The 48558-nt window shown below is 55.2% G+C and carries 40 protein-coding genes and 2 pseudogenes; 26 read left to right on the forward strand and 16 right to left on the reverse strand.

The annotated features are described in order from the left end of the window. Positions 1-133: 133 nt before the first annotated feature. Entirely contained in the window at positions 134-1243 is a 1110-nt protein-coding gene (locus H6G53_RS13750) for a biotin--[acetyl-CoA-carboxylase] ligase (protein ID WP_347343131.1), read from the reverse strand. A gap of 268 nt (positions 1244-1511) precedes the next feature. On the opposite strand from H6G53_RS13750, the pseudogene H6G53_RS13755 reads away from it, so the two are divergent. From H6G53_RS13755 to pgeF, 5 genes and pseudogenes are all read left to right on the forward strand, one after another. Next, positions 1512-1886: pseudogene (locus H6G53_RS13755) on the forward strand (Uma2 family endonuclease); the annotation flags it as partial. Between the two features lie 47 nt (positions 1887-1933). Then, positions 1934-2509 carry an IS607 family transposase gene (locus H6G53_RS19305; RefSeq protein WP_190533819.1) on the forward strand — a complete coding sequence of 192 codons (576 nt, stop codon included), beginning with the start codon at positions 1934-1936 and terminating at the stop codon, positions 2507-2509. Continuing rightward, on the forward strand, positions 2412-3590 hold the full coding sequence (locus H6G53_RS13765) for a helix-turn-helix domain-containing protein (RefSeq protein ID WP_190533891.1): 1179 nt from the start codon (positions 2412-2414) through the stop codon (positions 3588-3590). The genes H6G53_RS19305 and H6G53_RS13765 overlap by 98 nt, the downstream gene beginning before the upstream one ends. After that, positions 3578-3970: a Uma2 family endonuclease gene (locus tag H6G53_RS13770; RefSeq protein ID WP_190533822.1), complete on the forward strand. Its 393-nt coding sequence runs from the start codon at positions 3578-3580 to the stop codon at positions 3968-3970. The genes H6G53_RS13765 and H6G53_RS13770 overlap by 13 nt, the downstream gene beginning before the upstream one ends. Positions 3971-4122: 152 nt before the next feature. After that, positions 4123-4911, forward strand: coding sequence for a peptidoglycan editing factor PgeF (gene pgeF / locus H6G53_RS13775; RefSeq protein WP_190533825.1), 789 nt, complete (start codon positions 4123-4125; stop codon positions 4909-4911). A gap of 14 nt (positions 4912-4925) precedes the next feature. Here pgeF and H6G53_RS13780 read toward each other — a convergent pair whose 3' ends face one another. Then, on the reverse strand, positions 4926-7577 hold the full coding sequence (locus tag H6G53_RS13780) for a glycosyltransferase 61 family protein (RefSeq protein ID WP_190533829.1): 2652 nt from the start codon (positions 7575-7577) through the stop codon (positions 4926-4928). Positions 7578-7744: 167 nt separating this feature from the next. Continuing rightward, positions 7745-8659: a DMT family transporter gene (locus tag H6G53_RS13785; RefSeq protein WP_199309252.1), complete on the reverse strand. Its 915-nt coding sequence runs from the start codon at positions 8657-8659 to the stop codon at positions 7745-7747. 178 nt (positions 8660-8837) lie between these two features. Between H6G53_RS13785 and H6G53_RS13790 the strand changes: the two genes are divergently transcribed. Beyond that, positions 8838-9122 carry a cupin domain-containing protein gene (locus tag H6G53_RS13790; protein ID WP_190533832.1) on the forward strand — a complete coding sequence of 95 codons (285 nt, stop codon included), beginning with the start codon at positions 8838-8840 and terminating at the stop codon, positions 9120-9122. Positions 9123-9392: 270 nt separating this feature from the next. Here H6G53_RS13790 and H6G53_RS13795 read toward each other — a convergent pair whose 3' ends face one another. After that, on the reverse strand, positions 9393-10262 hold the full coding sequence (locus H6G53_RS13795; protein ID WP_190529198.1) for a DUF4114 domain-containing protein: 870 nt from the start codon (positions 10260-10262) through the stop codon (positions 9393-9395). A gap of 371 nt (positions 10263-10633) precedes the next feature. Here H6G53_RS13795 and H6G53_RS13800 point away from each other — a divergent pair, with 371 nt between their 5' ends. The 3 genes from H6G53_RS13800 to H6G53_RS13810 all read left to right on the forward strand — a co-directional run bounded on the left by H6G53_RS13800 (position 10634) and on the right by H6G53_RS13810 (position 16439). After that, a complete protein-coding gene (locus tag H6G53_RS13800; protein ID WP_099533527.1) occupies positions 10634-11083 on the forward strand; it encodes a YlqD family protein in 450 nt (149 codons plus the stop codon). A gap of 408 nt (positions 11084-11491) precedes the next feature. Continuing rightward, entirely contained in the window at positions 11492-12907 is a 1416-nt protein-coding gene (locus H6G53_RS13805) for an ATP-binding protein (protein WP_190354499.1), read from the forward strand. Positions 12908-13514: 607 nt separating this feature from the next. Continuing rightward, positions 13515-16439 carry an ATP-binding protein gene (locus H6G53_RS13810; RefSeq protein ID WP_242030852.1) on the forward strand — a complete coding sequence of 975 codons (2925 nt, stop codon included), beginning with the start codon at positions 13515-13517 and terminating at the stop codon, positions 16437-16439. Between the two features lie 150 nt (positions 16440-16589). On the opposite strand, the gene H6G53_RS13815 is transcribed toward H6G53_RS13810, so the two are convergent. Then, positions 16590-17189 (reverse strand): DUF3177 family protein, encoded by a 600-nt coding sequence (locus tag H6G53_RS13815; protein WP_190354500.1) that lies wholly within the window; start codon positions 17187-17189, stop codon positions 16590-16592. 237 nt (positions 17190-17426) lie between these two features. Between H6G53_RS13815 and H6G53_RS13820 the strand changes: the two genes are divergently transcribed. From H6G53_RS13820 to H6G53_RS13830, 3 genes are all read left to right on the forward strand, one after another. Continuing rightward, positions 17427-18029, forward strand: coding sequence for a cytochrome b (locus tag H6G53_RS13820; RefSeq protein WP_190533835.1), 603 nt, complete (start codon positions 17427-17429; stop codon positions 18027-18029). A 252-nt stretch (positions 18030-18281) separates the two neighbouring features. Continuing rightward, positions 18282-19484 (forward strand): GNAT family N-acetyltransferase, encoded by a 1203-nt coding sequence (locus H6G53_RS13825; RefSeq protein WP_190533838.1) that lies wholly within the window; start codon positions 18282-18284, stop codon positions 19482-19484. Positions 19485-19815: 331 nt separating this feature from the next. Continuing rightward, positions 19816-20067 (forward strand): hypothetical protein, encoded by a 252-nt coding sequence (locus tag H6G53_RS13830; RefSeq protein ID WP_190533841.1) that lies wholly within the window; start codon positions 19816-19818, stop codon positions 20065-20067. A 52-nt stretch (positions 20068-20119) separates the two neighbouring features. Here H6G53_RS13830 and prmA read toward each other — a convergent pair whose 3' ends face one another. Beyond that, positions 20120-21013 (reverse strand): 50S ribosomal protein L11 methyltransferase, encoded by an 894-nt coding sequence (gene prmA, locus H6G53_RS13835; RefSeq protein ID WP_099533503.1) that lies wholly within the window; start codon positions 21011-21013, stop codon positions 20120-20122. 181 nt (positions 21014-21194) lie between these two features. On the opposite strand from prmA, the gene H6G53_RS13840 reads away from it, so the two are divergent. Both H6G53_RS13840 and H6G53_RS13845 read left to right on the forward strand, forming a co-directional pair. Next, the gene (locus H6G53_RS13840; RefSeq protein ID WP_190533844.1) at positions 21195-21344 is read left to right on the forward strand and encodes a hypothetical protein; all 150 of its coding nucleotides are present in this window, start codon (positions 21195-21197) and stop codon (positions 21342-21344) included. 149 nt (positions 21345-21493) lie between these two features. Further along, entirely contained in the window at positions 21494-22678 is a 1185-nt protein-coding gene (locus tag H6G53_RS13845; RefSeq protein ID WP_099533504.1) for an NAD(P)H-quinone oxidoreductase subunit H, read from the forward strand. An 88-nt stretch (positions 22679-22766) separates the two neighbouring features. Here H6G53_RS13845 and H6G53_RS13850 read toward each other — a convergent pair whose 3' ends face one another. Beyond that, the gene (locus H6G53_RS13850) at positions 22767-23375 is read right to left on the reverse strand and encodes a hypothetical protein (protein ID WP_190533847.1); all 609 of its coding nucleotides are present in this window, start codon (positions 23373-23375) and stop codon (positions 22767-22769) included. Between the two features lie 134 nt (positions 23376-23509). Then, positions 23510-25498 (reverse strand): long-chain fatty acid--CoA ligase, encoded by a 1989-nt coding sequence (locus H6G53_RS13855; protein WP_190533850.1) that lies wholly within the window; start codon positions 25496-25498, stop codon positions 23510-23512. A gap of 263 nt (positions 25499-25761) precedes the next feature. Here H6G53_RS13855 and H6G53_RS13860 point away from each other — a divergent pair, with 263 nt between their 5' ends. From H6G53_RS13860 to hpsE, 4 genes are all read left to right on the forward strand, one after another. Further along, positions 25762-26793, forward strand: a complete 1032-nt coding sequence (locus H6G53_RS13860) for a class I SAM-dependent methyltransferase (protein ID WP_199309253.1) — start codon at positions 25762-25764, stop codon at positions 26791-26793. Positions 26794-26988: 195 nt separating this feature from the next. Beyond that, positions 26989-27915 carry a phytanoyl-CoA dioxygenase family protein gene (locus H6G53_RS13865; RefSeq protein WP_190533853.1) on the forward strand — a complete coding sequence of 309 codons (927 nt, stop codon included), beginning with the start codon at positions 26989-26991 and terminating at the stop codon, positions 27913-27915. A 330-nt stretch (positions 27916-28245) separates the two neighbouring features. Next, complete coding sequence (locus H6G53_RS13870) at positions 28246-28935, forward strand: methyltransferase domain-containing protein (RefSeq protein ID WP_190533856.1); 690 nt, start codon at positions 28246-28248, stop codon at positions 28933-28935. A 30-nt stretch (positions 28936-28965) separates the two neighbouring features. Further along, positions 28966-30948 (forward strand): hormogonium polysaccharide biosynthesis glycosyltransferase HpsE, encoded by a 1983-nt coding sequence (gene hpsE, locus H6G53_RS13875; protein ID WP_190533859.1) that lies wholly within the window; start codon positions 28966-28968, stop codon positions 30946-30948. A 24-nt stretch (positions 30949-30972) separates the two neighbouring features. Here the strand turns inward: hpsE and H6G53_RS13880 are convergent, their stop codons facing one another. Further along, entirely contained in the window at positions 30973-32091 is a 1119-nt protein-coding gene (locus H6G53_RS13880) for a D-alanyl-D-alanine carboxypeptidase family protein (protein WP_242030853.1), read from the reverse strand. A 588-nt stretch (positions 32092-32679) separates the two neighbouring features. Between H6G53_RS13880 and H6G53_RS13885 the strand changes: the two genes are divergently transcribed. Then, positions 32680-33306 (forward strand): ribonuclease D, encoded by a 627-nt coding sequence (locus H6G53_RS13885; RefSeq protein WP_190354510.1) that lies wholly within the window; start codon positions 32680-32682, stop codon positions 33304-33306. Positions 33307-33348: 42 nt separating this feature from the next. On the opposite strand, the gene lpxB is transcribed toward H6G53_RS13885, so the two are convergent. The 7 genes from lpxB to H6G53_RS13920 form a co-directional block, all read right to left on the reverse strand. Continuing rightward, complete coding sequence (gene lpxB / locus H6G53_RS13890) at positions 33349-34527, reverse strand: lipid-A-disaccharide synthase (RefSeq protein ID WP_190533862.1); 1179 nt, start codon at positions 34525-34527, stop codon at positions 33349-33351. Further along, positions 34520-35344 carry an acyl-ACP--UDP-N-acetylglucosamine O-acyltransferase gene (lpxA, locus tag H6G53_RS13895; protein ID WP_190533906.1) on the reverse strand — a complete coding sequence of 275 codons (825 nt, stop codon included), beginning with the start codon at positions 35342-35344 and terminating at the stop codon, positions 34520-34522. Before lpxA ends, lpxB begins: the two co-directional genes overlap by 8 nt. 79 nt (positions 35345-35423) lie before the next feature. Continuing rightward, on the reverse strand, positions 35424-35948 hold the full coding sequence (gene fabZ, locus H6G53_RS13900; protein WP_099533514.1) for a 3-hydroxyacyl-ACP dehydratase FabZ: 525 nt from the start codon (positions 35946-35948) through the stop codon (positions 35424-35426). 220 nt (positions 35949-36168) lie between these two features. Beyond that, a complete protein-coding gene (lpxC, locus tag H6G53_RS13905; RefSeq protein ID WP_190533909.1) occupies positions 36169-37116 on the reverse strand; it encodes a UDP-3-O-acyl-N-acetylglucosamine deacetylase in 948 nt (315 codons plus the stop codon). A 95-nt stretch (positions 37117-37211) separates the two neighbouring features. Then, on the reverse strand, positions 37212-39428 hold the full coding sequence (locus tag H6G53_RS13910) for a BamA/TamA family outer membrane protein (RefSeq protein ID WP_199309254.1): 2217 nt from the start codon (positions 39426-39428) through the stop codon (positions 37212-37214). Between the two features lie 277 nt (positions 39429-39705). Then, positions 39706-40428, reverse strand: a complete 723-nt coding sequence (gene purC / locus H6G53_RS13915; protein WP_099533515.1) for a phosphoribosylaminoimidazolesuccinocarboxamide synthase — start codon at positions 40426-40428, stop codon at positions 39706-39708. 181 nt (positions 40429-40609) lie between these two features. Next, complete coding sequence (locus tag H6G53_RS13920; RefSeq protein ID WP_099533516.1) at positions 40610-41062, reverse strand: DUF4870 domain-containing protein; 453 nt, start codon at positions 41060-41062, stop codon at positions 40610-40612. 515 nt (positions 41063-41577) lie between these two features. On the opposite strand from H6G53_RS13920, the gene hemB reads away from it, so the two are divergent. From hemB to H6G53_RS19315, 7 genes and pseudogenes are all read left to right on the forward strand, one after another. Further along, positions 41578-42561, forward strand: a complete 984-nt coding sequence (gene hemB / locus H6G53_RS13925; RefSeq protein WP_190354512.1) for a porphobilinogen synthase — start codon at positions 41578-41580, stop codon at positions 42559-42561. Between the two features lie 276 nt (positions 42562-42837). Next, positions 42838-45081 (forward strand): choice-of-anchor Q domain-containing protein, encoded by a 2244-nt coding sequence (locus tag H6G53_RS13930; RefSeq protein WP_190533865.1) that lies wholly within the window; start codon positions 42838-42840, stop codon positions 45079-45081. Between the two features lie 86 nt (positions 45082-45167). Beyond that, positions 45168-45926 carry a Uma2 family endonuclease gene (locus H6G53_RS13935; RefSeq protein WP_190533868.1) on the forward strand — a complete coding sequence of 253 codons (759 nt, stop codon included), beginning with the start codon at positions 45168-45170 and terminating at the stop codon, positions 45924-45926. 25 nt (positions 45927-45951) lie between these two features. After that, positions 45952-47187, forward strand: a complete 1236-nt coding sequence (locus H6G53_RS13940) for a lipopolysaccharide assembly protein LapB (protein ID WP_190533871.1) — start codon at positions 45952-45954, stop codon at positions 47185-47187. A gap of 53 nt (positions 47188-47240) precedes the next feature. After that, positions 47241-47624, forward strand: a complete 384-nt coding sequence (locus tag H6G53_RS13945; protein ID WP_190354515.1) for a RidA family protein — start codon at positions 47241-47243, stop codon at positions 47622-47624. Positions 47625-47823: 199 nt separating this feature from the next. Further along, positions 47824-48399 carry an IS607 family transposase gene (locus H6G53_RS19310; RefSeq protein WP_190533874.1) on the forward strand — a complete coding sequence of 192 codons (576 nt, stop codon included), beginning with the start codon at positions 47824-47826 and terminating at the stop codon, positions 48397-48399. 13 nt (positions 48400-48412) lie between these two features. Continuing rightward, positions 48413-48558, forward strand: a pseudogene (locus H6G53_RS19315) (RNA-guided endonuclease TnpB family protein); the annotation flags it as partial.

Raw genomic sequence — 48558 nt, forward strand, 5'->3', positions numbered from 1 at the left:
AGCCTGAGGACGTTATTGCTCTCTTCAGGAATGGCAATGACGGGTCAGGGGGTTCCGGCTCAGTCCTCAGTCATGATAGCAAGGGAAAAAGCAAAAGCGCTTAACACAACCTCGCGGAAATCGAAAAGACTATTCAAGGATTCTTTAAAAAATCCGTAACCTTGCCACCGTCTGGGCCGGGGGGTTCAGGCGCTTGGGGCGATCGGGCATAGCCTAACCGCACCGCGCCGGGGGGGAGATGCAGTTCCGCAGCCAGTTGATCGGAAAACTTGACCCGGAGTTCTCCGCGCGGGGTAATGCCCACGGCGATTCCGGTGCGATCGCCCACTTGCACCGATCGCCCGCAGGTTTCCAGCAGTTCCAAATAATCTGCCAAAAAACTTTCGATGCCGCCCGTTTGGAGTTGTCGATCGCCCCGGTCTAAACCCGCGATCGCCAGGGCCGCCAACTCTGCCAGCGATCGAATCGGTGGCCCACCCTCCGCAGGGAAATCAGTCGGCGGCAACAGGGGCGGGGTGTTCAGTTGACTCGCCTGATTCGCCAATGCACTGGCCCCATGTAGCGAATTAGAGCCATCAGAAATCTTGGACGAGTTCGATGAGCGATCGACCCAATGACTTGAAGGATCTAAAGGATCTAGGCGATCTACTAATTGACGATCTACTGATTGATCTGATTGATCATGCGATCGTTCTGGAGACCCTAATTCTGGAAACTCCAATTCTGAAAACAACTCCGTGGCATTGATCCCTGTCTCGGGAACCGGATTAGCCCAATTCAACCCCAACCCCGTAACCGCGCGGGCAATCTTGCCACCCACTAATCGGGTTTCCGTCAGCAGCCCGCCCCACTTGCGCCCCCGAACCACCAAATCATTGGGCCACTTCAGCGCCACCGGCACACCCCGATCGCGCAGGGTTTGCCCCAGGCCCCAAGCGGCCGCCAAGGTCAGTTGGGCCCCATCCTCCGGCAGCAACTGGGGTGCAAAATAGCGCGAGAGATACAACCCGCCCAAGGGCGACGACCATTGACGGCCCCACTGCCCCCGCCCTGCCGACTGTTGCAGCGCAATCACGATCGTCCTTGGCTGGGCTCCCGCTTGGGCCAGCTCCCAGGCCACCTGATTGGTGGAGCCGGTCTCCGCTAGCACCTGCAACCTGGGCAACCGAACACCGAGCCGCGCCGTTTCGCGCAACACGGCGGCACTGAACTCTGCGGGGTCGATCGGGGTGGGTTTCAACACCAATGGTTTTCTAATTGCTTGCTGATTTTTGAGGTCATGCTTATGGCGATCGCCCCTTACCCTACCGCGATCGGGTCACCCAGCGGATCGCCCCCATTTCATTTCTCCAGCCCAGCCAGACAAGGGGTTTAAACCCCTTGCCCCCAGCCAGCCAGCACCAGCCATTTTTGGGATCTCTAGAATAGGGATTGAATTGACCCGCGATCGTCCGATCGCCCCGCCGATGTCGAGCTTGTCCACTGCCCAGGAGTCCACCCCTGACAGCGCGATCGCACCAGCGGCCCCCTCAGCCCAACTAACTGAGATTGTTTATCCCTCCGCCGACGGCAAGCGCATCGCCGAAACCTATCTCCATTTCAACGCGCTCATCACCGTTTTGAAGGCACTGGAATGGTACTTGCGGGGTCAGCAAGCCACCGTGTTAGCAAATCAGTTCCTCTACTACAGCCAAGGCTATCCCCGGCTGCGAGTGGCTCCCGATGTGATGTTGATTTTTAATGTGGCTCCCGGTGGCCGAGACAACTACAAAATCTGGGAAGAGGGGGAAATTCCCAGCGTTATTTTTGAAGTCACCTCCCCCGGCACTCGCCAGGAAGACCAACACCATAAACATTGGCTCTATCAACAAATGGGGGTTGATCAACAGTAATTGATTTACTAACATTCGCTAACGTATGCCAATATTTAACCATGGCATACATCCCTCTCAGAAAAGCGGTCGAATTTCTGGGATTGCATCCAAATACGCTAAGAAAGTACGCAGATGAAGGGAAGATCGAAACCATCCGAAACGAGGCGGGCCAGCGGCTTTATAACGTCGAGTCATATGGACGCAAGGCAACTCGATCTACCGTTGTTTGCTATTGCCGCGTCAGTTCTGCCAAGCAGCGGGACGATCTCGCAAGACAAGTCCAGTTCATGCGTGATCGCTACCCCGAAGCCGAAATCATCCAAGACATCGGATCAGGTCTCAACTTCAAGCGAAAAGGGTTGCAATCCCTACTGGTCAGACTCATGCGCGGCGATCAGCTCCAAATTGTGGTTGCCTGTCGAGACCGATTGTGTCGATTCGGATTCGAGTTGTTCGAGTTCATGGTTCAACAAAACGGTGGCGAACTCGTGGTTCTCGACCAATCTGTTCACTGCCCAGAATCAGAACTCACAGCCGATCTTCTCGCCATCCTTCACCTCTTCTCTCGTCGAATGCCCGGACTCAGAAGCTACCGGAAGGCGATCCAGGAAGATCCGAATCTTCCTAACCCCTGATCAAAAAGCGCTTCTGAAGCAATGGTTTGGCGTTTCCAGGTACGTCTACAACACCACAATCAAACATCTTCAGGAGCCGGGAACCAAAGCCAATTGGATGGCAGTTGCGCCCATCATCTTGGGTGCGCTACCGGAATGGGCCAAGTCCGTTCCCTATCAGATCAAAAAGATTGCGGTCAAAGATGCTTGCACGGCCGTTCGGGAAGCCAAGAAAAGCTTCAAAAAAGACGGACAAATTCGCAAGTGCCGTTTCCGCAGGCGCAAAGATCGGCAACAGACGATCTATATCCCCAAATCAGCCATCAGTGAAAACGGTGTCTATTACACCATCTTGGGAAAAGCAACCCTAAAAGAATCAATTCCTGATGGCTTCAGTGATGGTCGGTTGACACTTGCCTATGGTGAGTATTACCTGATCACCTCAACAGAAGTGCAACCCATTCAGTCCGAAAACCAAGGACGGGTGGTTGCCTTAGATCCCGGTGTCCGCACATTTATGACCTTCTTTGCTGAATCCTTCTACGGATGGATTGGCAATGACTCGAACTTGCTGATTCAAAAGCTGTGCTTCAAGCTGGATCGCCTGATTTCCAAAATTACCAAGGCTCAATCAGCCCAGAAGCGCCGCTTCAAGAAAGCCGCCGATCGCCTGCGTTCCAAGGTGCAACATCTGGTGAAAGAACTTCACCACAAAACCGCGCGGTTCCTGACTGAAAACTTTGATGTGATTTTGTTGCCCAGCTTTGAATCCTCTCAAATGGTGAGCAAATCACGTCGCAAGATCAAGTCGAAAACCGTGCGGCAAATGTTGACCCTATCGCATTACCAGTTCAAGAAACATTTAGAGTGGAAAGCTTGGGAGTTGGGCAAGATTGCCTTGACCAACATCAATGAAGCCTACACCTCTAAAACCGTTTCGTGGACAGGTGAAATCGTGAAGATTGGCGGCTCTCGGGTCATCAAGTCGAAAATCGATGGGCGATCAATGAATCGGGATCTCAATGGTGCTCGTGGGATCTTCCTACGGGCATTGGTTGATACGCCTTGGTTGAGAGACCATCTCGACTTATGTATTTGTTAGCATCCGTTAGCAAAAAAGTATCGGTACAGGAATACTGGCTGTTTGACCCCAAAAACGAGTGGATTGAGGGCCAATTACGCGGCTATCAATTAGGGCCGAGTCGCACACCGGACGGTGACCCCTGCGAGGCATACTTACCCATCACAGACAACCAAAGTGCTGTGTTGGGGTTGCGCTTAGAAGTTTGTGGGCCGCTCTTGCGATTCTTTAATGAGGCCACAGGGCAATGGCTACCGATGCCAGACGAGATCGGTGATGTGTTAGCTGAGCGCGATCGAGCTGCAGCAGAACGTGATCAAGAGCGTCAAGCCAAAGAAGCCGCGCTGGCAGAGTTAGCAGAATTACGGGAGCGCCTGCGACAACTGGAGACCGACGCATAAAGACGCATAAAAATGCATCGATTTTGTACGCATAGCGCCAATTTCAATCGCCTGAACCATCTCCCGACCCTTGAAACTTTCCAGCATTCAAGTTAGGAGAAATTGCATATTCCACCTATCATGCCAACTCAGAACCCTTGGGAGGCTCGATCGTGACTGGCTGGCATTGGCGCAACTGGCAAGGACTGCCCTATCTCACCTGCTCCCTGTTGGAGCCAATTCCCCACGGTTTTTTTACCCGGCACTTTGCCCCCCGCCCGCCGGCCGAGTTGGCCCCGGTGCTGGATGAAGCGGCCCAAACTTTCCGAGTCAAGCAGGTGCATGGCGATCGGGTGGTGGCTCCGGCGGAAATCGCAGAAATCACAGCAGGGGCCGTGCTCCAAGAGGCGACGGCCACCGCCAGCGAACAATCCACCTATCCCCAAGCCGATGGCCTGTTGAGCGATCGCCCGGGGCAGGTGATGTGGGTTTGCAGCGCCGATTGCACCCCGGCCTTGATTGCGGATTTAAAAACCGGTCAGGTGGCGGCGGTGCATTCCGGTTGGCGGGGAACGGCGGTGGCCATTGTGCCCAAGGCGATCGAGCGGATGCGCCAACAGGGCAGTCAACTGGCGGATTTGCGGGTGGCGCTGGGCCCGGCCATTTCCGGTTCGGTTTATCAAGTGACGGAAGCGGTGGCTGAAGAGGTGGTGGCCTCGCTGGCTGTGCCCCTGAAGGAGGCCCAAGGTTGGGAACAGCCGCCCGTGTTGCCGGATCCGGAACCGGGAAAGGCGCGGTTGGATGTGCGCCAAACGATCGTCCAGCAGGTGTTGAATTTGGGTCTCGATCGGGAGCAGGTTACCATCGCGCCCCACTGCACCTACTGCGAGCGCGATCGGTTCTTTTCCTATCGCCGCGACGGTACGAAGACGGTGCAATGGTCAGGAATTGTTAGCACTTGATGGATGCAAGAGGCCTAATCAATTCCGGCCAACTTCAGCAGGGCCTTCAGGCGATCGAGGTCGATCGTAATGTTCTGTTGCACGGCCGTGGCCTGTTCCGCACCGAGCGCTAGATCCGCCGTGAGGTGATAGTGCTCCAAGCCGCCCAAGTTGCTCAGGAGCCAGTAGGTGTTTTGGCGGTGACTGGGCTGGAAAATTTCAATCACCTTCGTGCCCGGCTCTGCAAACACCAGGTTCGTTAGCCCGGCCCCATGCACCGCCACAATCACCTTGGCCGCTGCAAAGGCCGCCGCCTGATCAACCAGCGGCAGGCGGGCCGGGTCGATCGCCCGAAAGCCGAACTGTTCCAAGGTTGCAATCACCTCCCGATCGTTCAGCACTTGGCGGTAGGCGGCGCTGCGGCGGGTGATGTAGAGGCGATCGGGAAAGCGGGAAATGCGGGCCGGCTCCAAAAAGGTATCGCGCAAAAACTGATGGGCCCAGCGCGATCCCCGATAGATCCGCAACTCGGGAATCGCTGGCACTAACAGCCGATCGGCCGTCAAGTGGGGAATTCGCCCTTGAACCGGATCCACGGAACCAAACCATTCTGTATGGCAGCAGGCCACCACTTTTTCCAGGGGAATTTGCAACCGCTCAAAACTTTGGTGCTGAAAGGGCAATTCATATAGATTGACCACAAAGCGATCGATCGAGTCCCACGCAAAGCCCGATCGCCGCAACACCTCCAACCGAGGCAACAGATCAAACATCCAGTGAAAATAGGTGACCTTGCCCCAGCGCGTGGCCAAAAAAGCCACCGTTCCGGCGAAATGTTGGGGCGGCGGCAGGTGGGGCGAACTGGCAACAATGGCGCTGTAACCCGTTGAACAGTCGCGAATCACTTGATTTTGGGCATTGAACACCACGCTGCACAGGTTATCGCCCCAGGCTCGCCCCTGGGGAATCGCAACGGTGTAGGCGGCCGGCGCATCCAAAGTATGGTCGATCGCCTGTAATTCCGGTAGGGGATCGCCCAAGCCTTGGGAATCGCGGAGGGGATGGGTTTCCGGTTCAAAGGCGGGAAAGCAGTCCGTTCCCGGCAGCTCGGCCGCCACGCCCTGCCAATGGGTGGCCAGGAGGCTGGTGGCTTCCGCCAGACCATCAGGCAGTTGGCAAAACAGGCTCGGGGAAGTGGGCGATGGATCGGCCGGCGGCAATCCGGCGGCCGCCAGTACGGCTTGAATGCCGTCGTAGGCGGGCCAAAATTCCGGCTGATAGCGTAGGGCGGCCATGAAATGGTCGATCGCCCGTTGCCATTGCCCCTGTGATTGGGCCCGACGCGCCAGGGCCGCTTGGCGCTCCGCTTGGAACCAAACGCTATCGGGGGCGAGCAGACTGGCTTGATCCCAAAACCAGCAGGCCAGCCGCCACCAACCCAATTGTTGCAACAGGGTTCCCCCTTGTCGAAAGGGAATATCCAAACGTCGGCCGGCGAGCAGAATGGCTCGACCGTAGGCGGCCAGCGCGGCGATCGGGTGGTTGGCCGCTTCCAGGGTTTGGCCATAGTTGTCATACACCCGGGGATCGGTGGGGTTATCTTGCATGGCTCGCCGCCACAGGGCCAAACGATCGGGCAATGCTGACCGGGGCTGGGATTCGGCATAGGCATAGTAGACCCCGCCCTGATTGGCTCCGGCGTTGATGGCCCGTTGCCAAGCCAGGCTGGCCAGGTGGTCTTGTCCCGATCGCGCGCAGAGATCCGCCAAGGCGCACCAATCACTGGGTGGGGCCTGCGGATCCAGAGTCAAGGCCTGATCGAGGGCGGCTATGGCCGCTGGCCAATCCCCCGCCTGACTGGCCAGTTGCGACCAGCGGCGATAATCGGCGGCCGTTTCAGGAAAGGCCAAGTCCGGCGCACTCTGCAACATTTGCCAAGCCCGTTGCCATTCTGGGCGATCGGCACATTCACTGACCTGGGGAAACCAACTCCAGGGATCCTTGGCTCCCACTTGCCAGGCCCGCCGCAAACAGCGGTTACCCGTGGGGCGATCGCCCCGTTCCCGGTGGGCTTGGGCCAACCGATGCCAAGTCACGGCCCGATCGCCCCCCAGGGCCAGGGCCGTTTCTCCGGCCTTGATCGCCCCGTCAAAGTCGCGATCGCTCAGGAGCACAAAGCAGAGTGCCTCGTGCCAATCGGGTCGATCGCTCGGTTCCCAGGCGATCGCCGTCCACCAAGCGCCCTTGGCCCGCGTCCAATCCTGACGACTGGCCCAAAAGCGGGCCGCCCGCTCCTCTAAATAGGTGGACTGATACTGATTTTGTTTGGCCTCGTCGTAGGCGCGCATGGCTTCCGACCACTCGCCCATCGCCCAATACAAGTCCCCCAAAGCGGCCCAGGCTCGCCCGGCCACCCGGGGCCGCACGGCCACCAACCGTTGCACCGGTCGCCAGGCCGCCCGCCGATAGCCCGCTTGACCGTAAGTGTCCAACAGTTGCCGCACCAATTTGAAGGAGCCAGGCCGCTGGATCACCGCCGTTTCCAGCGCGGCCAAAACCGCTTCCGGTTCGCCCGCTGCGGCCCAAGCCTGGGCCCAACGCCACCAGCGCCCCACAGGGATTCGCTCTTGGGCCCAGCGCGATCGGGCAAAGGTGCAAAATGCGGCCACAGACCAAAACTTCAGCACGATGAATCCTCAAATCCTTGCGGACAGTGCCTCTACCCCCAGGCGATCGCCCCCGTTGGCTTCCCTTTGGGCAACCCCTGAACTATCCCTTTCATCACTCACTCCATGGCCTTGGTGATCGGTACAGTTCGGCAGAGTTCAGCGCAGTTCGGCCCAATGGCTTGGGGTCACCCCTGAGCCGATCGCCCCCCCAACACCACCAGCACCACCCCCAGCAACACAATCACGCCCCCCAGCAACACGCCAATTCCCGGTTGTTCCCCAAACACCACCCAGCCCAAACTACTGGCCCCCACCGGCTCAAACAAAATAGCCAGGGTGACCCATAGGGGCGGCATTTGGGTCACCAGCCAATTAAAACTGGTGTGGCCAATCAGTTGCGGAACCAACGCCGACAGGGCGATCGCCAGCACCGTCGTGGGGGTGATGGTTTGCCAACCGCCGCCCCACAGGGCCACCAATGGACTCAGCAACAGGGCCGCGCTGCCATAGGCCAAAGCCGCGTAGGAACCAATGGTCAGTCCCCGTTGTTGGGCAACTCGCCCAAGGAGCAGATAGCCCGCTGCGGCCCAGGCTCCTGCCAAGGCTAACCCATTCCCCAACAGAGGATCGCTGCCGATTGTCCCGGCATCTTGGCTGAGGGCAATCACGGCGCTGCCCGCCAAGGCGATCGCCAGGCCAGCCCAAGCAATCCAACCCGCAAATTTCTGCGTGATAACACTGATAGCTATGGCCACCCAAACCGGCGTGGTGGTCACCAACACGGTGGAGGCGGCGATCGAGGTATAACCCAAAGAACTGAGCCAACAGACGAAGTGCAGCGCTAAGCAAGCCCCCGCCCCCACGGCCCAAGGCCAGGCTGATCGGGGCGATCGCCCGGTTTGGGGCCAAGCCGGAGCCACCGCCAGCGCCGCCAACGTCACCCGTCCCGCCGCCAACCACAGGCCAAATCCCCAGTCCGATCGCCCCGCCGACTGCATCGCCCAGCGAGCAAAAATCGCCCCCGTTGAAATGGCCGCCATTCCCGCCAACAGCACTCCCCACCGGAGCGATCGGGCCCGGTGTCCAGCATCGGAATTCACAGCGGCGTGAGTTGGGGGTTTCAAGTGCCGACCTTTTGAATGCTGATTGTTTGAGTTTGCTCTTTGGGATGCGGATCTTTAGGGATGCCGATCTTTACAAATCCCGACCCTTGGCCAAGTTCAATCCATCCCGTCCTACAATCGCCATCAATTCTCTAGTGTTTTTCCATGTTTTGCCATGAGCACAACCACTACTATTCAGCTTGAATCGCACCCCACTCCCGATCGACTCGCGGCCTTGGACGTGTACAACTGGCCCATTTGGACAAAACCAGTTTCAGAATTTCCATGGACCTATGATGAAGCGGAAACTTGCTACATCCTTGAAGGTGAAGTGACCGTCACCCCCGAGGGTGGTGAACCCGTCACCATTCGCAAAGGCGATTTGGTCACCTTCTCTGCCGGTTTGGCTTGCACATGGAACATCACCCAAGCCATTCGCAAGCACTACAAATTTGGCTAGGAAATTTGGCTGGAAAATTTGGCTGGGAAATTTGGCTGGGAAATTTGGCTTAAGATTGGCCCAGACCAGAATCTGATTCAACGCCTCTGATCAGAAGCACCTGATCAATAACATTAGAAAAACCCCGGATTCCCATCATTGAGAATCCCGGGGTCTTTTGATCAACTTCGACTCAGTTCAATTTCTGCAAAATCCTGACTGTTCAGACTTCAGAACCCGGAGAGTTCAGCAACCCTAGCCCAACTCCTGCTATCCGCAGATGTCGAAGCCCTAGGATGCGGTATCAGACTTGCGCGAGCGACGCTTCGCCGACCCAGCCAGACCCAGACCCACCAGGCCCAGACCCATCATGATCGTCGGTTCCGGCGTGGCTACCCCTGCAATTTCACGGTTGTTCTTGCGGCCGAAGTCGATCACGAACACCGTGTCGTTGAAGTCTTGGTCACCACCGCCCCACAGATCTTCAAAAGCCAGCACCAGCAAATCTTCGTAGAAGTAGGACATGGCATGTTGCTTGCCATCGGGATTGTCCTTCGCATTGGCCCGGAACTGACCCGGAACCGTCTTGCCAGTGCGCACATCCTTGCCGGAAATGCCGCCGTTAATCCAGTTGGAAACCAGGCTGAAATCAAAGATCGTGCCAGCCTTGAACTTGCCCAGGTTCACCCAATCGCCCACATTCAGGGGGCTGTCTTGAACCGATCGCCCTGCGACAGCAGCGTTCGGATTTTGGCAAAAGCCGCTGAAGTTCACCAGGGTTTTGCTTTGGCTGGGGCTGCAAGAGGTGTCCCCAAAAATCTTCGTCTGCGCCGTAACCGTTGTTCCGGTGGTGGCAAAGTCCAGACGGTTGCGATAGCCGCCAGCCGTTTCACCGAGGAAGTAAACCTTCACATCGTGGTCATGCTTCAGTTGCAGCAGCGATTCATCCAAGGTGCGAAATTTAATTTCGTTGGGGTCTAACTTCCGAGCTTCCTTGCCGACAAAGGGAGCCATGGAAGGCAACACTTCTTGGAAGTAATCCGGCGCTGTGCTACGGGGATTGATGTCAAATGCTTGGGCCGATCCGGCTGCAACACTCAGGGTTGCTACGGAGGCGGTGACGGTTGCTTTGAGCAGGAAGGAAGGAATGTGGTTACGCATGAGTAGAGAAGACTTCAGAGAGTGGAACGGTTGCGAAGTTAGAGAGCGGTTTCGCCGGAATCGTTGCAAGTATAAAAAGTTACTTTGGCTTGCAATTGAAGCTTTGATCTGATGGCTAGAAACCGGAGACACACCCAAAAGGTTTAATACTTTCTCCCCTGATCGTAGGGGCAGTTCCTGAGTTTTTTGATGAATTTTTGGTCAAGCCAATGGCCGATTAACGGGCCAATATGAAGTGAAGGGGGCAAAGGGTTGATTGCCATGGCTCACAGTCCCGCGATACGATCGCGCCCGGGCCATGGTCTCTGGCCGATGCAAAAACACTGAGACCAATGATCAACACCCAGGACACCTCAAGCGTGCAAACTCCCATGGATACGACTTCAGCGGGCCTGTGGCTCAAGCGCCCTGTGATTGTGAAGGCCGTTGTTACGCCGCGCTGGAAGGAAGATGCGCAGGTTGAATTGCAGCGGCAAATTGACCAGCTCGATCGCCAGTTACAGCAACTGGAAACCCAAGGTCAGCGGGCGATCGCGGAAATTCAGCGCCAGAGCATTCAACCGCCCGGCCCGGAAGTGACTCGCCAAATTGAAAATATTCAGGCCCAGGTGAACGAACAGAAATCCCAAATGCTGGAGCAAAAAAACCAAGTTTTGCAACAGCTCAATCGGGTTCACTCCTTGGAGCTGGATAAGGAAGTGATTCAAACGCAAATGGAAAGCCTGTTTCAGGTGCAACAGGGTGATAATTTGATTGACAAGATGCAGGTTGAAATTCTGCTACGGGATGGCATTGTTGAAGAAATTCGTGGTGAACTGTAACTAGGTTGCGTTTTTTGGGGGTGTGAAGTTTACACCCCACGATTTGCTCATTATTTATGAGATGAAGTCAATCTAAATTCTTAAAATCAAACCGATCAATTCAATCGAGTTATCTGTGGGGCGGGCATTGCACACCTAATAATGGCTTCATAGTATCTGTGGTATAACGTACCGATCGTTCTAGGTAAAGGTTGTAATTCAAAAATAAATTGAATCAATCAGTTTAGTTGGAAAATGAGTCAATAAATTTAATCAAGAAGTTAATCAAGAAATTAATCAAGAAGTTAATCAAAAATTACCCAGAAAATTAACTAACTAGCCAACTCAAGTCAATTCAGAGGCTAAATCAAGCCGATCGAATGAATTACGATTGGGGAGAATGCAACTACTCATCATTCGAGGACGATCGTGTTTCAGACAACGCGGCGACGGCTGGCCCTTTGGTACGCGACCGTAACAGCAGTGTTGGTGCTGGTGGCGGCGATCGCCTTCTATGGCTATGCGAGGGCCACGCTGGTCGATCGGGTAGATGACACGATCGAACATGCGATCGAACTGGTGGCTCGATCGTTGGTGATTGAATCGGTGCAGGTGCGCGACCTGGCCGCCATCGATCCACAGCAGATGATTACTCGGGCCCGGGTGAACCTGGAAGCCAGCTTTCGGGACAACACGGGCACGGTTTGGAATGATGTGGAAGATGATCGAATTGATTTGGAATGGTTTAGCCCCACGGGCCAGCAGCTTTGGACCAGCTTCGCGGAACCCTTGACCATTCCCCTGCATCCCACTCGTAAAAGTGAAACGGTGAAAGTGTTGCGCGACGGGCCTGGGAAGTCAGCCGAGGGGCGGGGGCCGGTGGAACCGCCGTTGGTGTTGCGGCAACGCACTCAAGCCATTGCGCTGGGTGGGCAACCCTTGGGCTATTTGCGAGTCAGTCACCCTTGGTTTGAGGTCACCAAGCCGGCCCAGCAGTTGGCGATCGACCTGAGCTTGGGGGTGGTGGCGTTGATTGGGGCCGTGGGGGCGATCGGGTGGTGGTTGTCGGGGCTGGCCATGGAACCGGTGCGCGAGTCTTACCAACGCTTGCGGCAATTTACGGCCGATGCATCCCATGAACTGCGCAACCCGATCGCCACCATTCAAACCAATGTGCAGGTGGCGTTGGCGGAAACCAACCCCCAAATGGAGCGATCGCAGTTGGAAGCGATCGAACGGTTAACTCGCCGTCTGGGGAAATTGGTGGACGATCTGTTGTTTTTGGCCCGCCAAGATAGCGGCATTGTGCAACCCCAGTGGGGAATGGTGGATCTGTCGGAATTGCTGCTGGAGGCGATCGAGGAGCAAATGGCCCTGGCCACCCGCCAAGCATTGGAATTGATTCCCGAACTCAGCGAAATTCCCGATCAGCGGGCCTGGATGGTGCGGGGCGACCGGGATCAGTTGGCGCGGCTGCTCACCAACCTGATTGGCAACGCGATTCAATACACGCCGTCGGGTGGGCGGGTTTGGGTTCGGCTCGATCGGGACCTGCGCAAACCCACCTTAAAGCTCGAAGTCCAAGACACCGGCATTGGCATTGCACCGGAAGCCTTGCCCCATCTGTTCGATCGGTTCTACCGTGCCGATGTGGCCCGATCGCGCCATCGCACCGGTCAATCTGCCGGGTCGGGTTTGGGGCTGGCCATTGTCCAGGCGATCGTGCAAGTTCACCAGGGGCAAATCCGCCTCGATAGTCAGCTCGATCGGGGAACAACCGTCACCATCACCCTGCCCAGCTTGGTTGAACCCCCGCTGGAGGTCGGTAGCTATCAGAACAGTTAGGCAATTACGCACCATAGGGACGCGCCATTGGCACATTTGGCCTATCCCTAACTGACCTGAATTCGCAATTTTAATGAAGAGAAATTTATAAATCTTCAGCAAACTGTCTCAGGGAATACTAAAACCAAGGGACAACTCAGTTGAGCATGTTTAATCGCTGTGAATATGGCCAACTTTGAGACAATCGAGCAACACTTTAGAAGCAGCCGAAGAACGATTGATATCATTGATATGATTAATAAATAATCAATAATTCTGCTGCCAAGAATCAGCCCGATCGTCAGTCCTTAGAGCGCGGTAGGGTAGAACCATGGGCTAGTTATGATGCAGCAGTCTCTTCGACCATTCATTCGATCGCTTACCTGGGTATTGATGCCGAACGTTGATGTCGAACGTTGATGCCGAACGCTGATGTGATCGCCCATCTAATTTGGTGTAACCCGGCTTTAACCATAAATCCATGAAATTCATGGTTATTCATAATTGCTGCCCATTCCCGCGATCGCCCGTTTTCGGCAACCAACGCAATCGATTAGTTTCCCGCTCAAGGAAATTCAAATCGTCTCCGTATATGAATTGCTCCATTCTGTCATCTTTTTAACCTGCTATGACGACCCCGTATATGCCCCGCAAAAAGGTTGTGCAGAAGCGTCGAGAGTATAACGCTTGGGTCGCCACCGAGACGATCGAGGACTATTCCCTTCGCTATGCACCCCAGTCTTTTCGGAAGTGGTCGGAGTTTTTAGTTGCCAATACGGCCTTAGGAGGAATTTCCTTCCTGGCCCTGGAAGCGATCGGTGGATCTTTAGTGATTAGCTATGGATTCAGCAATTCTTTTTGGGCAATTTTGGTGGTAGGGCTGCTGATTGGCCTAGCTGGAATTCCCATTTCCTATTACGCCGCCAAATACAATGTCGATATTGATTTGCTCACCAGGGGCGCAGGCTTTGGTTACATTGGCTCAACCATTACCTCGCTGATTTACGCCTCTTTCACTTTCATTTTCTTTGCGCTGGAAGCGGCAATCCTGGCCCAAGCCTTAGAGCTTTATTGGCATCTTCCCCTGTGGTTGGGCTATATCCTTTGCTCTTTGGTGGTGCTGCCGATTGTGTTTTATGGCATCACGGCGATCGAGCGGTTGCAGTTTTGGACGCAACCAATTTGGCTGATTTTGATGGGGTTGCCCTTTGTGTTTGTGGGCCTCAAGGAACCGGCCGCCCTCGATCGCTGGCTGCACTTTGCCGGAAACTCCCCCAGCGGAGCCGCCTTTGATCCCTTGCTGTTTGGCGCGGCGGCCACCGTTTCTTTTTCGCTCATTGCCCAGTTGGGCGAACAGGTAGACTATCTCCGTTTTTTGCCGGAATGTGGCCCCAACAATCGGATTCGCTGGTGGTTAGCGGTGTTGGCGGCGGGGCCCGGTTGGATTGTGCTGGGAGCAGCCAAGCAGTTGGGCGGGGCCTTTTTGGCCACTTTGGCGATCGAGCATGGGGCTTCCTTTGCTAAGGCCAAGGAGCCAATTCAAATGTACCTGGCCGGATTCGCCACCGTTTTTGACGATCCCCAAGTGGTGCTGACGGTGGGGGTGTTTTTCGTGATCATCTCCCAAATCAAAATCAACGTCACGAACGCCTACGCGGGATCCCTGGCCTGGTCAAATTTCTTTTCGCGGCTCACCCACTCCCACCCCGGGCGAGTGGTGTGGTTGGTGTTCAATGTGTCGATCGCTCTGCTGTTGATGGAGTTGGGGGTTTTTGAAACCCTAGAGGCCGTGTTGGGCCTCTATTCCAACGTGGCGATCGCTTGGATTGGGGCGATCGTGGCGGACTTGGTGATTAACAAACCGCTTAAGCTCAGTCCGTCCTACGTTGAGTTTAAACGCGCCTATCTTTACAACTTCAACCCCGTGGGATTTGGCTCGATGGTGGTGGCTTCGGTCATTGCCATGGTGGCTTTTGTGGGGCTTTTTGGGGAAACGCTGCGGGCCTATGCGCCGTTTTTGGCCCTGGGGATTGCTTTCGGTCTGTCGCCATTGATCGCCTGGGCAACCCAAGGCCGCTACTACATCGCGCGTCCCAATGAAGTGCGCTTGAATTTTCCGGCCGCCACCCTGGTCAGTTGCTGCGTTTGTGACAACGAGTATGAGCCATCGGATTTGGCCTTTTGTCCTGTTTACGATGGCCACATCTGCTCCCTCTGTTGCAGTCTGGATGCCCATTGTCACGATTCCTGCAAGCCCTCCGCAGGCGAACAGGTGCGATTGGCCGCAATTGTGGCCCAGGCCATTTTTGGCGATCGCCTGTCTTTGCGGTTGGGCAAGCGGATGGTGCGTTTTTTGGGGCTGTTTGCGGCCATGGCGGCCCTGCTGGGGGCAATTTTTGCGCTGGTTTATACCCTCGGGCCGATCGCAGAGTTGCCCCTCGCGCAACCCGATGCTGAATCAATGCCGCTGCTGGAAACCTTTGGGGTTTTGTATGCGATGTTGCTGGTTTTGTCGGGGATCGCGGTCTGGTGGTGGGTGCTGACCGATGAGAGCCGCGAACTGGCTGAGGAGGAGTTAGACAACCAAAATCTGCAACTTCAGCAGGAAGTGCGCGATCGCGAGGCCGCCGAAGCCGCCCTGCAAGACTTGGCCAAGGATTTGGAGCAGCGGGTGAAACAACGCACCGCCCAACTATCGGAAGCCCTGACGGTGCTGAAAAAAGCCCAAACACAACTGGTTCAAACGGAAAAAATGTCCAGTTTGGGGCAAATGGTGGCGGGGGTGGCCCACGAAATTAATAATCCGGTGAATTTCATTCACGGCAACCTCGAACATGCCTGCAACTATGTGCAAGATGTGTTGGCGCTGTTGGTTGCCTATCAATTGGCCTTTCCCAAGGCCACGCCGGAAATTTTGGAGCTGGCGGACGAAATTGATGTGACGTTTGTGCAGGAAGATTTGCCCAAACTGTTGAAATCAATGCGGGTGGGAACCGATCGCATTCGAGAAATTGTTCTGTCCTTGCGCACCTTTTCGCGGCTGGACGAAGCGGAGGTGAAAAGCGTAGACATTCACGCGGGTTTGGATAGCACGCTGATGATTTTGAGCAACCGACTGAAGGCTACGGATCAACGCCCAGCGATTCAGATTCAAAAACACTACGGCGAGCTATCCCCCATTGAGTGTTACGCGGGGCAAATGAACCAGGTGTTTATGAATTTGCTGACCAATGCGATCGACGCGATCGATGAGGATAAACGGGGCGATCGGGAACCGCCGCAAATTGCCATCACCACCACCTTGGCCGATCCTGAAACGGTGCAGATTGTGATTACGGATAATGGGCCCGGAATTGCCCCTGAGGTGCAACGAAACTTGTTTGATGCTTTTTTCACCACCAAAGATGTGGGCAAGGGAACCGGTTTGGGTCTGTCCATTGCCCAACAGATTGTGGTGGAAAGGCATGGCGGCCGGTTAACTTGTCGATCGGAGTTGAATCATTCAACTAGCTTTTTGATTGAAATTCCCATGCGGCAATTTGTGGAAGATTAGGCGATCGCCTCGCAGATCCAAATCCCAATCTCAATCCCAATCCAAGTCCCGATCGCCCCGGGCCAGAACAGTTAGTCCCTTGCCCTCAAGATTTGGCAACGGAAACATCAAGATCCTAGGGTTTCAATTACAGGGCTTCAATCACCAACCCTAAATCCCCGTTGCCGATCGCCCCTGTTTGCCCAACCGGAACACCACAAAATAGGCCAAATAAATGACATAAATCGCCAAGCCTAAAACTCCCAACACGCCCAGAAAACTAGGATTGGTGTTGTTGTGGAAATATTCTCGATAGAGCCAGGTGGGTTCCAACCAAACACGGCAAGCCGCATCCTTCACCAGCACTTCGCTGGGTTTCAGGGCGCAGGGCAAGGTCAACACCTGCGCCACCGTCCCGATCGCGCAGTAAATGGTCATGGCCCAGCGCCAAGCCTTAAACGCAAACTTCAGCCGCCCTTGGGGTTGGTCGTCAATTTCTTCATTTAAATCGACCCAGAACCACAGCCCAAGCGGAATCAACACCCGCGCCCCCAGCGCCGCCACAAAGCTCACGGGCAAAGAGCCAATCATCAAATACACCGTGATGGCCAGCAGGCTCGAAACCCGCCAATAGATCACCATCAGCTTTTGCAGCGCGTCGGCCTTGGCCACAAGCGCCCACAGCAACAGCCCTAGCGGTATCAAAACGGTAAACAAAACCGCCACGCGGTAGTCCGTCCAAACCAAGGATTCCAACCAGTTTTCAGCCATAGGAAGGGGCGATCGAGCCGACAGATTTTGAAGTTTTGGGTGTGCATTGTGTCGCACACTTTGGCGCACTCTATGCTACCGCGCTGTTTCCCCTTATGGGCCGCGCTGTGGATGGCGATCGCCCCAACGATGCCCAACCGGTTTGGCTGAATCCCCCCAAGTGGCTGCGAGTACCCACAATTTAATATGTACTCGTTATGATTATGGCTAATTAATGATGACCAACTCCCAAACGTCATGGCTGATTCTGCCCAGGTTGCTCCACCCAAACGCCGCCTCAACAATGCCTTCCAAAATTTGATGTCCTTGCATTGGTGGATGGTGCTGGCCTATCTCATTTTGTTTGTGGGAGGAACCTTCATGGCGCAACTGCCGCGCGAGGTTTCCTTTCGCCCCGGTTTCTATGATTTCCACAAGTCGATCGGGATTTTAACCATTGGTTTGTTGTTGGGACGGGTGCTGTTGTTGTTCCGAGTTTGGTGGCGAAAATATTCCCGTCGGCTGCCCAAACTGTCCACCCATTGGTGGCGTGTATTTCTGCTGCACAGCAGCCTCTATGGCTTCATGATTGTGGTTCCGGTCACGGGTATTTTTCTGTCTAATTCCGTGAGGCCTAATAATGTCAAATTTTTTGGCATTGTTGTGCCGGAGCTGTTTCCCCAAAATGCTGAGATGGTGGATTTGGGGCGTGGCTTACACTTTTGGTTTTCCTATAGCTTTTTGGTGTTTGTGATTGCCCACGCGATCGATCAATGGAAAGTTGTTCGTGCCCTGTGGCGGCGTTGGACAGGTTTTTGGAAGAAGTCATCATCCAACAATTCCAAAACGGCTCTCAAGTAATCTCAAGTCATTTCAAGTCATCGCCAGTTATCTTCAGTGACCTCCAATCATTTGAAGAAAGCCGATCGCCCCCGGTGAGAAAGCCCCGGAAGATGGATGCCGCTCCGCCTTCCGGGGTTTTGTCATTTGTCTCACTTGCCTTGAAAGCCTAGGGCGATCGCGCTAGGGTATCGAAAGCGCTGCCGTTGACCTATCAGCACCGATTGCGCATCATTTTGAACAGATCAGCCCCCCTCGATCGCCCTGTGAACCATGGCCCAAACCGCAACCACCGAACAAATTGCCTACGAACTTTCTTGGGTTAGTCGGATGGCGGATCTGAGTCCGCAGGAGTGGGATGCATTAGCCAAACCCCTAAAAACCCCCTTTTTGGAATGGGCTTGGTTGAATAATTTGGAAACATCGGGCAGCGCAATTCCGCAGGAAGGTTGGTTGCCATCCCACTTGGTTGTGCGCCGATCGGGAAAGTTGGTGGCCGCAGCTCCCCTCTATCTCAAGGGACACAGTTATGGCGAATTTGTGTTTGACCAGCAATGGGCAGATTTGTCCTATCGCCTAGGGGTTGATTACTATCCCAAGCTGTTAGGAATGACCCCTTTTACGCCAGCAGAAGGCTATCGATTTTTAATCGACTCTGCTGAAGATGAACGGGCAATCACTGAAATGATGCTGGGGGCGATCGATCATTTTTGTAGCCGACATCATGTGTCTGGCTGTCATTTTCTGTTCGTGGATCCCCAATGGCAACAACTCATGGAATCCTTGGGCGATTTCATTACCTGGAAACATCACAGCTACATTTGGACGAGTAATAACTATCAAACATTTGAAGATTATCTAGCGAGCTTTAACGCCAATCAGCGCCGCAATATCAAACGCGAGCGAAAATCCATGGTGAATAGTGGCTTGGAGTTCAAAACCTGGCAGGGTTCACAAATTCCCCACGGCTATTTTTCCAAGGTTTATGATTTTTACAGCAGCACTTGCGAGAAGTTTTGGGGCGGCAGCCAATATTTAACGCGCAAGTTTTTTGTGGATTTGGCCGATCAATTAGCCGATCGCGTGGTGTTGTTTACGGCCCATGCCCACGGTGACGATCGCCACCCGATCGCCCTCTCCTTTTGCATCACCAAGGGCGATCGGCTCTACGGTCGCTATTGGGGTTGCACGCGAGAAATTGACCATCTGCACTTCAATGCCTGTTATTACGAGCCGATCGACTGGGCGATCGCTCACGGAATTCAACTTTTTGACCCCGGCGCAGGGGGGCAACACAAACGGCGGCGCGGATTCCCGGCAACCCCCAACCACAGTCTGCACCGGCTTTATCATCCCCGGCTCGATCGGATTTTGCGAACCTATATTGATGAAATTAACCAATACGAACAACAACAAATTGATGCCATTAACGCTGAGTTGCCGTTTAGCCAAGCTCAGCCAGAACTAAAACTCTAAATCCAGATTTCAGCAAATTTTTGAATCAAGACTTTAATCAAGACTTTAATCAAGGCTTTAAGCAAGTCTTTAAGCCGTTTTGCAGCAGAACCTTCACGCAGTTGTTAAACTGGCCTTCTACCTGAAGCGATCGTCCCGTTGCAGGGCATATTCAACAGTAAGGCTGTAGCAGCGGTGTTGCAGGGATCGGGCTGTGGGGTCAGGCTGAGCGATCCTGCGATTCAACGCTGAGCGCCGCAACCCATGAACATCGCAGCACAATCACCCCGATCGGCTGGTGTTGTTGAGTGAATTCAATTTCTGGCTACGATCCGCTGGAGTGCCCGTTTTTATGAAGCGTCTGATTCAAATCGCGAGCATGGTTTTGTTGGGGTCGATCGCGGTGGCCACCGTTGAAGATGTGGCCTCCGCCAGATCTGGAAACCTGGCCGGGCGCTGGTTCAACCAAATGGCCAGCCATTGGCAAGCGGGCAAACAACAATTGAGCCAAGTGGGCCAGGGCGATCGCCTCAGTTGCAACCTGGTTTCCGTGAGTCCCAAGCGCCAAATTACCCGACTTTGCGCAACCCAAAGCCACCTGTAATCCGTGATCAAATCCGTGATCAAATCCGTGATCAAATCCGCGATCAAATTCTTTACGATCGCCGCACATTAATACAGCACCATTCCTGACGCTTCCACAACGTGGCCACAATCCAACCACTTTGTTCCAACGTGTCAGAAATTGCCTTGGCTTGATCTAACAAAATGCCACTCAACACTCCCCAAGTCTTTTGATGGCTAATTTGTTCTAATTGCGGAATCAAATCCACAATTACCTCCGCCAAAATGTTGCAGAAAAAGCCATCCACTTTGCGATCGCCCAACATCTCTTGCAACTTCTCAAAAGATCCCTGCTCCAGATGCACCCGATCGGGCTGAATATGGTTCAGCGAAATATTTTCTTGGGTTGCCCGCAAACATAGGGGATCAATATCCACCGCGTAGGCAGTTTTGGCCCCCACCAACAACGCCCCGATCGCCAAAATTCCCGACCCACAACCAATGTCTGCAACGATCTGCTCCGTGGGCTGGCCGTCAAAGCGCATCTCCATCGACTCCATGCAGAGTTGCGTTGTGGGATGGGCCCCCGTGCCAAAGGCAACCCCCGGATCCAAACGCACCACTACCCGCTTACCCGCCTCCGGCACATCCAACCAAGCCGGACAAATCAAGAACTGATCGCCCACTTCTTGCGGCTGCCAATGTTCTTTCCAACTGCTCGACCAATCCTCTTCATCAATCAAATTCCATTTGACCGTTGGTTCAGGCAAATTGGCCAAAATGGCATCTTGGCGTAACCAAAGCGCCAGGGCAGAAAGATCTAGGAGTTGCGCCTGCTCTTGGGGCAAATAGGCGGAAATCAAACAATTCTTGCCTTTATATTGGCTAGAGGTGCCTCGGCAACCAAAATCTTGAGTTCGCCAATAAACGGTGTCTTCGAGTAATGGGTGGCAGCGAATGTTGATTTCCCACCAACTATTAGCCATGGATCAAGTCCTGAAGGGGCGCTTTTGAATTTCTGTCGCTTCATTGTCCCATGGCCCTTGCGATTCCTCAGGCATCAGGCATTAAACATTAACCAGAATTCATTAACCAGAATTGAGCAGAATCAAGATCCAGCAGGATTAATCAGCATGAACCAGAATTAAGCAGGATTGATTAAGACCAATGACCGATGAGGAGTCCAAAGAGGAGTCCAGCGGGGTGATGATGGGCAACTCACCCATAACTGCCATCGTAATTGCCATCGTAATTGCCATGACCGGCAACCGCGATTATGGGCGATCAAACAAAAAACAATCGATCGCTCCCCACTGATCCGCCAGTCCGCCGCAATTTCGGTTGATAATGGCAAGCGGTGTTCCATCGCCATCCACCGGTCGTGCGCCCAGCCACCGACTTGTTTAACGCGGCGATCGCCCACACGCGATGCCCAGTGCAACCACCAACGGAGACCGATCGATCCTATGACCCGGATTGAAACCAAAACCGAACCGATGGTCGTGAACATGGGCCCCCATCACCCGTCCATGCACGGCGTGTTGCGGCTCATCGTCACCCTCGACGGCGAAAACGTCATCGACTGCGAACCCGTCATTGGCTATCTCCATCGCGGCATGGAGAAAATTGCCGAAAACCGCACCAACATCATGTTCGTGCCCTACGTCAGTCGGTGGGACTACGCCGCCGGGATGTTCAACGAAGCAATCACGGTTAACGCTCCCGAAAAGCTCGCCGGCATTGAAGTGCCCCGCCGCGCCAGCTACATCCGCATGATCATGCTGGAGCTGAACCGAATCGCCAACCACCTGCTGTGGCTTGGCCCCTTCCTGGCCGATGTGGGTGCGCAAACCCCCTTCTTCTACATCTTCCGCGAACGGGAGATGATCTATGACCTGTGGGAAGCCGCCACGGGCGCACGCCTGATTAACAACAACTATTTCCGCATGGGCGGCGTGGCCGCTGACTTGCCCTACGGCTGGATCGACAAGTGCCGCGACTTCTGCAACTACTTCGCGCCCAAAATCGACGAATACGAAAAGCTGATCACCAATAACCCGATCTTCCGCCGCCGCGTGGAAGGCATTGGCACGATCAGCCGCGAAGAAGCAATCAACTGGGGTCTGTCGGGCCCCATGCTGCGCGGTTCGGGCGTGAAGTGGGACTTGCGGAAAGTTGACCACTACGAGTGTTACGACGAACTGGACTGGGATGTGCAGTGGGAAACCGGCGGCGACTGCTTCGCTCGCTACCTGGTGCGGGTGCGGGAAATGCGCGAGTCGAACAAGATGCTCTTGCAAGCGCTGGATCAGATCCCGGGCGGCCCCTACGAAAACCTGGAAGCCCAACGGATGCTGGGCGGGCCAAAGTCCGAATGGAACGGCTTTGATTATCAGTTCATTGGCAAGAAGCTGGCTCCCACGTTCAAGATTCCCAAGGGCGAACATTATGTGCGCCTCGAAAGCGGTAAGGGCGAACTGGGTGTGTTCATCGTGGGTGATGACAATGTGTTCCCCTGGCGCTTCAAGATCAAGGCTCCGGACTTCACCAATTTGCAAATCCTGCCGCACTTGCTGAAGGGCGTGAAGGTGGCGGACATCATGGCGATTCTGGGCAGCATCGACGTGATTATGGGATCAGTCGATCGCTAAATTTGCCAACCCATTTGCATTCCAGTTGAATTCCAATTAAATTCTGAGCGAGGTCGTCCTTTGAGATGATCTCGCTTTTTTAATGGTGCTACCACAGGCCGGGGATTGGCTCAGAAGAACTTTGACCCAGAACGGTGAGCGATCGAATTTCAAATTCGTATTGGGTGCGATCGGCTCCGGGGCCAGTGCTGCGCCGCAACGTCCCCACGGCACTGTAAGACCGATCGAGGCTCCATGCTTGATCCTCAAGTCGGGCACTTTCCCAACGAATAGTGCGATCGACCTGACCGCCCGGGCGCAAGGTCAGTTGTTCAACACCCGTACATCGCAAATTGCTGAGGGCTAGCCATTGAGACCCCGCTCGCAATCCGGCGGGCCCTTGGCAGCGATTGCAATCTCGCTGGTCACCGGGCTGGGCGCTGCTGGGAAAAGGACAGGCCATGCGGGTACAGCCGATCGCCCCTTGCGGATCCGGGCTGGGTTGCAAACGGCCCTGTACTTCAATGAGTCGATCGACCCACCGTTGCGGATTGGCTAACAGATCCGCGATCGGGACAAGCTCCACTCGCCGTTCCTTGACCTGAATCGGTTGTTTGGTTGAATCCGGCAGCACAGCCCGATCTCCCGCCAGGGCCGCGCCGCCGGTACAAAGCAGCACGGAGAGCAAGGCGGCCCGCCCAAGGAAATGTTTGAACAAGGCTGGATCCTGGAACATCAATCTGGTTTCTAAGCAATCTGGTTTCTAAGCAATCTGGTTTCTGAATCCTGTTTCAAGGGCGACCGCAACCCAAGGAATCGGCCCTTAGCCGAGGCTGCGATCGCCCTAGGGGGCTAGCTGTCAAACATGGTGGCAATCAGGTCTGCAAACCGCTCAAACACCACGTTTCGCCGCACTTTCATGGTTTGGGTCAACAGACCATTTTCGATCGACAGGGGTTCCGCCAAAAAACGAAAGGTGCTGATCCGTTCCTCGGCTTTGTAGCCGGGGCGATTTTTCACTTCCCGTGCCAACTCATCTCGAATCAAGGCCTGTACCCGATCGCTTTGGAGATCCACCGAATCAAGCCCCTGTTCTGCGGCCCAAGCGGCGATCGCCTCCTGGTTGGGCACAATCAAAGCCCCGAGCGTCTTTTGGTCTTGACCCACCAACACAACTTGGCTGATGTAGGGACTGCGAATACAGGCATCCTCGATCGGCTGGGGTTCAATATTTTCCCCATTGGTCAGGACGATCGTGTCCTTGGCCCGCCCGGTGATGGTGATGTCCCCGATCGGCGACAGCCAACCCAAATCTCCCGTATCAAACCAGCCTTCCGAGTCGATCGCCTTCGCCGTTGCTTCCGGTTTGCCAAAGTAACCCGCCATAATCTGTGGGCCCCGGGCCAGAATTAGGCCTTTGTCGCCCACCGGGAGCGGCTGGCGGGTTTCAAGATCAACCGATCGCAGCTCCGTGGCCGGCAGCGGCAGCCCAGAAGTTCCCCGCAAATTTCGCCAGTTGCGCCGCACCGTCAGCACCGGGGAAGTCTCCGTCAGGCCATAGCCTACCAGCACATTCACCCCCACAATTTCAAAGAACATTTCCAGGTGGGTGGCCAAGGAACCGCCGCCACTGATGGCGTATTGCAGCTCTCCCCCGGTGGCCTGCCGAATTTTTTGATACACCAGTCGATCGCCCAAGCGGTGCAGCGGCCAATGGGCGATCGCCCGTGCCCCCGCCAACAATTTTTCCAAACCTGCTGCCGGTTTCGATCGTAACTCCAGCCCTTGCCAGCGGCGCTTGGCCCGCACGTAGCGCTCACTGAACCCCAAAAAGGTTTGGGCAATTTTTTGGGTACTGGCCGGTTGGGATTGGAATTGCTTTTGCACCCCTTCATAAATTGACTCCCAAAGACGCGGCACCGCCATCATGTATTGGGGCCGATGGGTTTTCAGATCGGCCTTGAGCTGGCGAATGTTGGTGTAAACCAAAACGCAACCTTGACAGAGCAAGTAATAGTCCCCAATCCGGCCAAAGGAGTGCCAGGTGGGCAGCAGGGTCAACACCCGATCGCCCGCTTGAGGAGCCACCACCGTTCGGAATGCACTGAGCTGATAGAGATAGTTCCCATGGGACAACATCACCCCTTTCGGTTGCCCCGTGGTTCCGGAGGTATAGATCAGCGTGGCTAGGGTTTTTGGATCCTGTTGGGGCGGTTGCCAGGGGTGATTTTTCAGGCGATCGCGCCCCCGCTCCAGCAACTCCAAAAAATTCAAAAGCAAGATATCATCCCCGATCGCGCCCGATCGCACCGGCTCCTCATCCGACAACAACACGATCGCCACCAAAGGCAAATCTCCCAGGCGATCGGCTAACCGATTCAACGTCTTTTGATTCTCAACAATCAAGAGCCGCGCCTCACTGTCTGCCAGGATGTAGCGCAACTCCTCCGTTTCCGCCAAAGAACTCCGCACCGCATTGGCAAACCCCGCCGCCATCGTGCCCTGATCCGCCACAAACCACCGAGCACTATTGTCCGCAAACAGCGCAACCCGAGGCGGCACAACCAATCCCGCCTCCTCCCGCGCACTGGCATCCTCAGGACTCAGCAGCGTTTGCAGTCCCGCCGCAAACGTTTGCAGATATTCCAGCAGTTCCGCAAAATTCAGCTCCAGCGCTGGTGACGAGTGGCGATCGCGCAGGGCCGGCAACGTGCCAAAGCGTTGGGCTGCCCGCACCCACACCTGAGTCAAATTTTGTGCGCCCGAATAGTCCACGGCACGGCCCATCTGGGCCCGATCCTGGGGAAATAGCTCCGATTCGGCAAAGGCAGAAGCAATCATGGCAAAGGGGTGCTAAAACAGGCGATCAACAAAGCAACACAACCCTATCGGGTCATTTGCCGCTTCAGCAACTCTCCCCGGGCGATCAGGTCAATAAGAAAGAGCGTGAGTCCCATTATTCCTGATGCCTTGTTGCCCAGGTATTGTCTTTAAGATCATAAGGATCATATTTATTGAGCCAGCTCCCAGCAATCATACTTATTGAAGATGGTGATATAATAGCGCCTAGTTTTTGACTAATCTTCAGAGTCGAGCAGTACCCTATGGCAGTCTATGAAACCGAAAATTGCATTATCGGGGTCGAATTTTCTTGGGCAGAGGGACTATGGTATTGGGTTAGAGGATGGGTTGTAGGAAAAGAAGGCCCAGTTCATCAAATAAACTTAACCATGCCACAAACTGAGACTCATGAGCTTTCCTGGCATAGCCGCAAAGATGTTGCAAGCCTATTCCAGCAATACTCTCCACCAGAAAATTGTGGCTTCACAGCTTGTTTTGAAAAAAAAAGCTCAGAATGCTTTCAGCTTCAAATCAAGAGTGATAATGGAAACTACTCTTGGCAAGTTCCCTATAATCTAGAAAAGCTAAAGTATCACGACGAGTTATTATTTCCTGAAGGAGAAGAAGACCTTTACACTCAGTTCATTAGAATTTGCAATGAAAAGCATTTGGATGTCTTGGAAATTGGCTCTCGGATAGTTACATCTGAAAGCCAGCGTGTTCACTTCCAAGATGTAAATTCATACACAGGATTTGACTACTACAAAGACGAAAACACTGATGTTGTTGGAGATGCTCACCAGCTTTCTCGTTATTTTGGGGATCGAAAATTCGATGCTATATTCTCGCGATCTGTCTTTGAGCATTTAGCAATGCCCTGGTTGGTTGCCCTAGAAATTAACCGCTTGCTTAAGCCAGGTGGAGTCACGTTTCATTCCACACACCCAGCCTGGCCTATTCATGAAATGCCATGGGATTTTTGGCGGTTTTCCAGTGAAGGGATGAAAGCTCTTTTCCCGGACACACTTGGTTTCCAAGTTCTTTCATGTCGCATGAATTCCCCAGTGCGAATGTACATGGAACAGCCATTGGAATGTTTGGAGTTTCCCTTATTTCGAAGTTATGCAGGTGTCGCAATCTTGGCTCAGAAAATTCAAGACTTTGATGAGAGTGTTTTTCGCTGGAATGCTTCACTTGCAGGAGTAGTTGGTGAAGGTAGTCACTACCCTGAGCCTCAAAAACAGCAACCAGCCGATCAATCAAACATTACAGATCCAGATTTTGTAATTTTTTAACACACTTGTGGGTTTAACTCAGTTACACTGTTAACCAAGTGGGTTGGTGCAGAAGCCAACAAAGGAGCTTTGAAGCCGCCAATTCATGATTGGTAAACAATTTAACTCTAACTTATTGACTGTCCTGTTGGTGCAATTTGGAAGCATTTGATCACTCAATAAGTTACTCGCTCTTTCAAGCCTGGTGTATATTCCATGGAATACAATCTCGGTCATTTTACAGACGTTGTCCCTGACTCCCGCCGTCCGCCACTTGATCGGACAATCGCACCTCCTAATTTGACTTCTGATCAGGAATACTGGCGCAGGTACGGTTACCTCATCATCGAAAATTTTATTCCCCAAGACCTGATTGATCGCTACTGCAAACGCTTTTTGAAAGACACCTTAAGTATTGGCAAGATTGGATACTTGAGTCCAACTCCCTACTTAGAGGTAGATGAAATTAAAAACCTTTGTCTCTACCCGCCACTTTTAGACAAATTACGGGAACTAATTGGCCATGAAATGGCTATGCATCTTAATCTAACAAACTGGAAGTCTACCCAACGAAATTGGCATCAGGATGATTACCTAAACCCTGTAAGCGTGAATGCTCACTATGCAGGAGTTTGGTTTGCTCTAGATTATATTCATCCAGATTCCGGGCCTTTTGAGTTTGTTCCTGGCTCTCATCGTTGGGATGTTTGTCGTCAAGAGAAAATTCTTTCTGCACTACCGCCTGAAATTCGTAGTGATCCGGACTGGCCATGGCATGCAGAAAAAATTCTTAACCCGCTCTATGATGCAGAAATCGAGCGCCAGCGAGTCCAGCCAGTAACTTGGTGTGGGAAAAAAGGAGATGTATTGATTTGGCACGCTTGGCTGTTGCATCGTGGTAGCTTGCCTAGGAATCCCGAAATCGTGCGTCCTACGATCATCACCCATTACTCCAGTGTAGACCATAGACCAGATATGCCTTACATTGCCGAACATCACTACCACAATCGGCCAGGTAAGTACTTCCTCTTTGACCGCCCAGCAGAAGCAGAGCTAAATCGGCAGCAGGGGTTTCCATGTCATCCAAATTCCACTCCTCAAGTGCTTAACCCCCTCACTCCAAATTCAACTATCCTTTTTTGAGCACCACTCTGATTAGTATCCTTGTGCTAAAGAGTTTCTGGAGACCTGTGACAGTGCCTATCAAAATAATGAGTTCCAAGGCAAAATGTCTGACCTAACAGAATTTCTGCCTGTACATATCACTGAGTTACGGCACTACCAAAATCTTTACTCTGCCAACCGTGCTATGAAACCTAGAGTTACCTGTTTAAATTTCTGTTAAAGTCTATAAGAATGCTTTGAAATTGCATCTTTTGGAAGTTTTCAAAAGATGTTTTTCAATAAATGGTCACAAGTAGAAGACATCATTAGGTAATCGAAGGCATCATTAGGTAATCCCTGAAGACACCCATGAGAATTCATCCTAACCTCAACCTCAAAAAAGCCTTGCTATTTAAAATTGACCTCGGTTGTGGTGGATGCAAACGAGAAGGAACGATTGGCATCGATAGTTTTCCGCAGCCAGGTGTTGATTATGTCTTAAACCTAACGTCTGACCCTATTCCTCTGCCCGATCGAAGTGTTGACAAGGTTTACTCATCCCATTTTCTAGAGCATGTCCAAGACAATGATTGGACGGGGCACATTTTTCCTGAAATTAGTCGCGTCTGCGTTTCTGGGGCGGAATTAGAGCTTTGGACTCCCTATAATTGGTCGAATTCTGCATTTATCATGGGGCATCGGAAATACATTAATGAAGATGATTATTTTCATTTATGTGTTTGGCATTATCAAGTTTGGGAAGCGACGCTCAAGGCGCGTTGGTTGTTGCGGGAAATTTGCTATGTGATTCCAACTGATGTGTTGGTTGATTTGCATCGTCATGGCGTGTCTTTGGATTTTGCGCTGCGCTATTTCAAAGGCATTGTTCAGGAAATCGGGGTTTTTATCGAAGTGCAGCACGACTATGATGGGCCGCCGGTTGAGCCAAAGCGGACTTTTGCCATTACCCGCGATTCTGAGCACTATCCTGTGAAACCCGATCGGGGCCCGGCGGAGTGGTCGGATGTGGAAGCGGCCATTCATGCTTTTCGGGGCTAGGCGCTGGATTGGCTCTCCTAATTCAATTCTGTGCTGACTGTTGCGATTCCGACCTATAACGGGGCCGATCGCCTGCCGATCGTCCTGGAGGCGTTGTTGGCCCAGGTGGAAACCCAGGCGATCGACTGGGAAATTTGGGTGATTGACAACAATAGCGACGATCGCACCCGGGAGGTGGTGGCCGCCTTCCAAGCTCGATCGCCTCGAATTCATTGGGATCAAGAGCCACAACAGGGCGCGGCCTTTGTCCGGCAGCGGGCGATCGTGCGATCGGGTGCGGCTTGGGTGGCTTTTTTGGATGATGACACCGTGCCGGATCCCGATTGGGTGGCTCGGGTGTGGCAGTTTGCCCAGGGTGATTGGGTCGATCGAAACCTGGTGGGGGCTTTTGGGGGGCGCATCCTGCCGGTTTTGGAGGGGCCGGAGCCGGTGGGATTTGCACGGATTCGATCGCTCTTTGCCATTGTCGATCGGGGCGATCGACCGTTTGTGTATGAGCCAGGGCGCGGCCTGTTGCCGCCTTCGGCGGGGTTGGTGGTGCGTCGGGCCGCTTGGTTGGCGGCCGTGCCACCTCGGTTACTTTTGGGCGGGCGAACGGGAAACACCTGGCTTACTTCCGAAGATCTGGAAGCGCTGGTCTACCTCCAACGAGCGGGCTACTCTGTGGCCTATTGCCCCGCCCTGCGCCTCAGTCACCGGCTGCCGGCAACTCGCTTCACGGCCGATTATCTCCGCTCTTTTGCTCAGGGAATTGGCTGGAGTCGCTATGTGGTGCGGCTGTTGCGGGTGGATCGATCGCGCCGATTCCTGATCCCGTGGTTCTATGGTTTGTCGGATTTGCGTCGGTTGTTGCGCTGGTGGCTGCAACATCCGGGCGGGTGGCGATCGCGAGATCCGGTGTTGGTTTGCGAGCGATCGCTCCTGATTAGCACCCTAACCAGTCCTTGGGTGATGGGTCGCTGGTTTCGCGATCGAGAGCAACGGGGCGATCGCCAAGTCATTGCCCGTGCGGCCCAACGGGCGGCCGGCTCGTCGCAGCCCTTGACTCCCCAAATTGCGATCGCGATTCCGATTTACAACGGAGCCGATCGACTGCCTGCCCTGTTTGATCGGCTCCAAGTTCTGGAGATTCCGCCCGGTTTGCGGTGGGAAATTTGGGCGATCGACAACAACAGCAATGACGGCACGATCGCCCAACTGCGCCAAATTCAACAAACTTGGAACCGCTGCCCTTTACATATCAGCCAAGAACCACGCCAGGGAGCCGCCTTTGCCCGACAACGGGCCGTGCGGTTGACGGCGGCCCCTTGGGTGGCCTTTTTGGATGATGACAACTGGCCGGAACCGGACTGGCTACGGGAGGCGATCGCCTTTGCGGAGGCTCATCCTCAAGTTGGGGCGTTTGGGGGCAAGGTCTTGGGAGCCTACGCGATCGACCTGCCGCCGGCCCTGCGTGACTTGGAAGGCTATTTAGCCATTCGTAGCTATCCTGAGTTTGCCGATCGCCCCGGCCCCTTCCTGGCTCAGCAGTTGCGTCTCCCGCCCGCTGCGGCGTTGATTGTCAATCGAGCTGCTTGGTTAGCCACCGTGCCCCCGGAACCCCAATTAAGCGGGAAATTAGCCGGCCGCTTCGTGCAGGGGGATGATTATGAACCCTTGCTGTATCTGGCGCGGGCGGGCTGGGAAATTTGGTTTGCACCCCGCCTAAAAACCCATCACCAAATTCCCGCTTGGCGACTTGATCGCGCCTATCTCATTCGCCTGGCCCGGGCCTGTGGGTTGGCGACCTTTGCCCTCAAACGGATCATTACCCCCCTGATCGCCTGGCCCGGGTTGGCGCTGCGAATCATGGTTGCCAATGGCTACAAAGCGCTGAAGTTGCGATCCTTGCGCCAAGATGCCGATCCCTCGATCTCGCTGACTGCCACGGTGCGCCAAGCTTTTTTCTGGGGTTGTGCCCTCAGTCCCTTGGCGCAACTCCGATTGCCTAGGCTTCGGAAGCCCAAGATCTAGGTGCGATCGACTAGGAGCGATCGACTAGGAGCGATCGATCAGAGAGCGAGGAGATGGCTGCGAGTTATTAGAATCCTGAGAATCCTGGCTTTCGCGATCTTTCTGATCCACCGCATCAGGACGCGACTCGATCGGGGAGTCCATCTCATCAGACTCAGAGGATGAACCGGGGCGATCGGTTGGCGTTGGCGTAGATTCAGGAACCTCAGTCCCAGAAGGGCCACTCCCCGATCGTTCAACCCCTTGCTGACGAGCCTTATAGAAGGTTTCCAGACTGTTGCGATCGCCCACAAAGCGCCAATGCCAAGGTTCATAGGACACGCCTTGACGATTGCCCTCCGGAAACGACAACTCAAAATTAAACCGAGCCGCATGATCCGCCAGCCAGCGGAAAGCTCTCGTTCGTTCAAAGTTCTGATTCAAATTGGTTGAAGGCGCATTGGCATCCCCAATATCCACCGCATAGCCCGTGTGGTGTTCGCTATAGCCGGGGGGCGCACTCACCTCAGCCCGCTTGGTAGCCGCTTGGTTGCGGGCAGCCTTGATGTTGAAAAACACGGACTGTTGTTGCTCCACGGAGCGAAACGCCGACAGCACCACCAAATTCACCCCATCCGCCCGAGCCGCAGCGGCCATGGAGCGATAGGCCCGAGCGGCCGATCGCCGCAATCGCATCTGGCCATCATTGCTAATGGGGCTAAGTTCCGATTGGGGTGCTTCTTCGTAGGGCAAATGGCCCAACAGGGAGTTGGGATCCGGCGTAGGGCTGGCGGGAGCCGTGGGGCTGGGGGTGCTACCGATCATTTGGTCTAAGCGTGCTTGCCAGGCATTGGGCAACTGTCGCGCTGACCAAAGGTAGGCAAAACCGCCCGCCGCGATCGCCCCGAGACCCAACAATCCCCCCAAAATACCCAGCCAGGGCCGCCCCTGGGGCCGCGCCGGCCCATTCACCGCCTGTTGATTCGCATCGCGCACCGCTTCCGGCACTTCGGCACTGCCCATCACCGTCAGCAAGCCAGCTTCCAACTCTGAAGCGCGATCGGGGCGCGAGCGTTTTGACACTTGGGGGCCAACTCCCGCCGCCGAGGAAGGCTTGGCAGTTTGGTTCGATTCAGCCTTCTCAGCCCTATCCGAAGCATCCATACTGAACCACTGGGGCGCGTGCTAGACGATTGCAGCAAAAACTACGCCCCCATTCTAGGGATATTCATCCGCGCCATGGGCCCAAGACCAAAAAATCAGCCATGATTTAACCCTCGGCCGGAAGTTGAACCGCAACCATAGGGGACTGATTGTTCAGATCCCAGCGCGAGCACCGGGGTTTCGGAATTCGGATCAGGCTATTTCTGGGTGTTTGCTCTGTGCGCTAGCTTTAGGCGCTTATGGGTGGATAACAGGCTATTTCTTTAGATTGAGTTAATTCTGCTAATTGAATCATGTTAATTTGCGAATTGTCCATTGGGTTAATGCTAATTTGGGGATTGCCAATTTTGTGAATTTCGAGTTGGCGAGTACCAAGCTCGCTAGTACGAATTGAGTGCCTTCCTGGGTTGATCATGGTTCACCTAATCACTGATTCATGGCATCTGTGATGGAACCTAACCATGGCTTCAGGGAAAGGCTGCAATTGGGTAAATACTCAAGGAATTGGGTTAGTGCCAATTCAATTCAATTCAATTCAATTAACGCCAATTCGATTAACATTCATTTAATCCGTGAGTTCTGAAGAAAATGCTAGAAAATTTCCAGGTTTTTGAACAAGATTTATCAGCAGAAGCCCTGGCTGACTATCGCCAAGCCTCTGCCCTGGCGATCGATACGGAAACTATGGGCCTTAAACCCTGGCGCGATCGCCTCTGTTTGGTACAGATTTGTAATCCGGCGGGGCAAGTGGCCGTGGTGCGAATTGCCCGAGGGCAGACTGGTGCACCAAACCTGAAGCAGCTTTTAGAAAATGAGGCGATCGAGAAGGTTTTCCACTTTGCCCGTTTTGATGTGGCCATGTTGCAATACCACCTGGAGATTGCCACGAACCCCATTTTTTGCACCAAAATTGCTAGTAAATTAGCCCGCACCTACAGCCCCAAACATGGCCTCAAAGACCTGATTAATGAACTGGAAGGGGTGGAGTTGGATAAACGCCAGCAGAGTTCCGATTGGGGCAATGCGGTGAATTTATCGGTGGCGCAATTGGAATATGCTTCCAATGATGTGCGCTATTTGCTCAGTGCTCGACAGAAACTAATGGCAATGTTGCAGCGTGAAGAACGTTGGGAATTGGCCCAGCAATGTTTTGTGGCTCTTCAAACGATCGTGCAACTCGATTTGCTGCAATACGAGAATATTTTCGAGCATTAAAGGCTGCGGTTGTTGCCCCTCATTTCTGCAAGCTAGGAGCGCTTAAATCAGGTTCAAGATTTCCTGGGCTGCCCGATCGGTTGCGCCGTCGCCCCCGAGCCGATCGCGCATGGCTTGGTAGTCCTGCTGAAGCTGGGCGGCCCGATCGGGTTGCAGCAGGGCGATCGCCTCTTGGGCAATTCGATCGGGGCTGGCCTGTTCCTGCATCAACTCCGGGACGATCGCCTGTTCGGCCACCAAATTGGGCGGCGACATGAATGTAATTGAAAACTTCAGCAGATGACGGGCGATCCAAGCGGTGATTGGACTCACTTTGTAAATCACCACCTGCGGCACTTTCAACAGCGCCAACTCCAAATTCACCGTGCCAGATTTGGTCAAGGCTAAGTCGGCGGCGGCCATGGCCAGCAAGCTATCACCGACAATTTCCGCCTGGAGACCAAATTCAGCGATCGCCTGTTCAATGGCGGGTCGGTAAGCGGGCAGAGAAACCGGGATCAAAAACCGAGCCTTGGGGTGATGATCCTGCACTTGGCGAGCGGCCGCAAAAAGGCTGGGCATCAAGAGTTTTAGCTCTTGGCGACGGGAGGCCGGCAGCAACACCACCGCCAATTCATCGGTGCTCAGTCCCCAATGCTGGCGGGCGGCGGCCCGATCGGGGGCTTGGGCCAAGCGATCGATCAACGGATGCCCAATCCACTTCACGGCGGCTCCGTAGCGTTGATAGTAGGTGGCTTCCTGGGGAAAAATTGCCAGAATCACATCCGTCAGCCCCACCACCTGCGTGGTGTTGCGATCGCCCAAAGACCACACCCACTCTTGGGGCGCAATGTAGTAAGCGGTGGGCACTTGGGGCAATTGGCGCTTAAAGAAATGGCCCATGGTCAAATTGGGGCCAATGTAGTCAATAAAAACGGCCACATCGGGCGGTTGCTGGCGGAGGGTGGCTTTGGTTTGCCATTGGAGCTTCAGGGTCGGAATGACGAAGGGCAGAGCCTCCCAAAGGCCGATCGAACCGATCGCACTCGTATCAAAAATCAGCCGGGCCCCCGCCGCCGCCATGCGCGGCCCCCCGAGCGCCGTAATTTCCAAAACCTGGCCCCGAGACGCTGCTGCCCGCTGTAAGGCCTGGATCAACAGGGCCCCCTGCAAGTCCCCGGACACTTCCCCCGTGCTCAGAAAAATCCGCAAAGGGCGATCGGGCGTTCCCAATTTAGTCATGGCTGCTGCGGTGGGGTTTGCGGCCGGTCATCGGGCCCCGCCGTCCCGCCTTAGACTGCTGCAAAAACCGAATCAAGTGTTGCAACGCTTCGCAGGAGGGCAGCAGCATGAGTTCCTCAAGGGCTTGCTCCAGCGTGGCCTCAGAACGATACAAAATCCGAAAGGCTTTGTTCAGGGTTTGGGTGGTCAGGCCGTTGTCTAGCTCGTCATAGCCGGCCCGCTTCAGCCCCACACGGTTCAAGGTGCGCACTCGGCCGGGGCTGCCCTCCACCAACATAAACGGCGGCACGTCCCGATCGATCCGGCTCATGCCGCCGACCATGGCCAACCGGCCAATCTTGACAAATTGATGAACTCCCAACACGCCGCCAATGGTGGCCCGCGACTCGATCGTCACATGGCCCGCCAAGGCCACCCCATTGGCAATCACCACCCCATCTTCAATGAGGCAGTTGTGGGCCACGTGGCTGTAGGCCATCAACAGGTTTCCGTCCCCCACTTGGGTCACTTCCCCTTCGTGGGTGGCGCGGTTGATGGTCACGTATTCGCGAATTTTGTTGTCGTTGCCAATGATCGTTTGGCTGAGGGCCCCTTGATATTTGCGATCTTGAGGCTCTGTGCCGATCGCGGCTCCTGCAAAAATTTGGTTTCGTTCCCCCAAGGTGGTGTAACCGTCAAGGATCACATGGGGGCCAATCTGAGTTTCGGCCCCGATCGAAACGGCGGGGCCAATGACGGCATAGGGGCCGACTGTCACCGTGGGATGGAGTTCTGCGTCGGGATGAACGATCGCCGTCGGATGAATCGCTGCTTTCATGGGATCGGTGCGATCGCGCTGCCCTGACACACTAATACGTTTAGCCAATGCTGAAAAGTCTAGTTCGTCAACTAGTCCGCTAGTCCACCAGGGAGAACATCAACTCGCCCTCACAGGCCAGTTGCCCTTCCACTTCCGCCCGGCCGTGCATTTTGCCGAAGCGTTTTTGCTTCACCCAAAGCAGTTCGACGGTCATGATCAGTTGATCGCCGGGAACCACGGGCCGACGGAAGCGCACTTTGTCAATGCCCCCAAACATGAACAAGCCTTGACCGGGGTTGTCTTGCATTTGGGTGAGCACCACGCCGCCCACCTGAGCCATGGCTTCCACAATCAGCACCCCTGGCATGATCGGGCGATTGGGAAAGTGGCCTTGGAAGTGGGGTTCATTGAAGGTGACATTTTTTAGCCCCACGGCCCGCTTACCGGGAACATAGTCGATGATTCGATCGACCAAGGCGAAGGGGTAGCGGTGGGGAAGCAACCGGTGAATGTCTTCAACGGTGAAGGTGGTGGGCCCAACGGGGCGATCGGCCTGATCCGTTGTGGTTGTGTCCTGGGTCTGGGCGGTGACAACGGGTTCTGGAGCAGAAACAGTGGACATAGGACTTTGCAACCTAAACAACGGGCCAGTGGGCGATCGAGCGGGCAAAACCACGGATGGTCACGAACTCCTGTGAGGGATGGGCGTGCCTATCCGCTGCTGGGCAATTGGATGGGTGTTGACTGAGCAATGGCGGAACTCTGGGCGAGCGCTGATGGTCGAGGACTCATTGCCGATCGGGTTCCGATCAAGGTTCGATCGATGACTGATCAAGGTTCGATCAATCAATTGCCGACCGACTTTCGATCGAAGACCCATTGCCAATCATTGCCGCCAGTTTGGCCACCAGTTGCCCATGAAGACGATGGCTGGCTTTGTAGGCCAAGTAATGGGCGCGCGGAATGGTTCCGAGCAGGGCCAAGTCGCCAACTAAGTCTAAGATTTTATGACGCGCTGGCTCATTTTCATACCGCAAGGGCGGATTCAGCCAGCCCGCTTCGCCACAGACTAGGGCATTGTCCAGGCTGCCACCTCGGATCAGGTTGGCGGCCCGCAGTTGTTCAATTTGGTGGGCTAAGCCAAAGGTGCGGGCAGGGGCAATGTCGTGGGCAAAGGAGCCGGGTTGGGGTTCCGGCTCGATCGGGCAGAAGGCTGCTCCGGGTGACCAACTGTGCCATTGGTTGCCGATCGCGGGTAGGGCAAAGTCAATCCCATAGCTAAATCGCAGTTCCGCGGCGGGCAAGGCGGCCACAAAAGCATCGCCCTCAGGGATCCAAAGGGGTTCAGCAATGGTTGCCGGATCGGTTGCTGGCGTGCGGGTGCTCGGCAAGGCCCGCAGACCAGCTAGGGCGATCGCCCGACACCATTCAATGGCGGAACCGTCCAACAGGGGTACTTCGGGCCCATTAATTTCCACCTGGGCCGCCCCCACGCCACAGGCGACCAAGGCGGCCATCAGGTGCTCGATCGTGCGGACGGTGGCTTGCGGATCTTGGGGCGATCGAACCTCCGTGGACAGTTGCGTTTGAGAAACTAAATCCCAATGCGCGGGAATGACCGGGCGATCGGGCAAATCCGTACGCACAAACCGAATACCCGGTTCCAGGCTGGGCTGCACCCACAGGGTTACGGGCAATCCGGAATGTAGCCCCACGCCCGATCGACTAAAGGCCTGGCCGAGGGTGCGTAGGGGGGCGATCGGGCGCTGGATCTCCGGCGCGATCGCCATAGCCTCCGAGGACGGCCCGACCATTGCGGGTTCCGGTTGGGGTTCCCCTTGCAGTTCTGGTTCTAATGCCGTTGGTAATTCCCTTTGCATTGCCCCTAGAACCGCTCACCGATACCAAAGTGCAGTCGATTGCCGCCCTCGCTGTTCCAGCCATAATCCAGCCGGATTGGGCCAAAGGGCGTGCGGGCCCGCAGTCCAACCCCATAGCCCACACCCCAACCGGGCTTTTCACGCACCACGGCCGGTTGCCCGGGCACATCTTCCCCAGATCCAAGGTCGGTGGCAAAGTCCAGGAACAGCACGCCGCCCACGGGAATTTGTTCCGTTACCTTCAACAGGGGGAAGCGATATTCCACCGAAGATTGGAAGAAGTAGCGACCGCTGCCCACCTCGCCTTCATCAAACCCGCGCACGGAGTTGGTGCCGCCTAGGGGGAAAGCTTCATAGGGAGGCAAGTCTCCAAACACGCCGCCCGCTTGCAGGTTCACGGCGATCGTTTCGGGGCCGTTGGTGAACTTGGTGAATTCCACCGGGAAATAGCGGCTGTAGTTGGCCCGCAGTCGGGTGAAGAAAATACCGGTAATGGGAATGGCTTGATCCAGACCCACCCGGAAGAAGGAGCCTTGGGTGGGGGTGACTCGATCGTTTCGGCGATCGTTGGTCAGGGCCAGTTGCAGGGTGAAGATGTCGTCCTTGCCGTCCTCGTTGAAGGCCAGTTGGTTGCCATCTTCGTCTTCGGGGCTGAGGTCGCCATCGCGATCGACAATGCGCACATGCTGGAACTCTGCCCCCAAGGAGCCGCTCCAGGTGCTGGACAGGGGCCGGCTAAAGACCACGCGCCCCCCGGTGCGATCGACCCGAGGCAGATCGCCATTGTCCAACTCCACTTCGCGCTCACCCCCATCAAAAATCAGCGAGATCGATCGCCGCTTGTAGAGGTTCACCGTGTAGGACGTTCGGTTGGGGTCACCCGCAATCCAAGGATCCGTGAAGCTGAGGTCAAAGCCCAAACCCCGCTCCGACAGTTGCACTTCTGCGCCCAGCTTTTGGTTATTGCCCCCCAGGTTTTGTTCCTGGAAACTGACGGAACCAAAAATGCCGCTGGTGGAGCTAAAGCCCACTTCCGTTCCCAAAACGGCGGTGTTTTTCTCCTGAAGATTCACCGACACATCCACCTTGCGCGGATCCGTGCCGGGATTGAGGGTTAACTGCACATCTTCGAAAATGCCCAGTCCAAAGACGCGCCGCAAATCCTTCTGAATTTGATCGCGGTTAAACACTGCGCCCGGTTTGGTGTCCATTTCGCGGAACACAATGAAATCGCGGGTGCGGCCGGTGACCGTTGTGCCATCTTCGTTGGTGGGTTTGCCCTCGTCGTTCAGGAAGGTGATGTTGATGTCTTCAATTTGCCCTTCCGCCACTTCCAGGGTCACGTTGCCGTCTCGACCCACGCGCGGCGATCCCACCACTTGGGCCAGCACATAGCCATTGGACTGATACCACTGGGTGAGCTGTTTGATCGACTCTTGCAGCTTGTTCAGGTTCAGGGTGGAGCCATACAGGGGGCTGAAGATCCGATCAATTTCCGTGGCTGGCAGCACCGTGGAGCCTTCAATTCGCACCGCCTGTAAAACCGGGTTGGGGGTGACCTCAAAGGTGACCCGTACCCCCAAGGGGGTGTCGTCCGGCACGGCACGCACGTTGGCGAATAGTCCCGTGGCAAAAATGCGGTTGATGTCCTCTTGCAGTTGGCTGCGGGTGGCCGTTTGACCTGGCCGGGTGCGAATGACTTTGTAAACCTCCTCTTGCAAGGTGGCTTCTGCGCCGGCCACAACCACTTCCGCAACCAGAACTCTGGCTTCAGTTGGGGTTTGCTCAGGGGCGGCGGGTTCTTCGGTGGCTGGGCTGGGGGCAGGTTCCCCTTGGGCGATCGCCCCGGTTGAGGGCTGGGGGCTGGGCTGTGCGGGCCCGGCGGCGATCGTGCCGTTGACCGGGTTGGCCGTTGGGGTTGGTGCTGTCGGGCCGGCGGCCACCGCGATCGGGGCGGGGGGCACAGGATTGGCCGTGACCGCTGGGGAAACCGGCGACAACTCCGGAGTCGCGGCCACGGATTCCGTGGCTAGCTCCGCCGTTGACTGGGTGGCCGATGCCGAGTCCGTGGTTGGCTTCGTTGCCGATTCCGCCGTTGATGCTGCTGCCGATTCCGTCGCCGTGGGTGGTTCTGTCGCCCGGGCTGCTGGACTGGTCACCGAGACGATCGTGGCACTTGCAGCCAGCACTGGCCACAGGATCATCAAACGCAAAACACGCATACACTCCTCACCTTAGGACGCAGCCAACTTTCGATGTGGCGGTGGAAACAACGGGTTAGCGTCCAATTTAGCCATTGAGATGGGTTTGAGGCTCGCTGCTGCGCCGTTGCTCCGAATTTAGGGGTCGGACATCGATCGAGGATTGCAATCGACCACGCGCCACCGGGAGCCATCTCACTCCATCTGAATTCGGTTCGCTAACCGACAACCCAACCAACAACCAAAACAGTGCAATCCTACCGCAGGAGTTTGTCGCTTGAGAGTGGCCAGGGGATCTCTAATTCGCCAAAACCTTTTCCAGGACTCGCTGATAAGCCCCTTCCACGTTTCCTAAATCTTGGCGGAAGCGATCCTTATCCAACACTCGGGCGATCGGGTCGGTTTCCTTGGCATCCCACAGGCGACAGGTATCCGGGCTAATCTCATCCCCCAGCACAATCCGCCCGCCGGAGTCGATGCCGAATTCGATCTTGAAGTCCACCAAGATAATGTCGCACTGCTGGAAAAAGTCGCGCAGGATTTCGTTAATCCGTTGGGTCAGCTCCGTAATTTCTCGTACCTGAGCTGGCGTGGCCAACTTCATGGCGTAGATTCGGCCCTCCGTCACCAATGGATCCCCAAATTCATCATTCTTGTAGCAGAACTCAATCAACGGGGGTTCCAGCGGCGTACCCAGGGCAATGCCCGTTTGTTTGCAAAGACTACCGGCGGCAAAATTCCGCACAATCACTTCCAACGGCACGATGGTCAAGGCCCGCACATTCATTTCATTGGGAGCGGGGCAGTCCACAAAGTGGGTCGGCACGCCCGCCGCTTCCAGCTTGCGAAACAGGTGTTCCGACATGGTGCAGTTAATGCGCCCTTTACCCGCGATCGTCCCTCGTTTTTGGGCATTGAACGCCGTGGCATCGTCCTTGTAACAGGCCAACAGAATGGTGGGATCCGCCGTGGCGTACAGGATTTTGGCTTTGCCTTCGTAAAGCTTTTGTAGAGCGGTCATGGATTCCTGAAGCGCAATAATTCCTGAAGCGCAATAAATTTCGACCCATCCAGCTTAGGGCCTGTCGTCCATGGCCAGCCGCTGAGCGATCATGACGGCTCGATGGCCGCCCGGTGGCCTGGTTGGATTGCTGCAATTCTGCACTGCTGTGTGGCTGTTGCGTGGCTAGAGTCCCGTTTGGTTAAATCCCCACCCGATCGCGATCGGGGTTTAGCCATTGCCACAGGAAATCGTAGTGATGGATATAGCCTGGTTCCTCAGCCACGCGGGCGGCCGCCAACAGGGGCGACACCAGCGCCTTAATCGTCAGGGCAATCAGAAACGGAATTCCGACCAGGGCGCTGCAAAGGGCGGCCGCTACCAAAACGTTGAGATGAAAATTCACGGCCGATCGGGCGTTGGCCTGGGCCCGGGGGTCAGGAGCCGCCACCATAATTGCGATCGCCAAACCGCAGCAGACCAATTCCAATAACACTGCGCGATCGACCCCGATCGGGGCCAGGGTCACCATTCCCAAACCGCAGCCCAGGAACACTGACCAGTGGGCCAACGTTGCCAGCCAATCCGACTGATCCGGTTGGGGCGGATTGGTGCGCCAAGGCTCGAACTGCCATTGCCCAAGTTGCCATCCCATAAACACCTCCTGACCGGTCAATGCGGGCGACGATGTTCGGCGGCCGTCTCAACCGAGTTTCAACGTTTCAACCCAAGGTCAACCGACTTGTGTTAGCAACCACCACACCACAACAACACGATCGGGCAACCAAAACATCGATACCTTAGTTCTATCGACTTTTGGGGACAGCATCCTGAGGACTTGGCGGCTTGTAATGTTTATTTGCACTCATTTGTGCTGATCGCGCCGCTTTGCTTCCCCGCTGCTCCAGGGGGCGATCGCAGGGCGCAAGTCACCCAAACCTATTCCTGAACCAATAATCCTGCGTAGATCCTGCGTAAATCCTGAGCAAATCCCGAACCAATTCCAGGCGAATTCCGAGCAAATTCCGAGCAAATCAGTGAAGCCTGAGCACATTTTTCCTGATCAAACTTTACGTATCTTTACGCTCTTATCTCCGCTGGCCCCTCAGGCTTTACGCTAAAAACGCCGATCGGCCTCCCTGTTTTTGAGACTCAATCCTTTAACACCCTATGTTCCCCACCCATCGCCCTCGTCGTTTGCGGACTAGCGAAACCCTGCGCCGCATGGTTGCGGAAACCGTCGTCACCACCAACGATTTGATCTACCCGTTGTTTGCAGTGCCGGGTGAAGGGGTGGCGAACGAAGTGAAGTCGATGCCGGGTGTTTATCAACTCTCGATCGACAAAATCGTTGAAGAAGCCAAACAGGTTTATGACCTAGGAATTCCTGCCATCATTTTGTTTGGAATTCCCGCTGAAAAAGACACCGACGCAACCGGTGCTTGGCATGATTGCGGCATTGTCCAAAAGGCAACCGAAGCCGTGAAAAAAGCCGTGCCCGATTTGGTGGTGGCGGTGGATACTTGCCTGTGCGAATACACCAGCCACGGGCACTGTGGCTATTTGGAAACGGGCGATCTCAGCGGACGAGTTCTGAATGATCCCACCTTGGAATTGCTGAAAAAAACCGCCATTGCCCAAGCCAATGCCGGAGCCGACATCATTGCACCTTCGGGGATGATGGATGGGTTTGTGAAATCCATTCGGGAAGCCTTGGATGCGGCTAAATTCCAAGACATTCCAATCCTCTCCTACGCCGCCAAATATGCCTCGGCTTACTATGGGCCGTTCCGGGATGCGGCTGAATCAACCCCGCAATTTGGCGATCGACGCACCTATCAAATGGATCCGGCCAATGGACGGGAAGCCATCAAGGAAATTGTCCTGGACATTGCTGAAGGGGCAGATATGTTGATGGTGAAGCCGGCCCTGGCCTACATGGACATCATTTGGCGCGTGAAGGAAGCTAGCAATTTGCCTGTGGCGGCCTATAACGTTTCCGGTGAATATTCGATGGTGAAGGCGGCGGCCCTCAACGGTTGGATTGATGAGCAACGCGTGGTGATGGAAACCATGACTAGCTTTAAGCGATCGGGCGCAGATTTGATTCTGACTTACCACGCCAAGGATGTGGCTCGCTGGCTGAAGGGCTAAGCGGATTCCTGAGACGTATTTTCAGGCACTCACGAAGCATCGGCTGCTATGGGGCAAGGGGCTTAGGGCCTGTCGTCAAATCGCCTGAAACCTTGATTCCGCCGTTGGCAGATCGTGGGGGACAAGGGGCTTAAGCCCCTTGTCTTTGATAAAGCTTTTTGGATTTGGTTTTTTAGATCCAGGGTGCTCCTGAGGTAAGTGGCACAGGCGGCGGCACTCGAATTGAGGAAGCTGCGTCTGCTAAAACAGGCCTCAACAAGTCTCTCCTGGAAATCTATGACACTCGTTACCTCCCTGGCCGATAACGGCCCCGGTTCCCTGCGTGCGGCCTTGGCGGCGGCCCCCAATGGCGACACCATCACCTTTGCCCCCAACTTGGCCAACCAAACCATTCGCCTCACCAGTGGCCAACTGTTGGTCGATCGGGACATCATCATCGATGGAGCCAATGCGCCAGGGTTGGTAATTAGCGGCAACGAAAGCAGCCGGGTGTTTTATGTCAGCAAGCAGGGCGGTTCCGCCACGTTTCGCAACCTGACCGTGGCCGATGGGCGCACCCGAGGAGCCACCAACGTCAGCACTTCCGGCGCGGGGATTGGCACTGACATTCGCGTCAACCTGACGATCGATAACGTCACCTTCCGCAACAACGAGGCGGAAAACTTCTCCGGCGGTGCGGTGTCCCTGGAGTTTCAGGGGAAGGGCACGATCACCAACAGCCGCTTTGACAACAACCGAGCCAGCCAAAAAAATAGCGGCTCGATCGTGGAGTTTGGGGCCGGCGCGGTGCAAAGTTGGGCCGAAACGACGCTGGTGGTGCGCAACAGCGAATTCACCAACAACAAAGGAACCAACGGCGGGGCGATCGGCACGATCCAAACCGAGTTGCTAGTGGAAAACAGCCGTTTTGTGGGCAACGATTCCAGCAAAGGCGGCGCGGCCTTTTGGGGCCAAGGTGGGGCCATCTACGCTGACGCTGCCAGCAAATTTGGCGATGGGGTGGGTGGTCAAATGATCATTCGGAGCAGCTACTTTTCGGCCAACCGAGCCGCTGCTCAAGGGGGGGCGCTTTCGCTCTATCCCTACCGACCGGACAAGGCGTTGATTGAGAATTCAATCATTGTTGACAACACCGTGGTGGCCGATCCGGGCGGGAATGGCTTGGGGGGCGGTGTGCGCTTGGCCGTGGGTGATGCGATCATTCGCAACAGCACGATCGCCAATAACAATGCTGAAACTCAAGGCGGCGGGGTTTGGATTGCGGAAGATGCTTCAGTGCAAATCATCAACACCACGATCGGGAATAACAAAGCAGTGAATCCCGATCCGCTGCGGGGAATTGGCGGCGGCATTTTCTTTGCCAATAATCAGGCGAACAAGCTCATTAATGTCACCTTGGCTAACAACACCGCGAGTGGCTTTGGCGGCGGCATTTTCAAAAATGATGCGTCCTCGGTGGAAGTCACGAACAGTTTGTTCGTAAACAATCGGGCCGGCAACAGCTTTAGCGAATCGTTCCAAACCAACCGCACCCTGACCGATGGGGGTAATAACCTGCAATTTCCCGCCTCGTTGCCCGGGGGCAAAGATCCGCAAATTACCGGCAGCGCGATCGTAGCCGATCCAAAGCTGGGGCCCCTGCAAGACATTGGCGGCGGCCAATTGGGCTATTTGTTGCAAGCGGGCAGCCCGGCCATTAACGCCGGAAAAGCCGTGGCCGGTGTGACGACGGATCAGCGCAGTTTGCCGCGTGATGGGGCGATCGACATTGGCTCCACGGAATTTGGTGTGGGTGGCGGTGGTACAACTCCGCCCCCAGCGGGTCAGTTCACTTCCGGTAATGATGACCTGAACTTGACCGATAACGCTGATTCGGCCGATGCCCTGGCCGGGAACGATCGGGTGGTGGCCCTCAGCGGGAGTGACAATGTTTTTGGGAATGCGGGCGATGACAGCCTCTTTGGGAATGCGGGTGATGACACGCTGTTGGGTGGCGATGGTGCGGATTTCCTGTTTGGCGGGCGCGATCGCGATCGACTCTTCGGCAACCTAGGCAATGACCAGATCTTCGGCAACATCGGTGACGATGAGCTTTATGGCGGTCGTGATGCGGATAGCCTGTTTGGCGGCCAAAACAACGACAGCCTGTTTGGCAACATCGGTGCAGACTTGCTCTCGGGCGATTTGGGTGATGATTCCCTCTTTGGGGGGCAAGACAATGACACCCTGTTGGGCGGTGACGGAGCCGATTTGCTCTCGGGCGATTTGGGCAACGATCTCCTCACGGGGGGCGCGGGGGCCGATCGGTTCATCATCGGTTCCGGCAAGGGCACGGAAACGATTACTGATTACCAAGACGGCACGGACAGGATTTTGCTGGCGGCTCCGTTGGCCTTTGGTGGTCTCAGTTTTGCCACGGTCAGCGGTGGGGCGGAAATTCGCTTTGGCAGTGAGGTGTTGGCCTTTGTGCAGGGGGTGAGTCCGGCGGTGTTTGACCCGGCAGACTTCGGAACCATCTAGCACTATTTAAGGGGCGATCGCCCAATCCAACCTGGCCGATCGCCCCTTGTCATAATGAGACCAATTGCGATCGTGAGGATCCGCCAATGATTGCCCAAACCCCCAGCGCACCGGGAATAATCCAACCGAAACCGATCGAGTATCCCGACAGCGACGGCCAGCCGATGGCAGACAACACCAAACAATTCCAATGGATTCAAACCATCCATAGCAACCTCGCTGCCCTTTTCGCCGATGATCCCCAAGTCTTCGTAGCGGGCGACTTGCTTTGGTATCCCGTTGAAGGCGACAACAAAACCCGCCAAGCGCCCGATGTGATGGTGGTGTTTGGCGCACCCAAGGGCGATCGGGGTTCCTATATGCAATGGCGCGAAAACAACATCGCCCCGCAGGTGGTGTTTGAAATTTTGTCGCCGGGGAATCGCCTAACCGAAATGATGAAAAAGCAGATGTTCTATCACCGCCATGGCGTGGAGGAATATTACATCTATGACCCCGATCGCAACGACTTGAGCATCTTGATTCGGGGGGCAGGCGAGGCGCTGGAACCGGTGGATGAACCGGATAGTTGGGTCAGTCCTCGGTTGGGCATTCGGTTCCAACTGGGCGAAGAAACCCTCACGCTCCTGCGGCCAGACGGCCAGCCTTTTTCCACCCTGATTGAGGAGCGCCAACGGGCTGAACAAGCGGAGCAGCAAGCCGCACAAGCACGGGAGCAAGCTGAGCAGGCCCAACAACAGGCGGCAGAAGAGCGCCAACGGGCTGAACAGGCCCAGCAGCGTGCCGATCGCCTCGCGGCTCGACTACGAGAATTGGGGCTGGATCCCGAAACGATCGACCCCTAAAGCACAGGAAAGGGAGTAAGCATCAATGTTGCGATCGATCAAAATTGGCCGGGTCAAAATCGGCTTGGTGGGATGGGGACTTTGGCTAGGGACGATCGCTCCTGGCCAGTCGATCGCCCGGGCCATGCCTTCACCAACGTCCGAACCACCGGTTTTGCCGGTTTTGATTGATTGCCAAAACTTGCAACCGGCTCCCGATCGCAGCAAAACCCTTCCCCCGGACGCAGCGGAAAACCTGGGTGATTGGCAGCTTTGCACCCAGCATCCTGAAACCGCGATCGAGTGGTATCAAACAGCCCTGGCCGGTTACCGTGCCTTGGGAGAAAGTGCCGAGGCATCCGTAACGATCGCCCTGTTCAAGCTGGCTCGGGCCCACCTGATGGCTGAACAGCCCACCGCTGCTCTGGATTACTACCACCAAGCGATCGAGCGAGATCCGATCTATGGCTTCTTGGATTTATTCCTGGAACGGCAGGTTTCGCCCCTAGGAGAACCGGTCACGGACTCTGGATTGCGGGGCAATGGCTACAGTGGCCCCACCCGAGCGGAACCCTCGATCGCCGCCAGCGCCCAGTTTGAGCTGGCCTACGACTCCTATCGCCTTGGGCAAATCACCGCCGCCCTTCAGGCCTATCGCACCGCCTTGCAACTGCGGCCCAACTTTGCCCAGGCCCACTTAGGGCTAGGCATGGTTCTGGAGCGGCAAATGGACTACGAAGGCGCAATCCGAGCCTATCAAACTGCCCTCAAACTGGAGCCAGACTTGGTTTGGGGGCATTACCGCCTAGGCGCGTTGCTCACCATTCGCTATCAACCAACGGCGGCCCGGGCCGCCCTGCGGCGGGTGGTGGATGCCCACACGGGTCTCGATTCCTTGGGAGAAGCGGTTAAAGCGGCAATCATCGAAGACCTAATGGGGGATTTCTACCAATCCCGAGGAGACTCGGCCGAGGCCGATCGCGCCTATCAACGGGCCCTGGCCCTCGCTCCCCAGGGGCCGGGTTTTTACCTAAAGCTGGGGAAAAACTGCCTGATTTGGGGCCAACATCAACGGGCGATCGACTCCTTTCGCGCTGCCCTGGCCCAACTGCCGCCCGACCATCCCGATCGGGAACTGGCTGAAGTGGGCATTGCCGAAGCCCTGGTTTGGTCGGATCGTTGGGCCGAGGCCAGGGCCCAGCTAGACAGCGTTCTTCAGCGTTGGCCCAACTCTGCTGATGCCCAGAAATTAAGGGATCATGTCAACAGTCGGCCCCGCTAGCGTCGGTTATCCTATCCCATGGTTCAAAAATCATTTCCTAGGGATGTTTCCAGATGGCTCGACAACTGATTAGCTCCGGCTCGCCGTTTGAAGCAGAAATCGGCTACAGCCGCGCCGTGCGCCAGGATCCCTGGGTCTTTGTGTCAGGCACGACGGGCTTCAACTACGACACCATGACGATTTCCGACAGTGTGGCCGAGCAAACCGAGCAGTGCCTCAAAAACATCGAAGCGGCGCTCCAGCAAGCGGAATCCTCGTTGAAAGATGTGGTGCGCGTCACCTATATCCTGCCGGATGCGGCGGATTTTCCCCAATGTTGGCCGGTGTTGCAGCAATATTTCGGCGAAGTGCGCCCCGCTTGCACGATGATCACCGCTGGGTTGGCTGACCCGGCCATGAAGATTGAAATTCAAGTGACCGCCCTCAAGCAGTCCTAGGCGATCGATCTCGGTGGCTGGCTGGGGCTGGAGTTGACCAGGGCCGATCGCAGGCCATTGACGTGATCGCCCCATCCCCAAAATTCCCGTGGCATCATGCCCATAGGCCCGATTCAAGGGTTCTGGGACGTTTAGAGTTTGGGGTTGATCAACAGTAATTAATTTACTAACATTCGCTAATATATGCCAATATTTAGATATGGCATACATCCCTCTCAGAAAAGCGGTCGAATTTCTGGGATTGCATCCAAATACGCTAAGGAAGTACGCAGATGAAGGGAAAATCGAGACCATCCGAAACGAGGCGGGACAACGGCTTTATAACGTCGAGTCATATGGACGCAACGCAACTCGATCTATCGTTGTTTGCTACTGCCGCGTCAGTTCAGCCAAGCAACGAGATGATCTCGCAAGACAAGTCCAGTTCATGCGAGATCGCTACCCCGAAGCCGAAATCATCCAAGACATCGGGTCGGGACTCAATTTCAAGCGGAAAGGATTGCAATCCCTACTGGTCAGACTCATGCGTGGCGATCAGCTCCAAATTGTGGTTGCCTGCCGCGATCGACTCTGCCGATTCGGATTCGAGCTGTTCGAGTTTATGGTTCAACAAAACGGTGGCGAACTCATGGTTCTCGACCAATCTGTTCACTGCCCAGAATCCGAACTCACAGCGGATCTGCTCGACATCCTTCACCTCTTCTCTCGTCGAATGCCCGGACTCAGAAGCTACCGGAAGGCGATCCAGGAAGATCCGAATCTTCCTAAACCCTGATCAAAAAGCGCTCCTGAAGCAATGGTTTGGTGTTTCTAGGTACGTCTACAACACCACGATCAAACATCTTCAGGAGCCGGGAACCAAAGCCAATTGGATGGCAGTTGCGCCCATCATCCTGGGTGCGCTTCCTGAATGGGCCAAGCCAGTCCCCTATCA

The organism is Limnothrix sp. FACHB-406, assembly GCF_014698235.1.
In the GTDB taxonomy this organism is placed as follows: Bacteria; Cyanobacteriota; Cyanobacteriia; order CACIAM-69d; family CACIAM-69d; genus CACIAM-69d.

Excerpts from the sequence above, each read along its gene's own strand:
- H6G53_RS19305 (WP_190533819.1), top strand. The coding sequence starts at position 1,934 with ATGGCATACATCCCTCTCAGAAAAGCGGTCGAATTTCTGGGATTGCAT.
- H6G53_RS13770 (WP_190533822.1), top strand. The coding sequence starts at position 3,578 with ATGTATTTGTTAGCATCCGTTAGCAAAAAAGTATCGGTACAGGAATAC.
- H6G53_RS13790 (WP_190533832.1), top strand. The coding sequence starts at position 8,838 with ATGAGCACAACCACTACTATTCAGCTTGAATCGCACCCCACTCCCGAT.
- H6G53_RS13795 (WP_190529198.1), bottom strand. The coding sequence starts at position 10,262 with ATGCGTAACCACATTCCTTCCTTCCTGCTCAAAGCAACCGTCACCGCC.
- H6G53_RS13800 (WP_099533527.1), top strand. The coding sequence starts at position 10,634 with ATGGATACGACTTCAGCGGGCCTGTGGCTCAAGCGCCCTGTGATTGTG.
- H6G53_RS13810 (WP_242030852.1), top strand. The coding sequence starts at position 13,515 with ATGACGACCCCGTATATGCCCCGCAAAAAGGTTGTGCAGAAGCGTCGA.
- H6G53_RS13815 (WP_190354500.1), bottom strand. The coding sequence starts at position 17,189 with ATGGCTGAAAACTGGTTGGAATCCTTGGTTTGGACGGACTACCGCGTG.
- H6G53_RS13820 (WP_190533835.1), top strand. The coding sequence starts at position 17,427 with ATGGCTGATTCTGCCCAGGTTGCTCCACCCAAACGCCGCCTCAACAAT.
- H6G53_RS13825 (WP_190533838.1), top strand. The coding sequence starts at position 18,282 with ATGGCCCAAACCGCAACCACCGAACAAATTGCCTACGAACTTTCTTGG.
- H6G53_RS13830 (WP_190533841.1), top strand. The coding sequence starts at position 19,816 with ATGAAGCGTCTGATTCAAATCGCGAGCATGGTTTTGTTGGGGTCGATC.
- prmA (WP_099533503.1), bottom strand. The coding sequence starts at position 21,013 with ATGGCTAATAGTTGGTGGGAAATCAACATTCGCTGCCACCCATTACTC.
- H6G53_RS13840 (WP_190533844.1), top strand. The coding sequence starts at position 21,195 with ATGACCGATGAGGAGTCCAAAGAGGAGTCCAGCGGGGTGATGATGGGC.
- H6G53_RS13845 (WP_099533504.1), top strand. The coding sequence starts at position 21,494 with ATGACCCGGATTGAAACCAAAACCGAACCGATGGTCGTGAACATGGGC.
- H6G53_RS13855 (WP_190533850.1), bottom strand. The coding sequence starts at position 25,498 with ATGATTGCTTCTGCCTTTGCCGAATCGGAGCTATTTCCCCAGGATCGG.
- H6G53_RS13860 (WP_199309253.1), top strand. The coding sequence starts at position 25,762 with ATGGCAGTCTATGAAACCGAAAATTGCATTATCGGGGTCGAATTTTCT.
- H6G53_RS13865 (WP_190533853.1), top strand. The coding sequence starts at position 26,989 with ATGGAATACAATCTCGGTCATTTTACAGACGTTGTCCCTGACTCCCGC.
- H6G53_RS13870 (WP_190533856.1), top strand. The coding sequence starts at position 28,246 with ATGAGAATTCATCCTAACCTCAACCTCAAAAAAGCCTTGCTATTTAAA.
- H6G53_RS13880 (WP_242030853.1), bottom strand. The coding sequence starts at position 32,091 with ATGGATGCTTCGGATAGGGCTGAGAAGGCTGAATCGAACCAAACTGCC.
- H6G53_RS13885 (WP_190354510.1), top strand. The coding sequence starts at position 32,680 with ATGCTAGAAAATTTCCAGGTTTTTGAACAAGATTTATCAGCAGAAGCC.
- lpxB (WP_190533862.1), bottom strand. The coding sequence starts at position 34,527 with ATGACTAAATTGGGAACGCCCGATCGCCCTTTGCGGATTTTTCTGAGC.
- lpxA (WP_190533906.1), bottom strand. The coding sequence starts at position 35,344 with ATGAAAGCAGCGATTCATCCGACGGCGATCGTTCATCCCGACGCAGAA.
- fabZ (WP_099533514.1), bottom strand. The coding sequence starts at position 35,948 with ATGTCCACTGTTTCTGCTCCAGAACCCGTTGTCACCGCCCAGACCCAG.
- lpxC (WP_190533909.1), bottom strand. The coding sequence starts at position 37,116 with ATGGCGATCGCGCCGGAGATCCAGCGCCCGATCGCCCCCCTACGCACC.
- H6G53_RS13910 (WP_199309254.1), bottom strand. The coding sequence starts at position 39,428 with ATGCGTGTTTTGCGTTTGATGATCCTGTGGCCAGTGCTGGCTGCAAGT.
- purC (WP_099533515.1), bottom strand. The coding sequence starts at position 40,428 with ATGACCGCTCTACAAAAGCTTTACGAAGGCAAAGCCAAAATCCTGTAC.
- H6G53_RS13920 (WP_099533516.1), bottom strand. The coding sequence starts at position 41,062 with ATGGGATGGCAACTTGGGCAATGGCAGTTCGAGCCTTGGCGCACCAAT.
- hemB (WP_190354512.1), top strand. The coding sequence starts at position 41,578 with ATGTTCCCCACCCATCGCCCTCGTCGTTTGCGGACTAGCGAAACCCTG.
- H6G53_RS13930 (WP_190533865.1), top strand. The coding sequence starts at position 42,838 with ATGACACTCGTTACCTCCCTGGCCGATAACGGCCCCGGTTCCCTGCGT.
- H6G53_RS13935 (WP_190533868.1), top strand. The coding sequence starts at position 45,168 with ATGATTGCCCAAACCCCCAGCGCACCGGGAATAATCCAACCGAAACCG.
- H6G53_RS13940 (WP_190533871.1), top strand. The coding sequence starts at position 45,952 with ATGTTGCGATCGATCAAAATTGGCCGGGTCAAAATCGGCTTGGTGGGA.
- H6G53_RS13945 (WP_190354515.1), top strand. The coding sequence starts at position 47,241 with ATGGCTCGACAACTGATTAGCTCCGGCTCGCCGTTTGAAGCAGAAATC.
- H6G53_RS19310 (WP_190533874.1), top strand. The coding sequence starts at position 47,824 with ATGGCATACATCCCTCTCAGAAAAGCGGTCGAATTTCTGGGATTGCAT.